General features: G+C 63.5%; 52 protein-coding genes and 1 pseudogene (1 of these 53 only partly in view). 34 read left to right on the top strand and 19 right to left on the bottom strand.

Going from position 1 to position 56,582, the window contains the following annotated elements:
* A protein-coding gene (locus MYCSM_RS28140) for a 3-hydroxybutyrate dehydrogenase (RefSeq protein ID WP_015309578.1) crosses the window boundary here: on the top strand, nucleotides 1–556 show its 3' portion. The gene continues 191 nt to the left of window position 1, outside the view; 556 of the gene's 747 nt are visible here — the last part of the coding sequence; its start codon lies beyond the left edge, outside the window; the stop codon is at nucleotides 554–556.
* Nucleotides 553–2,457, top strand: a complete 1,905-nt coding sequence (locus MYCSM_RS28135) for an acetoacetate--CoA ligase (protein WP_015309577.1) — start codon at nucleotides 553–555, stop codon at nucleotides 2,455–2,457. The genes MYCSM_RS28140 and MYCSM_RS28135 overlap by 4 nt, the downstream gene beginning before the upstream one ends.
* An 8-nt stretch (nucleotides 2,458–2,465) precedes the next feature.
* Here MYCSM_RS28135 and MYCSM_RS28130 read toward each other — a convergent pair whose 3' ends face one another.
* Nucleotides 2,466–2,777 (bottom strand): alpha/beta fold hydrolase, encoded by a 312-nt coding sequence (locus MYCSM_RS28130; protein ID WP_051073829.1) that lies wholly within the window; start codon nucleotides 2,775–2,777, stop codon nucleotides 2,466–2,468.
* Nucleotides 2,778–2,833: 56 nt separating this feature from the next.
* Nucleotides 2,834–3,991: a pyridoxal phosphate-dependent aminotransferase gene (locus MYCSM_RS28125; RefSeq protein WP_015309576.1), complete on the bottom strand. Its 1,158-nt coding sequence runs from the start codon at nucleotides 3,989–3,991 to the stop codon at nucleotides 2,834–2,836.
* Nucleotides 3,992–4,031: 40 nt separating this feature from the next.
* Between MYCSM_RS28125 and MYCSM_RS28120 the strand changes: the two genes are divergently transcribed.
* The gene (locus tag MYCSM_RS28120) at nucleotides 4,032–4,850 is read left to right on the top strand and encodes a class I SAM-dependent methyltransferase (RefSeq protein WP_015309575.1); all 819 of its coding nucleotides are present in this window, start codon (nucleotides 4,032–4,034) and stop codon (nucleotides 4,848–4,850) included.
* Here MYCSM_RS28120 and ipdE2 read toward each other — a convergent pair.
* From ipdE2 to fadD3, 4 genes are read right to left on the bottom strand one after another with little or no spacing between them, the layout of a single operon-like run.
* Nucleotides 4,847–5,788 carry an acyl-CoA dehydrogenase IpdE2 gene (gene ipdE2, locus MYCSM_RS28115; RefSeq protein ID WP_015309574.1) on the bottom strand — a complete coding sequence of 314 codons (942 nt, stop codon included), beginning with the start codon at nucleotides 5,786–5,788 and terminating at the stop codon, nucleotides 4,847–4,849. The two genes, MYCSM_RS28120 and ipdE2, sit on opposite strands and share 4 nt — an antisense overlap.
* Nucleotides 5,788–6,741, bottom strand: coding sequence for an acyl-CoA dehydrogenase family protein (locus tag MYCSM_RS28110; protein WP_015309573.1), 954 nt, complete (start codon nucleotides 6,739–6,741; stop codon nucleotides 5,788–5,790). Before MYCSM_RS28110 ends, ipdE2 begins: the two co-directional genes overlap by 1 nt.
* Nucleotides 6,742–6,744: 3 nt before the next feature.
* Nucleotides 6,745–7,869, bottom strand: coding sequence for an acyl-CoA dehydrogenase family protein (locus tag MYCSM_RS28105; RefSeq protein ID WP_015309572.1), 1,125 nt, complete (start codon nucleotides 7,867–7,869; stop codon nucleotides 6,745–6,747).
* Nucleotides 7,869–9,428, bottom strand: a complete 1,560-nt coding sequence (gene fadD3, locus MYCSM_RS28100) for a 3-((3aS,4S,7aS)-7a-methyl-1,5-dioxo-octahydro-1H-inden-4-yl)propanoate--CoA ligase FadD3 (protein WP_015309571.1) — start codon at nucleotides 9,426–9,428, stop codon at nucleotides 7,869–7,871. The genes MYCSM_RS28105 and fadD3 overlap by 1 nt, the downstream gene beginning before the upstream one ends.
* Before the next feature lie 47 nt (nucleotides 9,429–9,475).
* Here fadD3 and ipdE1 point away from each other — a divergent pair, with 47 nt between their 5' ends.
* Genes ipdE1 through fadA6 form a run of 4 tightly spaced genes read left to right on the top strand, consistent with a single transcriptional unit; the run spans nucleotide 9,476 to nucleotide 13,152 of the window.
* The gene (gene ipdE1, locus MYCSM_RS28095) at nucleotides 9,476–10,624 is read left to right on the top strand and encodes an acyl-CoA dehydrogenase IpdE1 (protein ID WP_015309570.1); all 1,149 of its coding nucleotides are present in this window, start codon (nucleotides 9,476–9,478) and stop codon (nucleotides 10,622–10,624) included.
* Nucleotides 10,624–11,412, top strand: coding sequence for a (5R,7aS)-5-hydroxy-7a-methyl-1-oxo-2,3,5,6,7,7a-hexahydro-1H-indene-carboxyl-CoA reductase (gene ipdF / locus MYCSM_RS28090; protein WP_015309569.1), 789 nt, complete (start codon nucleotides 10,624–10,626; stop codon nucleotides 11,410–11,412). Before ipdE1 ends, ipdF begins: the two co-directional genes overlap by 1 nt.
* Nucleotides 11,409–12,002, top strand: a complete 594-nt coding sequence (gene kstR2, locus MYCSM_RS28085) for a TetR family transcriptional regulator KstR2 (protein WP_015309568.1) — start codon at nucleotides 11,409–11,411, stop codon at nucleotides 12,000–12,002. Before ipdF ends, kstR2 begins: the two co-directional genes overlap by 4 nt.
* Before the next feature lies 1 nt (nucleotide 12,003).
* A complete protein-coding gene (gene fadA6, locus MYCSM_RS28080; RefSeq protein ID WP_015309567.1) occupies nucleotides 12,004–13,152 on the top strand; it encodes a steroid 3-ketoacyl-CoA thiolase FadA6 in 1,149 nt (382 codons plus the stop codon).
* A gap of 86 nt (nucleotides 13,153–13,238) precedes the next feature.
* On the opposite strand, the gene MYCSM_RS28075 is transcribed toward fadA6, so the two are convergent.
* From MYCSM_RS28075 to echA20, 5 genes are all read right to left on the bottom strand, one after another.
* Complete coding sequence (locus tag MYCSM_RS28075; protein ID WP_015309566.1) at nucleotides 13,239–14,354, bottom strand: NDMA-dependent alcohol dehydrogenase; 1,116 nt, start codon at nucleotides 14,352–14,354, stop codon at nucleotides 13,239–13,241.
* 103 nt (nucleotides 14,355–14,457) lie between these two features.
* A complete protein-coding gene (gene ipdC, locus MYCSM_RS28070) occupies nucleotides 14,458–15,519 on the bottom strand; it encodes a (3aS,4S,5R,7aS)-5-hydroxy-7a-methyl-1-oxo-octahydro-1H-indene-4-carboxyl-CoA dehydrogenase (protein ID WP_015309565.1) in 1,062 nt (353 codons plus the stop codon).
* Between the two features lie 61 nt (nucleotides 15,520–15,580).
* Nucleotides 15,581–16,324: a cholesterol ring-cleaving hydrolase subunit IpdB gene (gene ipdB / locus MYCSM_RS28065; RefSeq protein ID WP_015309564.1), complete on the bottom strand. Its 744-nt coding sequence runs from the start codon at nucleotides 16,322–16,324 to the stop codon at nucleotides 15,581–15,583.
* Complete coding sequence (gene ipdA / locus MYCSM_RS28060; protein ID WP_015309563.1) at nucleotides 16,324–17,199, bottom strand: cholesterol ring-cleaving hydrolase subunit IpdA; 876 nt, start codon at nucleotides 17,197–17,199, stop codon at nucleotides 16,324–16,326. Before ipdA ends, ipdB begins: the two co-directional genes overlap by 1 nt.
* 58 nt (nucleotides 17,200–17,257) lie before the next feature.
* Nucleotides 17,258–18,016: a (7aS)-7a-methyl-1,5-dioxo-2,3,5,6,7,7a-hexahydro-1H-indene-carboxyl-CoA hydrolase gene (gene echA20 / locus MYCSM_RS28055; protein WP_015309562.1), complete on the bottom strand. Its 759-nt coding sequence runs from the start codon at nucleotides 18,014–18,016 to the stop codon at nucleotides 17,258–17,260.
* Between the two features lie 72 nt (nucleotides 18,017–18,088).
* Between echA20 and MYCSM_RS28050 the strand changes: the two genes are divergently transcribed.
* Nucleotides 18,089–18,841, top strand: coding sequence for an SDR family oxidoreductase (locus MYCSM_RS28050; protein ID WP_041315164.1), 753 nt, complete (start codon nucleotides 18,089–18,091; stop codon nucleotides 18,839–18,841).
* Nucleotides 18,842–18,854: 13 nt separating this feature from the next.
* The gene (locus MYCSM_RS28045) at nucleotides 18,855–19,760 is read left to right on the top strand and encodes an SDR family oxidoreductase (protein WP_015309560.1); all 906 of its coding nucleotides are present in this window, start codon (nucleotides 18,855–18,857) and stop codon (nucleotides 19,758–19,760) included.
* 58 nt (nucleotides 19,761–19,818) lie between these two features.
* On the opposite strand, the gene MYCSM_RS28040 is transcribed toward MYCSM_RS28045, so the two are convergent.
* The 5 genes from MYCSM_RS28040 to MYCSM_RS28020 are packed head-to-tail and all read right to left on the bottom strand — an operon-like array spanning nucleotide 19,819 to nucleotide 23,011.
* A complete protein-coding gene (locus MYCSM_RS28040; RefSeq protein ID WP_015309559.1) occupies nucleotides 19,819–20,265 on the bottom strand; it encodes a nitroreductase family deazaflavin-dependent oxidoreductase in 447 nt (148 codons plus the stop codon).
* Nucleotides 20,266–20,271: 6 nt separating this feature from the next.
* Nucleotides 20,272–21,039, bottom strand: coding sequence for a mycothiol-dependent nitroreductase Rv2466c family protein (locus MYCSM_RS28035; protein WP_051073828.1), 768 nt, complete (start codon nucleotides 21,037–21,039; stop codon nucleotides 20,272–20,274).
* The gene (locus MYCSM_RS28030) at nucleotides 20,997–21,452 is read right to left on the bottom strand and encodes a nitroreductase family deazaflavin-dependent oxidoreductase (RefSeq protein WP_015309557.1); all 456 of its coding nucleotides are present in this window, start codon (nucleotides 21,450–21,452) and stop codon (nucleotides 20,997–20,999) included. Before MYCSM_RS28030 ends, MYCSM_RS28035 begins: the two co-directional genes overlap by 43 nt.
* A gap of 9 nt (nucleotides 21,453–21,461) precedes the next feature.
* Nucleotides 21,462–21,836: a hypothetical protein gene (locus MYCSM_RS28025; RefSeq protein WP_015309556.1), complete on the bottom strand. Its 375-nt coding sequence runs from the start codon at nucleotides 21,834–21,836 to the stop codon at nucleotides 21,462–21,464.
* Nucleotides 21,836–23,011, bottom strand: a complete 1,176-nt coding sequence (locus MYCSM_RS28020) for a steroid 3-ketoacyl-CoA thiolase (protein WP_015309555.1) — start codon at nucleotides 23,009–23,011, stop codon at nucleotides 21,836–21,838. Before MYCSM_RS28020 ends, MYCSM_RS28025 begins: the two co-directional genes overlap by 1 nt.
* A 120-nt stretch (nucleotides 23,012–23,131) precedes the next feature.
* Between MYCSM_RS28020 and MYCSM_RS28015 the strand changes: the two genes are divergently transcribed.
* From MYCSM_RS28015 to MYCSM_RS27895, 23 genes are all read left to right on the top strand, one after another.
* Nucleotides 23,132–24,379 carry a cytochrome P450 gene (locus MYCSM_RS28015; RefSeq protein ID WP_015309554.1) on the top strand — a complete coding sequence of 416 codons (1,248 nt, stop codon included), beginning with the start codon at nucleotides 23,132–23,134 and terminating at the stop codon, nucleotides 24,377–24,379.
* Between the two features lie 43 nt (nucleotides 24,380–24,422).
* The gene (locus tag MYCSM_RS28010) at nucleotides 24,423–25,436 is read left to right on the top strand and encodes an acyl-CoA dehydrogenase family protein (RefSeq protein ID WP_015309553.1); all 1,014 of its coding nucleotides are present in this window, start codon (nucleotides 24,423–24,425) and stop codon (nucleotides 25,434–25,436) included.
* Complete coding sequence (gene fadE29, locus MYCSM_RS28005; protein ID WP_015309552.1) at nucleotides 25,421–26,584, top strand: acyl-CoA dehydrogenase FadE29; 1,164 nt, start codon at nucleotides 25,421–25,423, stop codon at nucleotides 26,582–26,584. Before MYCSM_RS28010 ends, fadE29 begins: the two co-directional genes overlap by 16 nt.
* 28 nt (nucleotides 26,585–26,612) lie before the next feature.
* A complete protein-coding gene (locus MYCSM_RS28000) occupies nucleotides 26,613–27,578 on the top strand; it encodes a bifunctional MaoC family dehydratase N-terminal/OB-fold nucleic acid binding domain-containing protein (RefSeq protein ID WP_015309551.1) in 966 nt (321 codons plus the stop codon).
* Nucleotides 27,575–27,976, top strand: coding sequence for a MaoC family dehydratase (locus MYCSM_RS27995; protein ID WP_015309550.1), 402 nt, complete (start codon nucleotides 27,575–27,577; stop codon nucleotides 27,974–27,976). The genes MYCSM_RS28000 and MYCSM_RS27995 overlap by 4 nt, the downstream gene beginning before the upstream one ends.
* On the top strand, nucleotides 27,976–29,142 hold the full coding sequence (locus MYCSM_RS27990; protein ID WP_015309549.1) for a lipid-transfer protein: 1,167 nt from the start codon (nucleotides 27,976–27,978) through the stop codon (nucleotides 29,140–29,142). Before MYCSM_RS27995 ends, MYCSM_RS27990 begins: the two co-directional genes overlap by 1 nt.
* 846 nt (nucleotides 29,143–29,988) lie before the next feature.
* Nucleotides 29,989–30,756, top strand: a complete 768-nt coding sequence (locus MYCSM_RS27985) for a LuxR C-terminal-related transcriptional regulator (RefSeq protein ID WP_051073827.1) — start codon at nucleotides 29,989–29,991, stop codon at nucleotides 30,754–30,756.
* A gap of 506 nt (nucleotides 30,757–31,262) precedes the next feature.
* Complete coding sequence (locus MYCSM_RS27980) at nucleotides 31,263–31,907, top strand: LuxR C-terminal-related transcriptional regulator (protein ID WP_232425684.1); 645 nt, start codon at nucleotides 31,263–31,265, stop codon at nucleotides 31,905–31,907.
* Nucleotides 31,908–32,099: 192 nt separating this feature from the next.
* Entirely contained in the window at nucleotides 32,100–33,887 is a 1,788-nt protein-coding gene (gene glmS, locus MYCSM_RS27975; protein WP_015309546.1) for a glutamine--fructose-6-phosphate transaminase (isomerizing), read from the top strand.
* Between the two features lie 480 nt (nucleotides 33,888–34,367).
* Complete coding sequence (locus MYCSM_RS27965) at nucleotides 34,368–35,210, top strand: glycosyltransferase family 2 protein (RefSeq protein WP_015309544.1); 843 nt, start codon at nucleotides 34,368–34,370, stop codon at nucleotides 35,208–35,210.
* 193 nt (nucleotides 35,211–35,403) lie between these two features.
* On the top strand, nucleotides 35,404–36,390 hold the full coding sequence (locus MYCSM_RS27960; protein ID WP_015309543.1) for an NAD-dependent epimerase/dehydratase family protein: 987 nt from the start codon (nucleotides 35,404–35,406) through the stop codon (nucleotides 36,388–36,390).
* Between the two features lie 20 nt (nucleotides 36,391–36,410).
* Entirely contained in the window at nucleotides 36,411–36,857 is a 447-nt protein-coding gene (locus MYCSM_RS35380; RefSeq protein WP_232425683.1) for a hypothetical protein, read from the top strand.
* Nucleotides 36,854–37,822, top strand: a complete 969-nt coding sequence (locus tag MYCSM_RS27950) for a glycosyltransferase family 2 protein (RefSeq protein ID WP_015309541.1) — start codon at nucleotides 36,854–36,856, stop codon at nucleotides 37,820–37,822. Before MYCSM_RS35380 ends, MYCSM_RS27950 begins: the two co-directional genes overlap by 4 nt.
* Nucleotides 37,819–38,616, top strand: coding sequence for a polysaccharide deacetylase family protein (locus tag MYCSM_RS27945; protein ID WP_015309540.1), 798 nt, complete (start codon nucleotides 37,819–37,821; stop codon nucleotides 38,614–38,616). The genes MYCSM_RS27950 and MYCSM_RS27945 overlap by 4 nt, the downstream gene beginning before the upstream one ends.
* A 43-nt stretch (nucleotides 38,617–38,659) precedes the next feature.
* Nucleotides 38,660–40,006 carry a lipopolysaccharide biosynthesis protein gene (locus MYCSM_RS27940; protein ID WP_157681412.1) on the top strand — a complete coding sequence of 449 codons (1,347 nt, stop codon included), beginning with the start codon at nucleotides 38,660–38,662 and terminating at the stop codon, nucleotides 40,004–40,006.
* Complete coding sequence (locus tag MYCSM_RS27935) at nucleotides 39,994–42,132, top strand: hypothetical protein (RefSeq protein ID WP_015309538.1); 2,139 nt, start codon at nucleotides 39,994–39,996, stop codon at nucleotides 42,130–42,132. The genes MYCSM_RS27940 and MYCSM_RS27935 overlap by 13 nt, the downstream gene beginning before the upstream one ends.
* Nucleotides 42,133–42,214: 82 nt before the next feature.
* Nucleotides 42,215–43,723, top strand: a complete 1,509-nt coding sequence (locus MYCSM_RS27930) for an AMP-binding protein (protein ID WP_232425682.1) — start codon at nucleotides 42,215–42,217, stop codon at nucleotides 43,721–43,723.
* Entirely contained in the window at nucleotides 43,720–43,941 is a 222-nt protein-coding gene (locus MYCSM_RS27925) for an acyl carrier protein (RefSeq protein WP_015309536.1), read from the top strand. The genes MYCSM_RS27930 and MYCSM_RS27925 overlap by 4 nt, the downstream gene beginning before the upstream one ends.
* On the top strand, nucleotides 43,938–45,326 hold the full coding sequence (locus MYCSM_RS27920) for a flavin monoamine oxidase family protein (RefSeq protein WP_015309535.1): 1,389 nt from the start codon (nucleotides 43,938–43,940) through the stop codon (nucleotides 45,324–45,326). Before MYCSM_RS27925 ends, MYCSM_RS27920 begins: the two co-directional genes overlap by 4 nt.
* Nucleotides 45,323–46,828 (top strand): KamA family radical SAM protein, encoded by a 1,506-nt coding sequence (locus MYCSM_RS27915; protein ID WP_015309534.1) that lies wholly within the window; start codon nucleotides 45,323–45,325, stop codon nucleotides 46,826–46,828. The genes MYCSM_RS27920 and MYCSM_RS27915 overlap by 4 nt, the downstream gene beginning before the upstream one ends.
* Complete coding sequence (locus MYCSM_RS27910) at nucleotides 46,825–47,673, top strand: hypothetical protein (protein WP_232425681.1); 849 nt, start codon at nucleotides 46,825–46,827, stop codon at nucleotides 47,671–47,673. The genes MYCSM_RS27915 and MYCSM_RS27910 overlap by 4 nt, the downstream gene beginning before the upstream one ends.
* A 700-nt stretch (nucleotides 47,674–48,373) precedes the next feature.
* Entirely contained in the window at nucleotides 48,374–49,744 is a 1,371-nt protein-coding gene (locus tag MYCSM_RS27900) for a GH39 family glycosyl hydrolase (protein WP_015309531.1), read from the top strand.
* Between the two features lie 174 nt (nucleotides 49,745–49,918).
* Nucleotides 49,919–50,677, top strand: coding sequence for a glycoside hydrolase family 16 protein (locus MYCSM_RS27895; RefSeq protein WP_015309530.1), 759 nt, complete (start codon nucleotides 49,919–49,921; stop codon nucleotides 50,675–50,677).
* A 19-nt stretch (nucleotides 50,678–50,696) separates the two neighbouring features.
* Here the strand turns inward: MYCSM_RS27895 and MYCSM_RS27890 are convergent, their stop codons facing one another.
* Together MYCSM_RS27890 and MYCSM_RS27885 are read right to left on the bottom strand one after the other, a co-directional pair.
* Entirely contained in the window at nucleotides 50,697–51,662 is a 966-nt protein-coding gene (locus MYCSM_RS27890) for an endonuclease/exonuclease/phosphatase family protein (protein WP_015309529.1), read from the bottom strand.
* 1,014 nt (nucleotides 51,663–52,676) lie between these two features.
* Nucleotides 52,677–53,759, bottom strand: coding sequence for a hypothetical protein (locus MYCSM_RS27885; protein WP_015309528.1), 1,083 nt, complete (start codon nucleotides 53,757–53,759; stop codon nucleotides 52,677–52,679).
* A gap of 837 nt (nucleotides 53,760–54,596) precedes the next feature.
* Here MYCSM_RS27885 and MYCSM_RS27875 point away from each other — a divergent pair.
* Complete coding sequence (locus MYCSM_RS27875; protein ID WP_051073826.1) at nucleotides 54,597–55,187, top strand: hypothetical protein; 591 nt, start codon at nucleotides 54,597–54,599, stop codon at nucleotides 55,185–55,187.
* 389 nt (nucleotides 55,188–55,576) lie between these two features.
* Here MYCSM_RS27875 and MYCSM_RS38500 read toward each other — a convergent pair whose 3' ends face one another.
* Complete coding sequence (locus MYCSM_RS38500; RefSeq protein ID WP_232425680.1) at nucleotides 55,577–56,059, bottom strand: MPT63 family protein; 483 nt, start codon at nucleotides 56,057–56,059, stop codon at nucleotides 55,577–55,579.
* A 3-nt stretch (nucleotides 56,060–56,062) separates the two neighbouring features.
* Here MYCSM_RS38500 and MYCSM_RS38495 point away from each other — a divergent pair.
* Nucleotides 56,063–56,392, top strand: a pseudogene (locus MYCSM_RS38495) (thiolase C-terminal domain-containing protein); the annotation flags it as partial.
* Nucleotides 56,393–56,582 lie beyond the last annotated feature (190 nt).

Genomic DNA, 56,582 nt, shown 5'->3' with positions numbered 1-56,582 from the left:
GCTGGAGAACGTGCAGCTGGACAGTGACATTCTGGTGAACAACGCCGGAGTGCAAAGCATCAATGCGATCGCCGACTTCCCGCCCGACAAGTTCCGCATGATGCTGGCGTTGATGGTCGAGGCGCCTTTCCTGTTGATCCGGGCGGCGCTTCCGCACATGTACCGGCAGAAGTTCGGCCGCATCATTAACATCTCCTCGGTGCACGGCATTCGCGCCTCCGAGTTCAAGGTCGCCTACGTCACCGCCAAACATGCGCTCGAGGGCCTGTCCAAGGTGACCGCGCTCGAGGGCGGCCCGCATGACGTGACGAGCAACTGTGTGAACCCCGGATATGTCCGTACCCCCCTGGTGACCAAGCAGATCGCCGACCAGGCCCGCACGCACAACATCCCCGAGGACCAGGTGGTGGCCGAAATCCTGCTGAAGGAGAGCGCGATCAAGCGGCTGGTTGAACCGGAAGAGGTTGCCGCCCTTGTCGGTTGGCTGGCCTCACCGGCCGCCGGCATGGTGACCGGAGCGTCGTACACGATGGACGGTGGGTGGAGCGCCCGATGACACCTGCTGTCGATGTTCCTCAGTGGCAGCCTACGGACAGCGATATCGCTGACGCGCGGGTGACCGACTTCGCGGAATTCGTGCACAACCGTACCGGCCCGGCATTGCCGGACTACCAGTCGCTGTGGCAATGGTCGGTCGACGACCCCGCGACATTCTGGGGCGCGCTGTGGGAGTACTTCGAGCTCGGCGACCCGCCCGATCGCATACTCGACAACGACGAGATGCCGGGTGCGCGGTGGTTTCCCGGTGTACAGCTGAACTACGTCGACCAGATCGTGCGCAACGTACGCACCGACCGGGCCGCCATTTTGCACGTCAGCGAGGATGGAGCTGTCAACGAACTGTCGTGGCGTGAATTGCTCTCTCGGGTAGCCGCATTCGCGCAGACGCTGCACTCGCACGGTGTCCAGCCGGGCGATCGCGTCGTCGGATATCTGCCGAACATTCCCGAGGCGGTCATCGCGTTTCTCGCAACCGCGAGCATCGGGGCGATCTGGAGTGCATGCGGCCAGGACTATTCCGCCAAGGCAGCGCTGGATCGACTTGGCCAGTTGGAGCCCATCGTCCTCGTCACGTCCGAAGGATATCGATACGGCGGTAAGGACCACGACAAGCGCGCAGACGTCGCCGCGCTGCAGGGTGGCCTGCCGACACTGCGCGCCACCGTCCTGGCATCGGAGCTGACCGCGCAAAGCGACACTGAACTCGAGACGGTTCCTGTCGATTTCGATCATCCGCTGTGGATCCTGTTCTCCTCGGGGACCACCGGACTGCCGAAAGGCATCATGCACGGGCACGGCGGCGTCGTGCTAGAACACCTGAAAGCGATTGCACTGCAATCGGATATCGGTGCCGACGACACCTTCTTCTGGTACACCAGCCCGAGCTGGATGATGTGGAACTTCCAGGTCGCCGGGCTGTTGGTCGGTGCGACGATCGTCTGCTACGAGGGCAGCCCGAACCATCCAAAGCCGGACGCATTGTGGGACATTGCGGCTCGCGTTCGCGCGACGGTGCTGGGCACCAGCCCGGGATACGTACTGGGTTGTGCGAAGGCCGGCGCCGTGCCGCGCACCGAACACGACCTGTCGGCGTTGCGGACCGTCGGCATCACCGGTTCGTCGCTGCCGCCGTCGTCGTCGCTGTGGCTGCGAGACAATGTTGGTGACCGCGTTCAGGTGGCCTCGATCAGCGGCGGCACCGACGTCGTGTCGGCCTTCATCGGCGGGGTGCGCACCGTGCCCGTGTGGCCGGGGGAACTGTCCGCGCCATACCTGGGCGTCGCGCTGGACGCGTGGGACGAATCGGGCAAGCCCGTACGTGGCGAGGTCGGCGAGCTCGTCATCACCAAGCCGATGCCGTCGATGCCGATTTCGTTCTGGAACGACGAGGACGGATCCCGTTACCGCAGCGCCTATTTCGAGATGTTTCCGGGAGTCTGGCGACACGGCGACTGGATCACGATCACCGATCACGACAGCATCATCGTGCACGGACGCTCCGACTCGACGCTGAATCGCCACGGCATCCGCATGGGCAGCGCCGACATCTACCAGGCTGTTGAGCGGCTGCCGGAGATCGCCGAGGCGTTGGTGATCGGCGCCGAGCAACCCGACGGCGGATATTGGATGCCGCTCTTCGTGGTGCTCACCGAAGACGCCGAGCTGACCGACGAGCTGCGCGACCGCATCAAGCGGACCATTCGCGACGAGGTTTCACCGCGGCACGTGCCCGACGAAATCATCGTCGCCCCAGGCGTTCCGCACACGCGCACGGGCAAGAAGCTCGAGGTGCCGATCAAGAAGCTGTTCCAGGGTGCTGACGCGGCGAAGGTTGTGGAGAAGAGCGCCGTCGATGATCCCGCGCTGCTGGACTGGTACGCCAACATGAAGCGCTAGGCGATCGCTCACACCCGCCGCGGGTGCTGTTGCAGTGATCCCCAGAATCCAGCGATTGCAGCCGCGATTTCGTCGACATTCACTTGCAGCGGTCCGAGATGCCCTGTGCCACTGACGGCTACGACGCGGCAATCCGACATCGTCGTGGCGGCCGCTTCGGCGTCGGTGGGCCGCCAGCGCTGGTCACGAAGGTCGCCGGTGATGAATAGGGTCGGAACGGTGACGGCAGGAAGTTTGTCGTTAAGCGATCGCCAGGTGTGCATGTATCGGATCGTGCGCCGTATCGATTCACGGTCCGCCTGCACGAAGGTGTTGATCATCTCTGCAGACCGCTCTGGTTGTGCTGCAATCGCTCGTGCTGAACCAGATCGAACCGCTAGAGCCAGGACCCGATACGGCGCAGCGCTTCTTCGATATCCGATGTCGGGCCTGCGAACGACAGCCGGACAAACGACCCGCCGCGCACGGTGTCAAAGTCGATGCCGGGCGCGATGGCAACGCCGGTGTCGTTCAACAGCTTCGAACAGAATGACAGCGAGTCTGTCGTGAGATGCGAGACGTCGGCGTAGACGTAGAACGCACCGTCGGTCGGGGCCAGCCGGTCAATGCCGATCGAACGCAATCCGTCGAGCAGCAGCTGGCGGTTGGCCGCGTAGTGATGCAGAAGCGCGTCGGCCTCGGCAATCGACTCCGGCGTGAACGCCGCGACCGCGGCGTACTGCGGCAGCACCGGCGGACAGATGGTGAAGTTTCCGGTCAGACAGTCGATCGCGCGCTGCAATTCCTTCGGCACCAGCAGCCAGCCCAGCCGCCACCCGGTCATCGCGAAGTACTTCGAAAAGCTGTTGACCACTACGGCATTTTGCGATGTCTGCCATGCGCAGCTGGTCGCAGGTGCACCTTCATACACCAGTCCGTGGTAGACCTCGTCGCTGATCAGCCGCGCGCCGGTCGACTCGCACCATGACGCAATCGCCGCCAGCTCCTCGGGCGGGATCACAGTGCCTGTCGGGTTGGCCGGGCTTGCCACGATCACGCCCTGCACCGGAGGATCCAGTTCGGCGAGCATCTGCGCCGTCGGTTGGAAGCGGCTCTCGGGCCCGCAGGGCATCTCGACGACCTCACAACCGAGCGCCGAGAGGATGTTGCGGTAGCAGGGGTAACCGGGGCTGGAGATGGCCACCCGATCGCCGACGTCGAAGCACGCGAGAAACGCCAGCAGGAAACCACCGCTGGAGCCGGTGGTGATCACCACGTCATTGGGGTCAACTACGAGGCCGTGCCGTTCCATATATGAGCTCGCGATTGCGGTGCGCAATTCGGGGATGCCCAAGGCGACCGAGTAACCGAGCGGCCCGCTGTCCAACGCCTCCTTCGCGGTCTCCCGCACCGCCTTGGGTGCGCCCGCGCTTGGCTGGCCGGCAGACAGGTTGACCAGGTCGCCGTGCGTGCGTTTGCGCTCCGCGGCGGCGAGCCAGACGTCCATCACATAGAACGGCGGTATCCCTGCCCGCAGCGCAACGCGATCACTCATCACTGCAGGCTAACAACGGCGATATGGGAGGGTTTTACGCATGGCGCAGGAGCACTTCGCGATCAACAGGGCATGGTGGGATGAACGCGCACCAGCACATGCGAGTTCGCCGGATTACGCGGTGGCCGAAATCATCGCAGACCCGACTCGGCTGTCGGACGTCGTCCGGTTCGACATACCCCGCCTCGGTGACATCAAGGGGCAGCGGGGAATCCATCTGCAATGCCATATCGGTACGGACACGATCTCTTTGCAGCGCCTCGGCGCCGTGATGACGGGCCTCGACTTCTCGGCGGAATCGATAGCGATCGCCCGGCGCATCGCCGCCGACGCCCGCGCCGATGTCACCTTCGTCGAAGCCGACGTCTATGACGCGCCCACCGTCGTGGGCGGCGGGTTCGGCTTTGTGTTCACCGGCATCGGAGCACTCTGCTGGCTACCCGATGTCCGGCGATGGGCAAGGACGGTCGCAGAATTACTGCGCCCCGGTGGCAGGCTGTTCTTGCGCGAGCTCCATCCGATGATGCTGGCCTTCGATGAACAGCGAACGGACGAATGGGTATTGCGCTACTCGTATTTCGAGCAGCCAGAACCGGGCCTCTTCGACGCGCCGGGAACATACGTCCACACCGATGCCGAGTTCGGCCACAACCAGGTCAGCGACTGGAGCCACGGGATCGGAGACGTCATCACCGCGATCCTCGAGGCGGGCTTGGAGCTCACCATGTTCGTCGAGCACGACTCCGCGCCGAACGAGACGCTTCCGGGTCGCATGCATCGAGACGACGGCGAATGGCGCCTCATCGAGCACCCGGAGCGGCTCCCGCTGAGCTACACGCTGCAGGCCGTCAAGCGCTAGAACACTTCTGATTCGAGCCGACGCAGGTGCTCCCGCGGCGGTCCGAGCAGCTGCGCGCTGCCGTGCGCGCGCTTGAAGTACAGCTGGATGTCGTGCTCCCAGGTGATCGCGATCCCGCCGTGCATCTGGACGGCTTCCGCGGCCACTTTCGTAAACGCCTCGCTGGCCGACACCCGCGCCAGCGCAGCCGAGGTCGCCGACGGCTCGGCGACCGCGTCGTTGACGACCGCGCGCGCGGACTGCACCGCCACATACAGGTCGGCCATCCGGTGCTTGAGCGCCTGGAAACTGCCGATCGGGCGGCCGAACTGAACGCGGTCCTTGGTGTATTCGACGGTCAGATCCAGACACTTCGCGGCCGCGCCCATCTGTTCGGCGGCCAGCAGGATCGCGGCGGTGTCGGCGAGCCCGGGGTCGGTACCGATGTCGGTCGTCTCGGTGGGTTCGACGCGCGCGAGTCGACGCGTCTTGTCCATGGCCTCGACGCGATGAGCGGTGAAAGTCGACCATCGGCGCAACGTCGTACCGTCCGCAGCGATCACGATGTCGGCGGTATCGCCGTTGACCACATAGTCGGGGTCGAAGACGACTGTGCCGATCGACGTGCCCTCGGCCAACCGTTCCAGCACGTCGGTGTCCGGCTCGTCAGATGCCAATAGCGCGAGCTCGGCGAGCGTGGTGCCGAACAGCGGAGTGGGCACCAAGGCCTTGCCGAGCTCCTCGAGCACCACGGCGGCATCCGCAAGCTCACCGCCGGCTCCGCCCAACTCCTCCGGCACGACAAGCGCAGCCGCACCGACTTGCTCGCACAACAACTTCCACAGCGACTCGTCGTAGCCGCGTTCAGATGCCATCGCGGCCCGCACGGCCGCCGGCGACGCGTGCTTGTCGACCAAAGCCGCGACGGTCTCCCGCAGCAGTTCCCGTTCTTCTGTCACTAGAGGGCCTCCAAAACTCTGCGCCGGTGCGCGGTCGGGTCGCCCCACGCCGACCGCAGGGCCTGCACCCGCAGCAGCCACAGTGAAAGGTCATGTTCCTGCGTAAACCCGATTGCCCCATGCGTTTGCAGCGCTGACCGTGCCGCAAGCAATGCCGCATCAGACGCGGCCGCCTTGGCAGCGCTGACATCGCGCGCGGTGGCGTCTGAATAGTCGGCCAGCGAGAGCGCCGCTCCGTACACCAACGGCCGCGCCAACTCGAGCGCAATGTGCACGTCGGCCAGCTTGTGCTTGATCGCCTGGTAGGTGCCGATCACCGTGCCGAACTGGCTGCGCTGCTTGGCGTATTCGACCGAAGCGTCGAGCAGCGCCTGGCCCGCACCGACAAGCTCTGCGGCCGTGGCGAGTGCACCGAATTCGTAGGCCCGCGCGACATCGGCAGACTGCGCGTCACCGGAGGTGCTGACGTCGAACAGCTTTCGGCTCGGGTCGACGGACTCGTGCTGCTCACCGCGACTGCCGTCACGTACCTGACCGTCAGCGGCGACCAGAATGAGCCCCGCCGCATCCGCATCCACGGCCCGGGGCGCCTGCGGCGGCAGCGCGACGGTAGCGATCAGTTCACCCGACGCCAGCGCAGCCGACCGCTCGTCGTCGGCCAGTAAAACCGGTGCTACCGCAATGGATTCAGCGACTGGACCAGGCACACACCAGCGGCCCAGCCGCTCAACGGCGACTACAAGGTCAACGGGATGCGCCTCGATGCCGTCGTAGCGCTCTGGCACAGTCAGCGCGGTCACGCCGAGGTCAGCCAGCTGCGCCCACACCTTGCGGCCTGGCGCGGTGTCGCCCGCGGCCCAGGCGCGCACCGCGGCGGGCAGATCGGCAGCGGCCAGCGCAGCGTCGATACTGGCCGCGAAGTCGCGCTGCTGGTCATCCAAATCGAATCTCATAGTTTACTTTCGGGGTAGTCCCAGCAGGCGTTCGGCGATGATGTTGCGCTGAATCTCGTTGGTGCCCGCGTAGATCGGACCGCCGAGTGCGAACAGCAGGCCATCGGTCCACGCGTCCACGAGCTCGCCGTCGGCACCCCGCATGTCCAGCGCGGTCTGGTGTAGCGCGACATCGAGCTCCGACCAGAAGACCTTCGTCACCGACGACTCGGCTCCGAGCTCACCACCCGCGGCCACTCGCGTCACCGTTCCGAAGGTGTGCAGGCGGTACGCCTGCGCTTTGATCCACGCATCGGCCACCCGGTCGGTGAACGCCGGATCGGGGTTCGCCTTCCATTGCTGGACAAGCCGTTCGGCCGGTGCCAGGAAGCGGGCCGGGCTGCGCAGCGACATGCCGCGCTCGTTGCTCGACGTGCTCATTGCTGCGCGCCAGCCCTCGTGCACCTCGCCGATCACGTCATTGTCGGGGACGAACACGTCGTCGAGGAAGATCTCACCGAACCCAGTGTCGCCGCCCAGCTGTGCGATGGGTCGGACCGTGATGCCGTCGGCTTTCAGATCGAACATGAAATAGGTCAGACCGCGGTGACGCTCGGCCGACAGGTCCGAACGGAACAGTCCGAATGCCCGCTCGCCGAACGGCGCCCGCGAACTCCAGATCTTCTGGCCGTTCAACAGCCAGCCACCGTCCGTCTTCGTCGCGGTCGAGCGCAGTGATGCCAGATCGCTGCCCGACTCCGGCTCAGACCACGCCTGCGCCCAGATCTCCTCGCCGCTGGCCATTTTCGGCAGCACACGATCGAGCTGTTCCTCGGTGCCGTGCGCGAACAACGTCGGCGCGAGCATCGATGTGCCGTTGGCGCTGGCCCGACCCGGGGCGCCCGCGCGGAAGTATTCCTCTTCGTATACGACCCACTGCAAGAGAGTGGCGTCGCGGCCGCCGTACTTGTCGGGCCACGTGATCACCGACAGCCCGGCATCGAAAAGCACCTTGTCCCACCGCCGATGCTGTTCGAAGCCCTCCGCGGTGTCATACGACTTGGTCGGGAACGAGTCTCTGTTGGATGCAAGGAATTCGCGCACCTCGGCCTGGAACGCCAGTGTCGCGTCGTCGAAATCCAGATCCATTACGCTCTTTCCCTCTGCGTCTTCTCTCTCAGAACCGGTTTGACCACCTTGCCGCCAGGGTTCCGTGGAAGCACATCGAGGAACTCCACCGATTGCGGCGTTTTGAACTTCGCCAAATGCTCACGCGTGTAGGCGATGACCGTGTCCTCGTCAAGCATCGCACCCGGTTTCACCACGACAAAGGCCTTGCCGACCTCGCCGAGGCGGTCGTTCGGCACTCCGATCACCGCGGACTCCGCGACGCCGTCCAGCCTGGCCAGCACCTGTTCGACCTCGGCGGGGTAGACGTTGAATCCTCCGCTGATGTACATGTCCTTGAGTCGATCCGTGATGCTGAGATTGCCTGCGGCGTCGAGCTTTCCAACGTCACCGGTATGCAACCAACCGTCAGCATCGATCGCGGCCGCCGTCGCCTCCGGGTCGTCGAGGTAGCCCAGCATGACGTTCGGTCCGCGCAGCAGCACCTCATCGTGCTCGCCGATGCGAAGTTCAAAGTCCGCAATCGGGCGGCCGCATGTAGTGGCGACGGTGACAGGGTCGTCATCGGCGCCGCACATGGTGCCGAACCCGTTGGCCTCGGTCAGGCCGTAGGCGGTCAGCACGATGTCGAAGTCCAACTCGCTCTGCATGCGCTCGATCAGAACCACGGGTACTACGGCTGCGCCCGTCACCGCGAACCTCAGCGAGGTCAGGTCGTAGTCGCCGCGCTTGGGGTGGTCGAGCAGCACCTGGTAGATGGTCGGCGGTCCGGGCAGCACAGTGATCCGGTGCTCCTGCACCGCCTGCATCGCGGCTTCGGGGTCGAACGTCAGCTGTGGAAGCAGGGTCGCCCCGGTCTGCAGGCACGCCAGGATGCCGGCCTTGTAGCCGAAGTTATGGAAGAACGGGTTGATGCAGAGGTAGCGGTCATCGCTGGTGATCTGGCCGCACTCCGCCCACGCCGCCGAACCGGCGAGCGACTGCCGATGCGCACACAGCGCGCCCTTGCTGCGGCCGGTGGTGCCGGAGGTGAACAGGATGTCGGAGACGTCGTCGGGCGTCACCGCGGCGGCCCTGGCGTCGGCCGCATCGACGTTCGCGCCGTGCGCCATGAACTCGTCCCAGGTTCCGTCGTCCTTGTCGACCGGCACCCGCACGATGTGGCGCAGCGCGGGCAGAGCGTCGCGGTCTAACGACGCGGATTTGTCGGCGCCGAGGAACTCGCCCGACGCGAACAACAGCGGAGCACCGGTGCGCGTCAGGATGTCGGTGGCTTCGCTGGCGGTGTAGCGGGTGTTCAACGGCACGAGCACGCCGCCGGCATAGGTCGTGGCCAGGCATGCCACCACCCAGTGCCAGGTGTTCGGCGACCAGATCGCGACCCGGTCCCCGGCGCCGACGCCCAGCTCGATCATGGCCGCTGCGGCCCGGCGAACCTCGTCGCGCAACTGCGCGTAGGTCAGCCGCCGATCCGGGGTGACCAGCGCGTCATGCTCGGAGAACTGGTCGGCTTTCCGGTCCAGGACCTGCGGAATGGTCCTACGGTCGTCCCCTGCCCTGCGGTCGTGGGCCCACGCCATTGATGCTCCTCTAACAAAGCAAGTGCTTGGTAGGTTAGCCTACAAGGGTGATAGAGGTCGAGGAGTTCCGGGCCGAGGTCCGCGACTGGCTGGCCGACAACCTCGTCGGCGAATTCGCCGCGCTCAAGGGCCTCGGCGCACCGGGGCGCGAGGACGAAGCCTTTGCGGAACGACGGGCATGGAACCAGCACCTCGCTGCGGCGGGTCTGACCTGCCTTGGCTGGCCGGTCGAACATGGCGGGCGCGGCTTGTCCGTTGCCCACCGCGTCGCGTTCTACGAGGAATACGCCCGCGCCGACGCGCCGCACAAGGTCAACCATTTCGGCGAGGAACTGCTCGGCCCGACGCTGATCGCGTTCGGTACCGAGGAGCAGAAGAAGCGCTTCCTACCGAAGATCCTCGACGTCACCGAGCTGTGGTGTCAGGGCTACTCGGAGCCCGGCGCAGGCAGTGACCTTGCCAACGTGTCGACAACCGCGGAGCTCGACGGCGACCAGTGGGTGATCAACGGCCAGAAGGTGTGGACGTCGATGGCCCACCTGTCGCAGTGGTGCTTCGTGGTGGCCCGCACCGAAAAGGGTTCCAAGCGACACGCAGGCCTGTCGTATCTGCTTGTGCCGCTTGATCAACCGGGTGTCGAAATCCGACCGATCGTTCAGTTGACGGGAACAGCGGACTTCAACGAGGTGTTCTTCGATGACGCCCGCACCGACGCCGATCTGGTGGTCGGCGATCCCGGTGACGGCTGGCGGGTCGCGATGGGAACGCTGACGTTTGAGCGTGGCGTGTCGACGCTGGGCCAGCAGATCCGTTATGCGCGTGAACTTTCCAACCTGGTGGACCTGGCCAAGCGCACCGGTGCCGACGATGATCCGCTGATTCGTGAACGGTTGACGCGGTCGTGGGTGGGCCTGCAGACGATGCGCTCGTATGCGTTGGCGACCATGGACGTTGAGCAGCCGGGACAAGATAACGTGTCGAAGCTGTTGTGGGCCAACTGGCATCGCGATCTTGGTGAGCTGGCGATGGACATCGTCGGCAAGGCAGGTCTGGTGGCCAAGGACGGCGAGTTCGATGTCTGGCAGCACCTGTACCTGTTCACCCGCGCGGACACCATCTACGGCGGTTCGAACGAGATCCAACGCAACATCATCGCCGAGCGGGTGCTCGGCCTACCGCGTGAGGTGAAGGGCTAGTGACACTGGCGGAACCGCCGAAAGAGATTGACGGACACGGCCTTCTGGCCGGCAAGGTGGTCGTGGTGACGGCCGCGGCAGGTACGGGTATCGGGTCCGCCGTTGCGCGTCGCGCGCTGGCCGAAGGCGCCGACGTCGTCGTCTCCGACCACCACGAACGCCGACTTGGCGAGACCCGCGACCAGCTGACCGAACTCGGGCTTGGCCGTGTCGAAAGCGTGGTGTGTGACGTGACATCGACTGCACAGGTCGACGCGCTGATCTCATCGACCACTGCGCGGATGGGCCGGCTCGACGTGCTGGTCAACAACGCGGGCCTGGGCGGCACCACCCCCGTCGTCGATATGACCGACGAGGAATGGGACCGGGTACTCAACGTGACCCTCACGTCGACGATGCGGGCAACCCGCGCGGCGCTGCGGTATTTCCGCGACGCCGATCACGGCGGCGTGATCGTCAACAACGCCAGCGTATTGGGCTGGCGGGCGCAGCACTCGCAGTCGCACTATGCCGCGGCCAAAGCGGGCGTGATGGCGTTGACCCGGTGCAGCGCAATCGAAGCCGTCGACTACGGCGTGCGCATCAACGCGGTGTCGCCGAGCATCGCCCGGCACAAGTTCCTCGAGAAGACCAGCTCCGCAGACCTGCTCGATCGGCTCTCGGAGGGCGAGGCGTTCGGCCGCGCGGCGGAGCCGTGGGAGATCGCAGCCACCATCGCATTCCTGGCCAGCGACTACTCCAGTTACCTGACTGGCGAGGTCATCTCGGTGTCGAGTCAACGGGCATGATTTCCCAGCCGGTCAGTCGTCGTGACGAGCTTCTGCAGCTCGCCGCGACGATGTTCGCCGAGCGTGGCCTGCGTGCGACCACTGTGCGCGACATCGCCGATTCGGCGGGGATCTTGTCCGGCAGCCTGTATCACCACTTCAAGTCCAAGGAGCAGATGGTTGAGGAGGTCCTTCGGGACTTCCTGGACTGGCTGTTCGAGCGGTATGCCGAGATCGTCGCCCGCGAATCCGATCCGCTGGAGCGTGTGAAGGGTCTCTTCATGACCTCGTTCGAGGCCATCGAACACCGGCATGCGCAGGTCGTCATCTATCAGGACGAGGCCAAGCGACTGTCGTCGCTTCCACAGTTCGAGTTCGTGGAGACCCGCAACCGCGAGCAGCGCAGGATGTGGGTGGACGTACTCAAGCAGGGCGTCGCCGAGGGGCGCTTCCGGCCCGACATCGATGTCGATTTGGTCTACCGCTTCATCCGCGATACCACCTGGGTTTCGGTTCGCTGGTATCAACCGGGCGGACCCCTGACGGCCGAACAAGTCGGCCAGCAATATCTGAGCATCGTGCTTGGCGGCATTACGAGAGAGAAGGACTGAAATGGCTGAGGCGTACGTCATCGAAGCTGTGCGCACCGCCGTAGGCAAGCGCAATGGATCGCTTGCCGGCGTGCATCCCGTCGACCTTGGCGCTGCCGGGTGGCGCGGACTGTTCGACCGGGTGGACGTCGATCCCGGCGCGGTTGACGACGTGATCGCCGGCTGCGTCGACGCTATTGGGCCGCAGGCGGGCAACATCGCCCGGCTGTCGTGGCTGGCCGCCGGATACCCGGAGGAGGTGCCGGGCGTCACTGTGGATCGCCAGTGCGGGTCTAGCCAGCAGGCGATTTCCTTTGGCGCGCAGGCCATCATGTCCGGCACCGCCGACTTGATCGTGGCGGGCGGCATGCAGAACATGAGCCAGATCCCGATCAGCTCGGCGATGATCGTCGGCGAGCAGTTCGGATTCACTTCTCCCACAAACGAATCCAAGAGCTGGCTGCACCGCTACGGCGATCAGGAGATCTCGCAGTTCCGTGGTGCGGAGCTGATCGCAGAGAAGTGGGAGATCTCGCGCGAAGAGATGGAGGAGTTCTCCCTGGCCAGCCATCAGCGCGCGCAGGAAGCGATCCGGGCTGGGTACTTCGAGAACGAGATCATCCCGGTGGACGGCTTTGTGACCGACGAGGGCCCGCGCGACACGTCGCTGGAGAAGATGGCGGGGCTCAAGACACTGGTCGACGGCGGCCGGTTGACTGCGGCGATGGCCAGCCAGATTTCCGATGGCGCCAGCGCGACGCTGCTTGCTTCCGAGCAGGCAGTCAAGGACCACGGCCTGAAGCCACGCGCGCGTATCCACCACATCAGCGCCCGCGGTGCCGATCCGGTGTTCATGCTGACCGGGCCGATTCCCGCGACGCGCTACGCGCTGGAGAAGACCGGGCTGACGATGGACGACATCGACACCGTCGAGATCAACGAGGCGTTTGCGCCCGTCGTGATGGCGTGGATGAAGGAACTCAAGGTCGACCACGCGAAGGTCAACCCCAGCGGTGGCGCAATTGCGCTCGGCCACCCACTCGGTGCAACGGGTGCCAAGCTGTTCGCGACCATGCTGAGTACGTTGGAGCGCACCGGCGGTCGCTACGGTCTGCAGACGATGTGCGAGGGCGGCGGCACCGCCAACGTCACCATCATCGAGCGGCTGTAGTTCCTCTGCCGAGCGCCCGTGTCTGTACGCGACACGCCGCAGTTTTGTGTACAAACGCGGTCGCTCGCGCGAGATCGAGCATGCTGTCAGTGGTCGTGGATGACCACGCCTCGGATGTTGCGGCCGGCCAGCATGTCGTCGTAGGCCTCGTTGATGTCGTTGAGTTTGTATTCGGCCGTGACCGTTTCGTCGAGCAGTAGCTTGCCCTCCCGGTACAGGCTGAGCAGCCGCGCGATGTCCGCGCGCGGGTTCGCCTCGCCATACAGGCTTCCCAGTAGTCGCTTCTGAAAGAGCGTGAACAGCCCCATCGGGAGAGTCGGCGTGACGTCGGTCAGCGGTGCCAACGCCGTCAGCACGACGGCGCCACCCTTGCGGACGATGTCCAGCGCTGAATTGATCATCGGTCCTTCGACCACCCCGACCGTGATCAGCGCCGAATCCGCCATCACGCCTCGGGTGAGCTCGGCGACCAACGCCGTGGCTTCCGGCATCGACGTCGCGAAGTGTGTTGCGCCGAACTGGAAAGCCTTGTCGCGCTTGGACTCCACGATGTCGACGACGATGATCTTCTCAGCCCCGGCAAGTCGCGCGCCTTGGATCGCGCCGCTGCCGATTCCCCCGCACCCCATGACGACAACCGTGTCGCCGGGGCTGACCGCAGCCGTGTTGACCGCCGAGCCCCACCCGGTGGTGACGCCGCAGCCGAGCAGGCATGCCCGCGACAGCGGCAGGTCGTCGTCGATTTTGACCACCGAAGCCTCGGGCACCGTGCCGTACTGCGCGAACGTGCCGAGCAATGACGCCGCGCCGACGTCCTGGCCTCGCACATGCCTTCGATAGGTGCCGTCGATCTGGGTGCCGGCCAAGATGAGTGCGCCGAGGTCGCACAGGTTCTGATGCCCGGTCGCGCACCATCGGCAGCGTCCGCATGCCGGCAGGAACGATGCCACGACATGGTCGCCGGCTTTCAGGTCGCGTACACCCGGCCCGACCTCCTGGACTATCCCGGCGCCCTCATGGCCGCCGATGATCGGCATCGGCACTCCGGCGAGGTCCCCGGTGCGGACATGGTGATCGGAATGGCACAAGCCGGTGGCTTCGAACGAAACCAGGACCTCACCATCCTGGGGACCATCGAGTTCGACCTCCTCGATGCTCCAGTCCTGATTGACGTCCCAAAGGACGGCGGCGCTCATCTTCATGGTTATCCCCCAACGCCGAAGCGAATGTTGGGGCGAGTCTAGGAGCGCTGAGGTGGGCCGCGGGCGGTATTGGCCTGTTTCCGTGACGCTTACGGCACGGCGGCTACTCGACGAACGCGGCGGCCGCCTGCAGGTGCTTGACGGCGTCGCTGACGATCGTGTCGATCAACTCCGCGCACGACGGTAGATCGTCGAGAATGCCCGCAACCTGACCCGAGGCCAGCACGCCCGCGGTCGTGTTGCCTTCGACAAGGCCGGCTTTCAACAGCATCGGGGTGTTCGCAGCCATGACGACCTGCGACCACGTCAGCTCCTTGCCGTGGCGCATCTCGAGCCCGTCGCTGATCATCGACCGCCACGTCATGCCTGACATCTTCTTGAACTTCTGCGCATTGCGTACTGCAGCGCTGAAACCCCTTAGCCGCGAACCACTCTCGAGCTTCTCGACCAGGCCGGTACGCAGCACCCGGTGCGGCATACCGTCGACACGCGTGGACACCACGGTGCCGTCGAGCGCCGCTTCGAGGTATCGCTGCTTGACCGCGTCGGGCACCGTGGAATCGGAGGTCAGCAGGAAACGTGTGCCCATCGCCACGCCGGCGGCGCCATACGACAACGCCGCCGCCAAGCCCCGGCCATCGAAGAAACCGCCCGCCGCCACGACTGGAATGTCCACCGCGTCGAGCACCGACGGGAGCAAGAGTGTGGTCGCGATCGGGCCGGTGTGCCCGCCACCTTCGCCGCCCTGAACGATCACCGCGTCGGCGCCCCAGCCGGCGACCTTCTTTGCATGCTTGGCCAGGCCGACCGACGGAATCACCACCACGCCAGCGTCTTTGAGCTTGGCGATCAGGTCCGGCTTGGGCGCCAGGGCGAATGACGCGACTTTCACACCCTCGCGGATCAGCAGGTCGATGCGGTCTCCTGCATCGCCTGCGTCCGCGCGGATGTTGATGCCGAACGGCTTGTCCGTTGCTTCCTTGACCTTGGTCACTGCGGTTTGAAGCTCGTCCAGCGTCATCGTCGCCGACGCCAGGATACCGAGCCCACCGGCGTTGGCGGTCGCCGAGACCAACCGCGCACCCGCCACCCAGCCCATCCCGGTCTGCACCACCGGATGCTCGATGCCGATCAACTCGGTTAGCGGCGTACGCAGCTTGCTCATGCGCCGACCTCGTAAGCTGGGTTGGCGCATGCTGTTCTGAAAATTCGCTCGCAAGCTTTGCTCATCGTACTTCCTTGTCCCGCACCGACTTCGGATCGATCACTTCGCGGATCAGCTTCAGCTCGTCGGCGGTGGGAAGGCGCGTCGACTCGGCCTCGTCCAGCCCGTGCACCTCGAATGAGGTGTTCTCGGCCACCTGCTCGGCTTCCACACCGGGATGCAGTGACACCGCGCGCATCTGGTGATTCGGCCCGTTGAAATCGAACACGCCGAGGTTGCTCACCACCCGGAAGACGTTGACGAATCGATATGCCGGATTGTCGGCATCGACCTTGTCCCAGCCGATGCCGGACACCACGTCGACGGAATCGCCGAATACCCGCTTCGAGTGGTTGCCGACCCAGTAGCTCGTCGCGTGATTGATCGTGTTTCCCGGTGCGCCGCGGACCCCGAACATCTGTCGGGTCGGGTGCTGCAGCGGCCCAAATGCAGACAGGTTCTGGTTGCCGTAACGGTCAATCTGGTTGGCGCCCATCACGACATGGCGACGACCCCAGGCCAGTGTCTCGAAGACGCGGCCAAACGGCATCCAGCCTTCGATCGCCCCGACGACACCCAGGGCGGGCGTATCGGCGAGCAGTCGGGCCTCACCGTCGGTGAGCAGGATGTCGGGGGAAAACGTCAACCGGGCCAGCCGGGCGCCGATCGACACCATGTTCGCCATCGGGCTGACCATGATCTCGCCTGCATCGCGAAAAAGTTCCGCGCATGCGACAGCACAGATTTCGGCGCGGGTCGTCGACATCACTGAGCCTCTCCAAACTTGCGCACCGCGGCCTGGTAGTCAGCTTCGCTGCCAGACAGATACGTCCCGGCGAACTGTTGCCATGTTTCGTCGGAGGCCGCCGCCTCGGCATAGTGACGCTGAAACTTCTCGTCGCGGCGGTAATCCGGTTCGGCTGTGGTGAAGTGGGCGCCGTTGGGCGCCTCGACCACGGAGTCCACCATCATCCGGTTGATCAGCAGTGCCTGCGGCGGCACGGCCTTGACCAGTTCCTCGGTGGGCACCACCCTTTCCACCGACAAGTAGCGTCGGTCGGCGGCCATCAGGTACAGGTCGTCGAAGTACGGGTCGATACCGGTGTAGGCGGCATTGCCTTGCGCGTCACCGAGATTCATGTGCACGAACGCCGCGTCGAGCCGCAGCGCCGGCATCGCAACCAACTCCTCGAAGCCGCCATCGGTGGGGTAGGGCGACGTGACTGTCTTGAGTTCGTCACCCCAAAAGGCGCGCACGTCGCTGCCGAGGCCGGCGCGGATCGGCAGGAACGGCAGCCGCTGCGCCGCGGCCTGCAGCCCGCACCGCAACATGCCCTCGTCCATTTCCCGCGACTCGATCGATCCGCTGGTGCGGGCCTTGGAGAACCACGGGTCATAGAACGGCGGTGAATCCAGCGACACGAAGCCGTAGTAGATGCGTTTCACCTTGCCCGCCGAGCACAGCAGCCCGATGTCCGGTCCGCCGTACGTCACTACGGTCAGATCCTTCACCGAGGTGCGCAGCAGTGCCCGCATGAACGCCATCGGCTTGCGCCGTGACCCCCAGCCACCAATACCGATCGTCATACCGCTCTCAATCGATGAGACGGCCTCGTCAAGTGTCGTTCGTTTGTCGCTCATTGTCCCACCAGCCGTCCCCTGCGCTGCGCGCGTGGGCCCGTTGCTCGTACCCGCCGAATCATGCCTTCTTGCCCTTCGTGGTTCCCGCGAACGCGTCGCGGTGCTCGTCCGCCACACCGGCCAGGTTCAATTCGAACGTAAACCCTTGCTCCATACGGTAACTGGAGTTGACCTTCTGCACGTCGATCAGATTCAGCGCCTCCTTGGCTGCGCGGATCACCCTGGTGTCCTTGGCGGCGATGTCGCGTGCAACCCGCAGTGCGGCCTCGTCCAACTCCGCGCGGGGCACCACCTCGTGCACCGACCCGAAGTGGTGCAGCGTCGCTGCGTCGACGGTGGCCGCTGTGAAGAACAGCCTGCGCATCATGTGCTGAGGCACCAGCCTCGACAGGTGCGTGGCCGCGCCGAGTGCGCCCCGTTCCACCTCGGGCAGCCCGAATGTTGCATCGTCGGAGGCGACGATCACGTCGGCGTTGCCGACCAGACCGATGCCGCCGCCCACGCAGAAGCCGTTGACGGCCGCGACCACGGGCACCTCGCACTCGTACACCGCGCGGAACGCGTGGAAGCAGCCACGGTTGGCATCGATGAGCGCGGTGAAGCCCTCGGTGTTCTGCATCTCCTTGATGTCGACGCCCGCGTTGAAGCCGCGGCCTTCGGCGCGGAGGATCACCACGTGGGTGTCGCGGTCGCGGCCGGCGGCGGTGATGACATCGCCGAGTTCGAACCAGCCCTGTGAGGGGATCGCGTTGACCGGCGGGTAGTCGACTGTCACCGAGACGATGCCCGGTTCAGTGGTCGTCGAGGTGATTGGCATTGCACTTCCTGGGGGTCGGTACCTAAGCAAGCACTTGCTTGGTACGCTAGCACAGTGACCGGCGCCGCTGACATCAACCTCGGACTCAAGGACAGAGTGGTCCTCGTGACCGGCGGGGTCCGCGGCGTCGGCGCCGGAATCAGCGCCGTCTTCGCAGATCAAGGCGCCACCGTGGTGACGTGCGCGCGGCGTGAGGTCCAGGGCCTGCCCTACGCCTTCCACTCCTGCGACGTGCGAGACGACGACGCCGTCGCGGCGATGATCGCAACCATCGTCGAGCGGCACGGGCGCCTGGACGTGGTGGTCAACAACGCCGGTGGCTCGCCCTACGTGCTCACCGCGGATGCGAGTGCGAAGTTCAACCGAAAGATCATCGAGCTCAACCTGCTCGGGCCGTTGTCGGTGTCACAGCACGCCAATGCCGTCATGCAGACGCAGGAACGAGGCGGGTCGATCGTGAACGTCGCCAGTGTCAGCGGCCGTCGGCCTACACCGGGCACGGCGCCGTACGGCGCGGCCAAGGCGGGCGTCGAAAGCCTCACCAGCACACTGGCGGTCGAGTGGGCGCCGAAAGTGCGGGTCAACTCCGTCGTGGTGGGCATGGTCGAAACCGAACAGTCCGAGCTCTTTTACGGCGACGAGGAATCGATCGCGGCTATCTCGAAGAACGTTCCGCTCGGCAGGCTCGCCAAGCCCGCCGACGTCGGTTGGGCCGCAGCGTTTCTCGCGTCGGATGCCGCGTCGTATATCAGCGGTGCAAGCCTTGAGGTTCACGGCGGGGGCGAGCCGCCGCACTACCTGGCCACAACCAACGCAATCAGCTAAGGAGACATCGGATATGGGTTTGCTCGACGGCCGGGTGGTCATCGTGACAGGTGCAGGCGGCGGCATCGGCCGCGCCCATGCGCTGGCGTTTGCCGCCGAGGGTGCGCGCGTAGTGGTCAACGACATCGGTGTGGGCCTGGACGGTTCACCCGCGGGCGGCGGTAGCGCTGCGCAGGGTGTCGTCGACGAGATCACCGCTGCCGGAGGAGAAGCCGTCACCAGTGGGGCGAATGTCGCCGATTGGGAGCAGGCGCAAGGCCTGATTCAGACCGCGGTCGACACCTTCGGCGGCCTCGACGTTCTGGTGAACAACGCCGGCATTGTTCGCGACCGTATGTTCGCGAACACCAGTGAAGAAGAGTTCGACGCCGTCATCGCGGTGCATCTCAAGGGTCACTTCGCGACCATGCGTCACGCTGCTGCCTACTGGCGTGCGCAGTCCAAGGCGGGCAAGCCCGTTGATGCCCGCATCATCAACACCAGCTCCGGCGCCGGCCTGCAAGGCAGTGTGGGACAGGCGAATTACAGCGCAGCCAAGGCGGGCATCGCGGCTATGACGCTAGTCGCCGCTGCAGAGATGGGGCGCTACGGCGTCACCGTCAATGCGATCGCGCCGTCTGCTCGCACTCGGATGACCGAGACTGTGTTCGCCGAGATGATGGCGACCCAGGACAACGAGTTCGACGCGATGGCACCGGAAAACATTTCACCCCTCGTGGTTTGGCTCGGCAGCGTCGAGTCGGAGGATGTCACTGGCAGGATGTTCGAGGTCGAGGGCGGCATTGTCCGGGTGGCCGAAGGCTGGGCCCACGGACCACAGATCGACAAGGGCGCGCGGTGGGATCCCGCCGAACTCGGCCCTGTGGTCAGCGATTTGCTCGCCAAGGCGCGGCCGCCCGTTCCGGTCTACGGCGCGTAGCATTTTCGAATAGCCGCGAAAGTGCCCTTCTAGGCACTTTTACGTCTGCTCGCGCTGGTTACGGCTCGCAGATCACCAGCGGAATGACTCGATCGGTCGCCTCCCGGTACCCCCGATACGGCGGATAGATCCGGGTAAGTCTGGACCAGTACAGGTTTCGCTCTGCATCGGTGGCGTCACGAGCGATCAGGTCGAAATGCTCATGGCGAATCTGGACGTGCACCTCCGGATTCGCCTTGAGGTTGCGATACCACCCCGGGTTGCTGTCGCGGCCACCGAAGGATGCAGGCAGTACGACGCGACCGCCGTCGCGCAGATAGAGCGTTGGCGTGGTCCGTGGCTCGCCGGTCTTGCGACCTTTCGTGGTAATCAGGGCCGCCGGGAACCACAGCAGCCTGGCGCCGAGCCGGCCGTCGGTGCGGCGATACACCCAGATGTGTGCGCGGGCGAAGTATTTCAGCAGCAGCGCCAGGAACTTGGAATTACGAATCCTGCCCTCTGCCATGGCGACCTACTTCTTCAGACGACGGCTGCCGCCGTGCCAATCCTCTTGTTTACCAATCGATTCGGTGTCGACGCCAAAGCTCGCCAGCTGGGGCCGCTCGCGAAGGCTGCGCTTCATCTCGGCAAAGCCGGGGAAGCTCGCCAGCGCAATGACGTGGTCCCACAGCTCACCGGCCTCGTCGGCCGACGGCAGCCTGCTGATCACCGGGCCGAAGAACGCCGTCCCTCCCGGCGGTTGGAAGTGCAGGATCGGCGTGCCGACGTCGCGCCCCGTCAGTGCGAGCGCCTCCTCCGTCTCCGCGCGGATCTCCTCGTCCAGCGACGTATCCTCAAGCGCATCAACGAATTCAGCGGCCAGCCCGACCTCGCGGAGCAACGGCTCCAACATCCGGCGCGACCCTTGATCCGATGCCGACAACGGATCGACGTCACGTGACGTGTCGAAGATCCGGGCGCCCATCGCCTCGTAGAGTGGACCGACCGCGTCGCGTCCTTGCTCCCGACGCACCTGGGCAACGACTCGCAAAAGCCGCAGCCCAGCGGTATGCCCCTCCTCGTAACTTTCAGGGAAGTGTGTCGCATAGTCGATGTGTGCGTTGAGAATCCGCAACGAGATGAACCGCCAGTCCACGCGGTAGTCGCGCTGGGCCGCCACGGTGCGCACCCACTTGCTCGTCATCCAGGCGAACGGGCAGACCGGATCGAAGTAGAAGTGAAGATCGTAATCCGTTGTCACGGTTCGCAAACGACGAGCGGAATCACGCGATCGGTCCATGACTGGTAGTCGTTGTAGGTCGGGTACATCTCGACCGGCGTCGGCCAATACTTGGCGCGCTCTTCGTCCGTGGCGTCACGGGCGGTCAGGTCGAGGATCTCTTTCTTGATCTGGACCTGAACCTTGGGATTGGCCTTCAAGTTCAGATACCACATCGGGTGCTTGTCACTGCCGCCCTTGGACGCCGCGACGACGACGGTGTCGCCATCGCGATGGAAATACAGCGGGCTGATCCGCGGTTCGCCGCTCTTCCGCCCGATTGTCGTCAGCAGCGCGACGGGAATGCCCTGGAAGTTACCGCCAAAGCCCTCGCCGTCGCTGCGCTTGTACATATAAGTGTTGATCTTCGACATCCACTTGATGAACACGTCTGCTGCCGGGCGATCCATGAAGCGGGGGCGAGACTTTGGCATGGCCTGATCCTAAGACGTCAGGAACGGACGAACGACCGCCTTGATGTGATGGATTGTGCCGTCCTCCGCAGGGATGAGAAACGTCTCGTCGATGTGCGCGCCAACCCGTCGCCCGGCGATCGACGGCTTGGTCACCAAATCGAACTTGGCCCGTACCACGTCGCCGTCGACGGTGAACTCCGGAACGCTGGTACCCCGGATGATGCGATACTGCGGTCCACCATTCAGGCTGCGGCGCAAGTGATCACCGGAGAAGCCGGTCTTAACGCCGAACTCGATGCGGGTGCAGCCGGGCGCGAACGGAACCTTGTCGGCGTCATGACTGACCAGCGCCTCGATGTACGCGCGCGCCGCAGCGATCCGTTCGTCGTCCGACGCGGGCACTAGATTCGCTCGATGATCGTGCCGGTGGACAGCGCACCGCCCGCGCACATCGTGATCAGCGCGGTCGTCTGGTCGGTGCGCTCCAGTTCGTGCAGCGCGGTGGTGATCAGCCTGCTGCCGGTGCTGCCGACGGGGTGACCTAGGGCGATCGCGCCGCCGTTGACGTTGACCTTCTCCATGTCGGGGTCGTGCACCCGCGCCCACGACAGCACGACGGACGCAAACGCCTCGTTGATCTCGGTGATGTCGATGTCGCCCATCTTCATCCCGGCCTTCTCCAGCACCTTCGCCGTCGACTGCACCGGACCGTCGAGGTGGTAATACGGCTCCGCCCCGACCAGGGCTTGGCTGATGATCCGCGCCCGCGGCCGCAGACCGAGCGCCTTGGCCTTGTCCTCGTCCATCCACAGCACCGCTGCCGCGCCATCGGAGATCTGCGACGAGGTCCCGGCCGTGTGGATGCCGTCCTCGAGGACGGGCTTCAGCGACGACAGGCCCTCCAGCGTGGTCTCCCGCAGGCCCTGATCGCGTGTGACGACGTGCCGCTCCGAGGTGGGTTGCTTGTTCTCGTCGAGCACCGGCGCCTCGATGCCGCTGATCTCGCGGTCGAACCGGCCCTCGGCCCATGCCTGTTTGGCCTTGCGCTGCGAGTCGAAGCCGAACTGGTCGATCTCCTCGCGGGTGATACCCCGGCGCTTGGCGATCCGCTCGGCCGCGGTGAACTGGTCGGGCAGGTCGATGTCCCACGACGCGGGCCGCAGGATGCCGCGGTCGGGTCCGGCGTTGGCACCAAGGCCGACGCGGCTCATCGCCTCGATGCCGCACGCGATGCCGATGTCGATGGCACCCGCGGCTATTAGGCCGGCAACCAGGCCGTTGGCCTGCTGACCGCTGCCGCACTGGCAATCGACCGTCATCGCACCGACGTGCTCAGGTAGGCCGGCGACCAGCCAGCCCACCCGGGTGATGTTGTTGGACTGCTCGCCGAACTGCGTGACGCAGCCGCCGATGACCTGCTCGACCATATCTATTTCAAAACCAGAGTCGAGCCGTGCCTTCTCAACGAGTGCCTTCTGTGTGGCGCCCAGCAACTCGGTTGCGTGCAGGCCTGACAGCCATCCGTTCCGCTTGCCGATGGGGCTGCGGGTGGCTTCAACGATGACAGGGTTACCCATTCCGTCAGGCTAGAACACGTTTCATTACTCTGACAAGCGAGGATGGTGACCTGCCTTTTATCTGCGCAGAAGCCATGTTTTACTGGCACTAGAACACGTTGCAATTGAGGAGAGCTTTATATGCCCTGCCCCATCTCAGCCGACTTCGATTTTCTCGACGCCGAGCTCAATCGAGCGGGTCTGCCCGTCGCCGAACTCGCCGAGCTGCGCAAGTCCGAGCCGGTCCACTGGGTCGATGTTCCCGGTGGCACTGGTGGGTTCGGAGACAAAGGGTACTGGCTGGTTACCAAGCACGCCGACGTCAAGGAGGTCTCGAAACGCAACGAGGTCTTCGGTAGCTCGCCGGATGGCGCCATCCCCGTCTGGCCCCAGGAGATGACGCGTGACGCCATCGACTTGCAGCGCAGCGTGCTGCTCAACATGGACGCACCGCAGCACACCCGGCTGCGCAAGATCATTTCCCGTGGCTTCACTCCCCGCGCCGTGGGGCGGCTGGAGGATGAGCTGCGGATCCGCGCTCAAAAGATCGCCGAGACGGCCGCCGCACAAGAGTCCGGCGACTTCGTCGAGCAGGTGTCGTGCGAGCTGCCGCTGCAGGCCATCGCAGGGCTGCTCGGCGTGCCGCAGGACGACCGCGACAAGTTGTTCCGCTGGTCAAATGAGATGACTGCCGGTGAGGACCCGGAGTACGCGCACATCGACCCGGCGATGTCGTCGATCGAGCTCATTCAGTACGCGATGCAGATGGCCGCGGAGCGCGCGAAGAATCCGACCGAGGACATCGTCACGCAGCTGATCGAGGCCGACATCGAGGGCGAAAAGCTCTCCGACGACGAGTTCGGTTTCTTCGTGGTCATGCTGGCGGTGGCAGGCAACGAGACCACCCGCAACTCCATCACCCACGGCATGATCGGGTTCTCGCAGAACCCCGATCAGTGGGAGCTTTACAAGCGCGAGCGCCCGGAGACCGCGGCCGACGAGATCGTCCGTTGGGCAACGCCCGTCTCGGCATTCCAGCGCACCGCCCTCGAGGACGTCGAGTTGGGTGGCGTGCAGATCAAGAAGGGCCAGCGGGTGGTGATGTCCTACCGCTCGGCCAACTTCGACGAGGACGTGTTCGAGGACCCGCACACGTTCAACATCCTGCGCAGCCCGAACCCACACGTTGGCTTCGGCGGCACGGGTGCGCATTACTGCATCGGCGCTAATCTCGCCAAGATGACCATTAATCTGATCTTCAGTGCGATTGCAGATCACATGCCCGATCTGAAACCGATCGGTGAGCCCGAGCGGCTGAAATCAGGTTGGCTGAATGGGATCAAGCACTGGCAGGTGGACTACACCGGTAAGTGTCCAGTCGCACATTAAGCGCCGCAGCGCATTAGTCCTTTGAGACTCAAGGAGGAGTCGGGTGGATTTCACACCGAACCCGGAGCAGCAGGCTGTCGCGGACGTGGTCACGTCAGTGCTCGAGCGGGACAACAGTTGGGATGCTTTGGTCGCAGGTGGCGTGACGGCGCTGGCGGTGCCGGAGCGGCTCGGTGGCGACGGTCTCGGCCTGTCGGAGGTCGCGACGGCACTGACCGAGATCGGCAGGCACGCCACGATCAGCCCGGCGCTGGCCACCCTCGGCCTCGGGTTAGTGCCGTTGATCGACCTGGCTTCTGACCAGCAGCAGGATCGGTACCTCGCGGGCGCGGCCAAGGGTGCGGTCGTCACGGCCGCGCTGAACGAGCCGGGCGCCCCGCTGCCGGATCGGCCCGCGACCACGTTTTCAAACGGCAAACTCAACGGCACCAAAGTCGCGGTTGGCTATGCGGAGCAAGCGGATTGGATTTTGGTGACCGCCGACAGCGCGGTCGTAGTGGTTTCGCCGAAGGCCGACGGCGTTCAGCTGGCGAAGTCCCCAACCTCCAACCATGGCGACGAGTACACCGTGACATTCACCGATGCCGAGGTCGACGGTGTGCTCGACGGGGCGACCGCGCATCGCGTGAACCAGTTGGCGCTCGCCACGATTGGTGCGTTCGCATCCGGTTTGGTGGCAGGTGCACTGCGGCTGACGGCCGACTATGTCGCCAACCGCCATCAGTTCGGCAAGCCGCTTTCGACGTTCCAGACCGTCGCCGCACAGCTCGCCGAGGTGTACATCGCCTCGCGCACACTGACATTGGCGGCGACGTCAGTCGTCTGGCGACTGACTGAGGGCCGTGACGCCGACGACGACTTGGACGTCCTTGGCTACTGGCTGGCCTCCCAAGCGCCGCCGGTGATGCAGATCTGTCACCACCTGCACGGCGGCATGGGCATGGACATCGACTACCCGATGGACCGCTACTACTCCACCATCAAGGATTTGACCCGGTTGGTGGGCGGGCCGTCACATCGTCTCGATCTGGTTGGAGCGCAATGTTCATCGAACTGACCCCCGAGCAGCGGCAACTGCAAGCCGGACTGCGGCAATATTTTTCGGGCCTGATCTCCTCCGACGAGTACAAGGAGATGGAGGCCGACCGGCACGGCAAGGCCTACCGCGCGGTGATCAAGCGAATGGGCTCGGACGGCAAGCTCGGCGTCGGCTGGCCCAAGGAGTTCGGCGGCCTCGGCTACGGTCCGATCGAACAGCAGATCTTCGTCAACGAAGCCCACCGCGCCGACGTCCCGCTCCCAGCGGTGACTCTGCAGACCGTCGGGCCCACCCTGCAGATGTTCGGCAACGAGGCGCAGAAGAAGAAATTCCTGCCCGCGATCCTGGCCGGCGATGTGCACTTCGCGATCGGCTACACCGAGCCGGAGGCGGGCACCGACCTCGCCTCGTTGCGTACCACCGCGGTTCGGCAGGGTGACGAGTACATCGTCAACGGGCAGAAGGTCTTCACCACCGGCGGACACGACGCCGACTACATCTGGCTAGCGTGCCGCACCGATCCGGAAGCGGTTAAGCACAAGGGGATTTCGATCCTCATCGTCGACACGAAGGATCCCGGTTACTCCTGGACACCGATGATCCTGTCGGACGGTGCACACCATACCAATGCCACCTACTACAGCGACGTCCGGGTGCCCGCCGACATGCTCGTCGGCGAGGAGAACGGTGGCTGGCGACTCATCACCACCCAGCTGAACAACGAGCGCGTGATGCTCGGCCCTGCGGGCCGGTTCGCCAGCGTCTACGACCGCATCCATGCGTGGGCGTCCAAGCCGGGCGGTAACGGCGTGATACCGATCGACCAACCCGACGTCCGTCGCAGTCTTGGCGAGATTCACGCGATCTGGCGGATCAACGAGTTGCTCAACTGGCAGGTGGCCGCCGCGGGCGAGGACATCAACGTCGCCGACGCCGCAGCGACCAAAGTCTTTGGCACCGAGCGCATTCAGTACGTCGGGCGGTTGGCCGAGGAGATTGTCGGCAAGTACGGCAATCCTGCCGAACCGGATACCGCCGAACTACTGAAGTGGCTGGATAGCCAGACCAAGCGGAATCTGGTGATCACGTTCGGTGGCGGAGTGAATGAGGTGATGCGCGAAATGATTGCCGCGTCGGGTCTCAAGGTGCCGAGGGTTCCGCGGTGATGAGTGCTTGCGCGAAGAACGGACAACCATGAGCGCAGTCGAGGATATCCAGGCCGCAGCCGAGAAGGTCAAGGCCGAGGGCAAGAGCAAGCCGCGTGTCGGCCGTCATCCGGTCAACCAGCCGATGGTCGACCACTGGCTCGACGCGATGGGCGACAAGAACCCCATCTATGTCGACGACGCGGCCGCAAAGGCCGCGGGTCACCCCGGCATCGTCGCCCCGCCTGCCATGATTCAGGTTTGGACGATGGGCGGACTCGGCAGCGGACGCGCCGCCGACGACCCACTGACCAAGATCATGGAATTGTTCGACGACGCAGGCTATGTCGGCGTCGTCGCAACGAACTGCGAGCAGACCTACCACCGGTACCTACGGCCAGGCGAGGAGGTCAGCGTCTTGGCCGAGCTGACCGACGTAGTGGGGCCGAAGCGGACCGCCTTGGGCGAAGGTTTCTTCATCACGCAGAAGATCACCTGGCAGGTCGGCGACGAGGACGTCGCCGAAATGATGTGGCGCATCATGAAATTCCGGCCTGCCGATTCGGACGAGGCGGCTGCTTCACCCGTTCCCGACGATCTCGACGCGGCTTCGATGATGCGGCCGGCGTCGTCGCGGGACACCAAGTTCTTCTGGGACGGCGTCAATGCGCACGAGTTGCGCATTCAGAAGCGAGCCGACGGCAGCCTGCAGCATCCGCCGGTGCCTGCCCTCTGGCAGGACAAAGAAGCCCCTATCGAATACCAGGTGGCCAGCGGCAGGGGCACGGTGTTCAGTTACGTTGTGCACCATGCCCCGAAGGTGCCAGGACGCACACTGCCCTTCGTCATCGCGCTTGTCGAACTCGAAGAGGGGGTGCGGATGCTCGGCGAGCTCCGCAACGTAGACCCCGCCAAGGTGGAGATCGGAATGCCCGTTCGCGCAACGTATATCGACTTTCCTGAAGGTGATTCCGGGTCGGCCTGGACGCTGTATGCGTGGGAGCCGAACACATGAGCGCGCCGGCAATCGAGGTCGGTACGAAGCTGCCCGAGCTTGCGCTGTACGGCGACCCGACGTTCATCGTGTCAACGGCGATTGCCACGCGCGATTATCAGGACGTCCACCACGACCGCGATAAGGCACAAGCCAAGGGATCGAAGGACATCTTTGTCAACATCCTGACCGACACCGGGCTAGTGCAGCGCTATGTCACCGACTGGGCTGGGCCGAACGCGATCATCAAGTCGATTTCGCTGCGACTCGGTGTGCCGTGGTACGCCTACGACACGGTGACGTTCAGGGGGGAAGTCACCGCCATTGACGGTGACCTGATCACGCTGAAAGTCGTTGGCAGCAACAGTCTTGGCGATCACGTGATCGCCACCTCGACACTGACGATTGGAGCCGCCTGATGCCCGGTGAGCTGTCCGGGAAGGCGGCGATCGTCGGCATCGGCGCCACCGACTTTTCGAAGAACTCCGGCCGCAGTGAGCTACGACTGGCGGCCGAGGCAGTGCTGGACGCGCTCGACGACGCGGGCCTGACGCCCGCCGATGTCGACGGCATGGTGACGTTCACGATGGACTCCAACACCGAGGTCGCCGTCTCGCGCGCGACGGGCATCGGCGAACTGAAGTTCTTCTCCAAGATCCACCACGGCGGTGGCGCCGCCTGCGCCACGATTCAGCAGGCCGCCATTGCGGTCGCGACCGGTGTCGCGGATTGCGTTGTGGCGTACCGCGCATTCAACGAACGCTCGGGGACGCGGTTCGGTCAGGTGCAGATGAGGTTGGTGGAGAACGCCGACTCGACGGGCGTGGACAACTCGTTCTCCTATCCGCACGGCCTCTCCACCCCGGCCGCACAGGTGGCGATGATCGCCCAGCGGTACATGCATTTGTCAGGGGCGACGAGCAAGGACTTCGGCGCGGTTTCGGTTGCCGACCGAAAACATGCTGCGAACAACCCGAAAGCCTATTTCTACGAGAAGCCGATCACCATTGAGGAGCATCAGAATTCGCGGTGGATCGCCGAGCCGCTGCGGCTGCTGGACTGCTGTCAGGAGACCGACGGGGCCGTCGCCATCGTCGTGACATCACCCGAGCGGGCGAAGGATCTCAACCATCGGCCCGTCATTATCGAGGCTGCGTCGCAGGGGGCGAGCCCCGACCAGTACTCGATGGTCAGTTACTACCGGCCGGAGCTGGGGCTGCCGGAAATGGGTCTGGTGGGCAGGCAGCTGTGGCGGCAGTCGGGTTTGAAGCCCACCGATATCCAGACCGCGATTCTGTATGACCACTTCACTCCGTTCACCCTGATGCAGTTGGAGGAGTTGGGATTCTGCGGTCAGGGTGAGGCCAAGGACTACATCGCCGACGGCGCGATCGAGATCGGGGGGCGGCTGCCGATCAACACCCACGGCGGCCAGTTGGGCGAGGCATACATCCACGGGATGAACGGGATCGCCGAGGGGGTTCGCCAGCTTCGGGGTACGTCGGTCAATCAGGTGGACGACGTCGAGCATGTGTTGGTCACCGCGGGCACCGGTGTACCAACCTCGGGTTTAATTCTCGGTTAGGCACTCGGCGGCCCGAGCGAACTCGGCCGTGCGCCCTTCGGCGCCAGAGGGGCAAAGACTTCGATCTCTCTGCCTAGTTGCCCGTGGTGTTGCTTACCCATGACCGTGGGATAGACCCCCGACGCTGCCCGCGGCTACCCATACGCCAGCCCCCCACCCACGCTCTACCTGGTTACATGCCTGAACTGCTTTCACTCGGCAATTAACTAGGCACGTCAATTGTCGCTCACGAAAACCGCATCAAAATCACACCCAGTAGTACGAATAGTGCACTTCAGCAGCGAAGTCGTATGTACGGATTACGAAGTAGGTCGGGCCGGTTCCTTGGCACCCATTTGCCAACGCAAGCATTTGCTCTGCGACTGCCGTTGGCGCGTTGACGGTGTTCTCGGCAAATGCCTAGCATCGGAATGGTTGGAGGGGAATCGAACAAGGGGGAGTCACCGCAACAATAGGGGAATCACCGCAACGTAGCGCCGACGGTCATGATCGTCATATATGCCTACGTGCGGAGTCGACGGGGGTCACCGGGGTGGTCGGTGCGCATCAGCGTGCTCTAGCGGCTTGTCGCTCACATAAACCGCATGAGAGTCGGAGTGCTCATGTCCGAACGCGGCCCACGACTGATCGTTATCAATCGAGTTACCGACTGGAGTCGAAAAAATGGCTCATCCAAGGCAAACCACGGAGAAGGTGCGACACACCCTTCCCGGTCTTCGACAGCTGCAAGAACTTCGACCGGGGGGATGCGACCGGTTGTATGAGGTGTCGGCGACTGGTATATCCAGCCAGTCCGGCCTGCTTCGAAACTCGGCAACTGAGGGCTACGCTTTGGGTTATCCGATTATGCGGAACAATGATCCGGATGCACGTATCAACGGATATGCCGGCCGCGGGAAGCTCGCAACGGCAAAATCTTCGGGTACGGTCGTACAGGTCGACGGCGGGACTGTTGTTCCGGACGTCAGGTTCCTGATTGTTGATGACTGCAAGCTGAATCGTGAGAACCTCGGTGCCATGTTCGCTGCCCATGGCTGTTCCGAGCCGGCGATGGCGTGGGACGTGCCCTCATTGTGTGCCGCGCTCGGTGAAGCCGCGCCAGAGATTGTTCTTTTCAACATGGCTACCCGCGACAACATGACGTTGCTTCGACGGGTGAGGGATACGTGCCCCGAAGCGAAGATGATCGTCGTCGGCATCTCGGATGACGACGAATCGGAGATCGTCGCATGTGCTGAAGCGGGCGTGTCCGGCTACCATCTGCGGGCGGAGTCGCTCGGCGACTTGCTCAACCTCCTGGCCAGGGTCGCTGGCGGGGAGTCGCTTTGCTCCCCAAAGGTTTCCGCAATTCTGCTCAGGCGACTGTCGACTCTTGCTTCTCAGCGGCAGCCTGAGGTGAAAGAACTAGTGCTTACTACACGCGAGATCCAGATCCTTCGATTGCTCGAATCAGGTCTCTCGAACCGGGACATCGCAGACCACCTGTGCATTGCGCTGCACACGGTGAAGAACCATGTCCACAGCGTGTTATGCAAGCTCGGGGTCAGCACCCGAGCAGAGGCAGCAGCCTATTTCAGGTCCAGCCAGAATCATGAACTGGCGGGCGAGATCTAGCCCCAGAACCGCCTCAAAATGGGTCCGACGGCCCATATACGGCCACGTACCCGTGGGTTGATAGTGGTTTGGTGCCATACGCATTAGGTGGCGCCCGAGAAGCGATGTGGTCTGAACCCGCATCGTTGAAGGCTGACTTCTCATCGGGTGCGTTCACGACCAGGCGCGACCTCGGGCCGTGGGGATAGACGATGTCGGAGAGCGCAGCGTCCGAACTGTGGATGGCAGCAAGCCGATCCCGCACGGTCAGTATGGTTGCTGACCGCTTGAGCCGAGCGCTTTGGCCGTCACCGGGAGATCAGCGCCAGCGCGATTTGCTGGTTGCCCCGCCGACGGCCGTCGGGCAGCCAATAGATGACAATGGAAATCCAAGCAGGTCAGATTATGCGTCGAAAGACATCAGAAGGCAGGGGCACGACACTTCGCGAGGGTCAGCGAAGCTAGCGAGCACACCGGAGCCGACGCCCGATGTCGCAACGTGGCACGGTCCGCTCGACGTCGAAGCAGTGTTGATCATCGATGATTGCACCCTCTTTCGGGAGAACCTCGCAGCCATCTTGGCCGCGCGGGGAATAGCCGTCGTGGGCATGGCGTGGGACTTACACTCGCTGGTGGCATCTTTCGACACAACAAGTGCAGATCTGGTGTTGCTCAATATGGCGACTCGAGATAGTCACCTGTTGATGCAGGCAGTGACGGACATCAGTCCGGGGGCACGGATCATCGTTGTGGGCACTCCAGAAGACGATGATGAGAAGATCATCGCATGTGCCGAAGCAGGAGTGGTCGGCTACCACATGCGCAGCGAATCGCTCGACGACCTGATCTCGTTGATACACAATGTCGCTGGTGGAAAATCGATCTTCCCGCCGCCGGTATCGGCAGTTTTGCTCCGGCGCCTGTCGAACCTGGCGTCTCAGCCTCAACGACCGGGGCGGGGCCTAGTCCTTACGGCTCGCGAGGGCCAGATCCTTAAGATGCTGGAACTAGGACGGTCAAACAGGGATATCGCTGCAGAGCTCGACATCGCCGTGCACACGGTGAAAAACCATGTGCACAACCTCCTTTCAAAGCTCGGTGTCAATACGCGTGCTGAGGCGGCGGCGCGTTCCCGCGCCATGTCGTATGAACGATCCGCACGCAAGAACTAGGCCATGGTCTAACCAAAATTGGGTCTGATGGTCCATATACGTCGAACGCTAGACCATTGATAGTGAAGTGGTGCTTGGTGAATTAGCTCGAGCCCGTAATCGGCGGCCACTGGCGAACGGATTGGCTCCCCACCGCCGGACGCCAGTGGCACCACGACAGGTGTCGGCCTACTCGCACCAAGAGTGCCTCTGATGTGTGGCATCGTTGCGTGCCGCACGCATGAGCCCGCCGTCGACTACTTGCGCGTCGCGCTACGCCGACTCGAATACCGCGGTTACGACTCAGTCGGTATTGCTCTGCAAACCACCACCGGCGATCTCGCGCGGTTCCGAACCGTCGGCCGGGTAGCAGCACTTGACAGCCTGGTGCGCGACTGGGCCGGCCCGCAGTTCGATGGGGTCGGGATTGGTCACACCCGCTGGGCGACCCATGGTGGGGTGACGGTGACCAACGCACACCCGCACGCCGATTGCACCGGACAAATCAGCCTCGTGCACAACGGCGTGATCGACAACGCAGACGCTCTGAGGAATGCCCTAGCGGCGTCGGGTCACAGATTCACGTCCTCCGTCGACAGTGAGGTGCTGTGTCACCTGATCGAAGATGCGCGGACGCGTTGCGGGGATCTCTTTGAGGCCCTGCAGTTAGCACTTACCCGCGTCGAGGGCTCGTGGGCATTGGCCGCGCTCGAAGCGGGCACGGGCCAGATCACCGTCGCGGCTCACGGTTCCCCGCTGCTGGTCGCCCGTACTCCTGATGGTGATTTCGCAGCAAGTGATTTCGCGGCGATTGCCGACTGGGCCGACCAGTATCGAGTACTTGATGACGGTGACGTCGTCGATCTGACAAGCAGCGATCGATGGAGCCATCGCGGAATCGCCGCTCTGCCACCGGCAGTGACGCGATCTACGTGGCAAGGTCGCGACGCTGACTTGAACGGATACACCGACTACATGGCCAAGGAGATCGACGAACAACCGGAAGTCGCAGGCAGATTGCTCGATGAACTCGAGCGCGGAATCGCGACCGGGGCGCTCTGGAATGAACTCGAACTGGCCCCATTTGAACGCCTGCGCGTGATCGGGTGTGGCACGTCGCTCAATGCCGGACATGTGATCGGCAACTTGGTACGTCGCCTCGGCCGTGTACCGGCTACGACCATTGTCGGCAGCGAGGCGGCCGAGGAGATCGCGGACGCACATCAGCTCTGCTTGGTGATCAGTCAGTCTGGCGAGACGGCCGACGTTCTGCATGCTGTCAAGTCGGAAGCGGTAGCTGGATCGCCTCTCTTGGCCCTTACAAACAGCTCGCACTCGACGTTGGCACGCCAAGCAGACGCAATGATCACATGTGGCGCCGGCCCTGAAATCGGCGTGGCTGCAACTAAGACCTTCATATGTCAGATCATTACCGGTGCAGCGCTGATGATTTCCGCGCTCGTCGCTATGGATCGGCTCAGCGCTCGGTTGGCTGCTCGACTGGTCGACGATCTTCGACGCTTGCCAGATCAGCTTGCGGCTGCAGGCGCGGTCGCCAAGTGCTTGGTGCCACCGCTCACCGAGGAAGTTGAGGGGGCCGGCGGCTTCATCTTCATCGGCAGGGGATCGGGGCTGCCATACGCGGCCGAAGGCGCGCTCAAGCTCAAGGAACTCACGTACCGATGGGCCGAGCACTGCCCCGCAGGAGAACTCAAACACGGACCACTCGCGCTGATAGGCAACGGAACTCCGGTCGTCGTCGTAGATAACGCCGATCCAAAACTGGCCACCAACGTTGCGGAGGTCGAGGCCCGGGGTGGTCGAGTGATCACTATTGGTCCGGCAGGCAGCACCGTGCCCGTAGTCGACGATCCACATGCGCCGTGGGGTCCAATCGCCGCCGCTGTACCGCTGCAGGTACTGGCCCGCACGCTCGCACTGGCGTTGGGCCGAGACGTCGACAAACCCAGAAACCTCGCCAAATCAGTGACGGTCGAGTAATCCGATGTACCGCCAGCCGCAGACGAGTCCGCTCATGCCCACGATGACTGGGAACGAACCCACCGCATCCGAGGCGCTCGAGCGCGCTTGGAACGAACTAGAAAGGGCGCGCGAAGCGTTCGCCCGAATTGATGGTCATCGTCAGGCCGAGTGCGCCCGGTTGGCCATCGACGCCGCAGCCACTGTATTGGCCGACCCCGCTTCGGCTCGTCGCGAAGTCGTTGCAGCGCACTGCATTCTGCGAGAAGCACTCGCGCTTGACGGTCGGCCGAACACGTGCGGGGTTGAGTGCATAGACACCAGCGCCGAAGTTTCCAGCCTTTCGCCAGAGGACCAGAAGTGGCTCCCAAACCATATGTTGCTACCAGTTCCTGGCGAAGTCCGCGCCGGATTCAAACATGGCATCCGCCGAGCGATTGCTCTTAGGAAGAGAAAGAGGGATGCAGCATTGCATGCCCGACAGATTGGGGGAGAAATCCGATGACCCAGACATTGTCCCAGAACGGATTCAAGAGTTCCCGAAAGGAACGATGGCACAACGACGATCAGGTCAAAGGTAAACGGTCACGTGCGGTTGCGAAGATCGAACCGACTGTCAGCTTGATCATTCCGGTTCGGAACGAGGCGCGGAACATCGGCTTTGTGCTGGAGCAGATCCCCGACGAGGTCAACGAGATCATCCTGGTCGACGGAAACTCTACGGACGCGACGTTGATCACCGCCCGGAGTTACCGCCCCGACGTTCGGGTGGTGGCCGAGGTAGGCGTCGGCAAGGGCAGCGCACTGCGGACAGGTTTCTGGGCTGCGACGGGCGACATCATCGTCATGATGGACGCGGACGGCAGCATGGCGCCGCAAGAGATTCGGCACTTCTTGCATTTCCTCAGGAACGGGTACGACTTCGTGAAGGGATCACGATTCATCGTGGGTGGCGGGTCGTTGGATATCACTCCGTTTCGACGGCTTGGTAACCGATTCTTGCTCGGCGTGTTCAACGCCCTTTATGGCACCACGCTCACCGACCTGTGCTACGGCTTCTGCGCCTTCCATCGTCGTTATCTCGATCACCTTGCCCTCTCGGCGAGCGGGTTTGAAATCGAGGCAGAGATGACTGTGCGCGCGATGCAGGCCGGTTTGCGTATCGCGGAGGTGCCGAGCCTAGAGATGCCGAGGCGGGCAGGGAAATCCAATTTGCATGCAATTCGAGACGGCATGCGTGTCCTGAAAACTGTTGTGCGGCATAGGCAGGCGGGTAAATCGAGACGCCTCATTCAAAACCCGTCGACTCATCTTGATTCGACACCGGTGTCAGAGGCGCAATGAGCACGCGATTGATCACCGGCGACGATCTTGTCGGCCGAACCGACATTGAGGTGAGTACCCCGCCGAAAAGCCTTGTGATGGCCGCAGTGACCACCGACGTTATCCACCGTCGGCGGGGCCGCTGGCCCGCCCGGCTCCGCCGACACCACAAAGCTGATCGCGCAATGCGCCCAAGGTTAGGAGATTGCTGATAATGCGAGCCCTTGTCACCGGCGCCGCCGGGTTCATCGGGTCCAACCTGGTCGACCGTCTCTTGGCGGACGGTGACCAGGTGGTTGGAATCGACAACCTGAGTACCGGCGATGCGGACAACCTCACACAGGCGATTCGCTTCAACCGAATGAGTCCTGGCCGCTTTACGTTTCTGCGGCTCGATGTTTCAGCGCCAGAGCTCCGAGATGTCGTCGCTGGCACCAACCCCGACGTGATCTTCCATCTTGCTGCTCATGTAGACCTTCGTGCTTCGGTGTCCGATCCCCAATTCGACGCTCGCAATAACGTTTTGGGCACGATCAATCTGTGTGAAGCCAGCCGGCATGCCGGCGTGCAACGCATCGTCTATGCGGCGTCTGGCGGATCACGATATGGGGCACCAGCGACGCTGCCGGTGGGGGAGAGCTGCCAGGTCGATCCGCTATCGCCGTACGCGGTCGCCAAGCTCGCCGGTGAGCTGTATCTGCGTGCCTACGCGGGGATGTACGGCATCGCCCCAATCTGCCTGGCGTTGGCCAATGTATATGGGCCGCGGCAAGATCCGCGGGGGGAGGCTGGCGTGATCGCGGCTTTCGCCAGTGCCATTGTCATGGGCCGCTCCGGCACCATATACGGAGACGGCAGCGCCACCCGCGATTACGTATACGTCGATGACGTCGTAGACGCCTTTGTGCGGGCCGCCCGGGCGCCTGTCGGTACAACCGGCGTGTATAACATCGGCACTGGTAAGCAGACCAGCGTCGCAGAAGCCCACCGGCTCATTGCTGCGGTGCTCGATGGGGCGTTGCCGCCGTGCTACGGCGCGGCGCGAACCGGCGAATTGCACACCATCGCATTAGATGCGAGTAAAGCCGAGCGGGAACTCGGGTGGAAACCTGCCGTCGACCTCGCGGAGGGAATCGAACGCACGGTCCGCTGGCTTCGCAACATCATTGATCCCGATCCCGCCGCATTCGCCGGAGTTTGAGGCGGGTTGTCATGGCGAACGTGAGTGACATCGCGGGCAGAAAACGGTACCGGGCGCGCCTTGGCCCCTTGGCCGCCGCGGCATTGACGGCGGTCGGCGGACTTGGGATCGGGCTGGGCGTCGCGCAATCGTCGGAACGCTCCGGTCACACGTTGATCGTGGCCTACTTCCTGGTGGTAGCGCCTACGCTCGCGATCGCTCGAATGCTGCCGACCGCCAAAACTGCTGTCGCCCTGATCGTGGGGGCTGCGGGCTCCGTCGCTATCAACGCCCTTGTCGTGCAATCAATGTTGTCGGCCAACGCGTGGTCGCCTCGTGCAGGTGTCGTCGCCGTGGGTCTAATCGCAGCCCTGCTGTGGCTGGTGCCGACTAGTAGGCCGGGTGCCGAAATCCATCATTTCCCGCCGTCGGATAACGGTGATCCTCTGCCACATCGTCAGATACGCACGAAGAGAGATGCTGAATGACCGCGGCAACGCCCCAGCGCTCCCTCACCCTATCCGTGGTGATCTGCGCCTACACATTCGATCGGTGGGACGACGTTCTCGCCGCCGTAGCGTCGGTCCGGGGCCAAACAACGGCACCACAGGAGATCGTCGTCGTCGTCGACCACAATCCCGACCTCTGTCGCCGCCTGCGCACAGCCCTGCCCGACGTGACGGTCGTCGCGAACCGGAAGCAGCGCGGGCTGTCTGGCGGCAAGGACACGGGCGTCGAAGTGACTTCCAGCGACGTGGTGGCCTTCTTGGACGACGATGCTGTGGCCCACCCCGACTGGCTCAGACACTTTCGCGACGCCTACACCGACGAGCGCATCGTTGGTGTAGGCGGTACGACGCTGCCGCTGTGGGAATCCGCCCGCCCTCGGTGGTTCCCGGAAGAGTTCGACTGGGTTCTGGGCTGTACGTTCACCGGCAGGGAACCCGGCCCTGTCCGTAACCTCCTTGGTGGCAACGCCTCCTTCCGTCGCGAGGTGTTCTCGGTGGCGGGCGGGTTCCCGAGTCACATCGGCCGGACCTCCGCGCAGCGTCGTCCTCTGGGTTGCGAGGAGACGGAGTTCTGTATCCGGGTGAGCCAGCATCGCCCCGACTGGACATTCGTCTTCGAACCGCAGGCGGTGATCTGGCACCGCGTGCCGGCCGAGCGGGAGCGGTTCTCTTATTTCCGCTCCCGATGCTTTGCCGAGGGATTGTCGAAGGCGGCCGTGACACGCAGCGTGGGCGTCGCGGATGGGCTCTCGGTCGAGCGGACGTACACCGCTCGTACCCTCACGCGAGGTATGGCGAGAGGGCTCGGTGAGGCGCTGCGCGGGGATCGCGCCGGGATAGAGCGCTCGTGTGCCATCTCCGTCGGACTGCTCGCTGCTGCAGCGGGATATGCCCGTGGCGGCGTGCCCCTCCGCCGGCGACCCGTGTTGACGGAGGCGAAATGACTGAGTCGGTTCCGATCCTCATGTATCACGCAGTTTCCGAAAACCCCTCAGCCGCAACGCGACGTCTCTCCGTTACTCCACGCTCACTGGACGAGCAAATTGCTTTCCTGATGAATCGCGGCTTCACCGGCATGACCTTCTCGGACCTGGCCGACGCCTTTGAAACCGGTAAACCTTTGCCTGAGCGGCCGGTGGTCCTTACCTTCGACGACGGATACGCGGACTTCGCATGCACGGCCTGGCCCACTCTTCGGCGCTACGATTTTCCGGCGACGGTTTTCGTCACGAGCGGCTGGATCGCCGACGCAGGCCGGAATGCAGCTGGTAAGCCGCTGGGCCAGATGCTGAACTGGGCGCAAGTCCGCGAGCTCGCGGCGGCGGGTATCGAAATCGGGGCCCACAGCCACAGCCATCCCCAGCTCGACCAGCTCGCTGACGGCACGCTGTGCCAAGAACTCCGGCTCGGCCGGGCTCTGCTCGAGGACTGCATCGGTGCACCGGTCCGAGCCCTTGCCTATCCCTTCGGCTACTCGACTCCGCGGGTACGGCTCGCCGCTCGAGCGGCTGGCTATCGCTGTGCAGCGGCCGTGAGGAATGTCCGAGCGACCTCATCCGACGACATCTTCATGCTTCCGCGGCTCACCATCCGCCGCAGCACCAACCAGACCGTCTTCGCCTCGATCATGAGCGGCGGCGACAAGCGAATCTTCCGACGGGACCGCCTGCTGACGGCAGGTTGGGCGTCTGTACGCAGCGCTCGACGGGCCGGAAGGCGGGTGCTGGCCCATGCATGAGCCATTGAGCACGACGCTAGCCGGTAGCGACGAGGTTGCTGTCTTGGCAAAGCCCGAGGCCGGTCGGCGACGTCTGGGAGACCAGCCCTTCTTGCGGAACGCCTATGCCCTCGTTCTCAACACCGCCATCTCGGGCGTTCTCGGTCTGGTGTACTGGGTCCTCGCGGCGCGCTACTACGACGATTCCGATGTCGGTCGCGGATCGGCCGCCATTTCGGCGTTGATGCTGTTGACGGGCTTGGTGTCGGTCAACTTCGCGGGCACGCTGAATCGCTTCATCCCCAACACCGGAAGGCGTACGGTCGCCGTGGTCGCGTTCGCCTACCTCGCCACGTCCGCCGCAATCGCCGTGCTTGCCGTCGTCTTGCTTTTCACCCTCAATCGCGTGGGAGGGCCGGCATACGACCTGCTCCGCGAGCCCCAGACGCGAATGTGGTTCGTCGCCGCAGCGGTTGTCGCGAGCGTCGTCACGTTGCAGGACAGCGTATTGACAGGACTGAGGGTGGCGGTCTGGGTGCCTGTCTGGAACGCCGCGTTCGCCGTTGCCAAGATCGTGCTTCTGGTGGTGCTGGCCCATTCCATGCCCCGATCCGGGGTGTTCTTCTCCTGGATCATTCCCATGATCGTCGTCATGTTCCCGGTGAACCTGTTGATCTTCGGCAGGCTCCTGCCCAGACACGTGCGTACGGCGACGCACGAGGTCGAGTTCTCGGCTGCACAGATCGGCCGGTTCTTCGTCGCTGATTATCTGGGCGCGCTGGTTCTTTACGGGACCATGTTCGTTGTCCCGGTGCTGGTGGCATCCCGTGTCGCGCCGCACACCTACGCGTATTTCTTCTTGGCCTGGTCCATCGCCATCATGATGAATCTGGTGGCCGTCAACATGGCCGTATCCATGGCGGTGGAAGGTGTGTACGACCCTTCGAGCTTGGCCGGCTATTGCCGATCTGCGCTCACTCGAGCCCTGGGTTTGCTTTTGGTCGGATTTGTCGCGATCAGCCTTGCAGCTCCGTACACGATGGGGCTGCTCGGTGCCGGATACCTCGACGCTGTGCCGTTGCTCCAGCTGTTGGCCTTGGCCAGCTTGCCCAGTGCGGTGGTGGACATCTACGTCGGCACGCTACGTGCGCGAACCAGGCGAGTGCGGATCATCGCGGTGCAAACCCTTCGGGCAGTGACGGTGTTGGGGCTGGTTGTGGTCGCGCAGCACTACCACGAGGTGTTCGTGCACTTCGGTGATCCGAGGTTGACCGCAGTAGGGGTGGCAGTTTTGCTAGGCCAGCTCATCGTGACGCTGGTTGTGCTTCCAGATCTTGGCAGGCTTCTCGGGTGGCGTCGGCGACTTGCGTCGCCGGTCAATGCACGCGAGGAGGCGATATGTCTCAACTGATCTACGCGGAAAACAGCCAACTCGTCGGAGCAGTGGTCGCTCCTCGGCCCACCACCGATGAAGCGCAGCCTGGGCGGCCTAGACGGCGCGGCGGCCAGGGCGTTCGCGTGGCGATTCTGTGTGTCCTGACCGTAGTGGCAGTCGCGTTCTATTTCGCAAAGTTGCGCAGCGTTGACATTGACTCCATGACCGGTCTTGGGCTGATCTCAGTCCTGCCAGTGTCGATGTTGATCGGGCTAGGACTTCATATCGTCGGCTTCATTGGGGCGCTCTCACTGCCGCAGCGTTGCGTCTGGTTGCTCTGTGCCCAATTGGTGCTACTTGTCCTGATGTTGCACGGCAGCACGATGCTGCTCGAGTCCGCGCCGCGCTTTCAGATCGCATGGGCCCATGCCGGCTTCGTCGAGTTCGTCAATCGCACCGGGACCACGGCGCCGGCCCTCGACTATCGATGGTCCTGGCCCGGATTCTTCGGGCTCGCCGCGTTCTGGATCGGTTCGGGCAAGCTGGAGACGCTGCGCACCGTCCTTACCGTGATGCCGGTGCTGAACAACCTGCTGTACCTGGTTGCGCTCGGGCTGCTGATGACCACCTTCCGGATGTCCTGGCAGGCAAAGTGGCTGGCGGCCTTGTTCTTTTGCCTCCTCAATTGGGTCGGGCAGGACTATTTCTCCCCTCAGGGCTGGACATTCCTGCTCTACCTGCTCTTCGTGGGCTTTCTCATCATGTGGTTCCGCACGCCGCACGCAACGTCGTGGGATGTTCCGAGGCCCTTTCGTTGGGGAAGCAGGCTGTGGCAACGGCTTTGGGGCGATGCATCGCCAGGCGAGCTGCCGCGCCGGACGGCTGGATCGGCGGAATGCATTGTGGTGCTTGCCGTCCTGGTGGGCCTGTTCGCCACGGCCACCGTCAGCCACCAGCTGACTCCTTTCGCCATGCTGATCACCTCCGCCGGGCTGGTCGTCGCGCGTCGGTGTGCGCTCACGGGGTTGCCCGTGCTGCTCGGCGTGATGCTTATGGCGTGGATCAGCTATATGACACAGGCGTACTGGGCGGGCCACTTCTACGAGGTGATGAGTGGCGTCGGGGATGTCGGTGGATCGGTGTCCTCGAACGGAGTGAGCCGAGCTAGCCTCGGCAACGCCGACCACCAACTGGTCGTCCGCGCCCGAATGGTCTCGGCGGTGCTGGTCTTCCTTATGGCCGGCTGTGGACTCATTCGCCGGAGGCGGCGAGGGATCGAGGACCGCGTGCTCCTCGTGCTGACCGCCGCGCCCGTCGGCCTGGCGCTCATGCAGAGCTACGGCGGCGAGATGGCCTTGCGCGTCTACTTGTTCGCGCTTGCTCCGGCGTGCGTGCTCGGCGCATTGGCCTTTTTTCCCTGCCCAACATCGCGTCCCTCGACGCTTGCGCGATGCGGCGCCGGCGTATGCGCGCTGGTTTTGATGTTGTGCTTCTTCGTCACCCGCTATGGCAACGAGGCGTTCGAACGGATTTCCGACGGGGCGGTCAGCGCGGTCCAGAAGATCTACGAGGAAAATTCTGGCATCGTCAAGTTCCTTTACACCTCCAATGTGTCAGAGGTCGACTATCCCCCCTTCATGCCGCTCGGCTACCGCGACTTGGAAAGGGTCCGGCTGGTGAACATGAAGGCGCCGATCGATCCGTCCGACGTGACAGAGGTGCTGCGGAACCTGAGGGATCAAGGGCCGGGGACATTCCTGATCACCACGCGGAGCCAGGAGGCGTTTCTTGAAATCGGCCAGGAATACCCGAAGGATTGGGGCGAGCGACTTCGCCACGCGCTAGCCGCCGCCCCCGGGGTTCGGGTGGTTGTCGAGAACGCGGACGCGGCTGTTTATACCCTCGATTGGCCCCCAGGGTCGGTAGCCAAGCCTGTCCTGCCACCGCCAACTGGATTGCAGCTGTGGCGTACGCCTTGGACCCCGCTGGGTGTGGCGTTTCTGGTCATGCTGTTGGGCGTTCTGGGCACGCGTGAGGCGTTGGGAGTTCGCCTGGCACCTGACGAGCTCAGGCGGCTGCGCCCACTTACCTTCGCCGCGGTGCCGCTTTTGGTTGGGTTTGTGCTCGTCGTCTTCGAGCGATTCGTATTGCTGATTTCATGAGGTCGAGGAAGAAACCATGTCGCACACCGCTTTTCCTTACACTGCTATAGATTCTCCCGACACCCATGTCGTCGGTGATGTGATGGCGGACTTCGCCGCCGCGGCCCGAGATTGGCCTCACCGACCTGCCATGGTGCACAACGGCAGCGCCATCACCTATCGGGACCTCGCAGAGCGGGTCCGTCTTACCGCATCCCGCTACCGGCTACGCCGATTCACCGCCGACGGGCCATCCGGTCTGATCGGTACGTTGGTGTCGCACACACCCGCTGTGGGCGAGCACCTTCTTGGGATACTGCAAGCCGGCGCGACCTACTGCCCTATCGACGCCGCACTTCCGGTTGCCCGCAAAGAGGCGCTCGCAGCGGTACTCGGCCTCAATCGTCTGTTTGCGATAACTTGCGATCCGCACGAACCAACGAACTTGCGGATCGAGCATCTCGACGAGGATCCAGTGGCCACGGATACCGCACCGCTGCAGCCTCTTTGGCGCCCGAGCGATCCAGCGTACGTGCTGTGCACCTCGGGTTCTACCGGGATGCCGAAGCCGGTGGTGGTCTCGCGGCATGCCCTGACCGTCACGGTACGCGCGCTGCGTCACCTCTTCGCGCTCACGCCCGAGGACCGCGTGCTCCAATTCGCCTCGCTCGGCTGGGACACCTGCTTGGAGGAGATCTTGCCCGCATTAACAACCGGTGCGACAGTGCTTTTCGACGACGCGGCCCATTGCGGCTCATTCCGTCCCTTTGTGCACTTTCTAGCGGAACGCGAAGTCACGGTGCTCGACTTGCCGACTGCGTTCTGGCACGAACTTGTGCTCTTCCTGCACGAGGAGCGAGCGGCACTGCCAGACAGCGTCCGACTGGTGGTGATCGGCGGCGAGCGGGTTGATCCGACCAGATTGCGACAGTGGCGTGATCTCGACGTCGGACACGTCAGGTTGCTCAACACCTACGGGTGCACCGAGACGACGATGATCACCCACGCGGTGCTGCTCAGCGGCCCTGGCGCCGAACCAGAAGTTGTGGCTTACGACGCCGAGGCGCCACTGGGTCGTCCGCTGCCCCATGTGGGCGATCACGTCACCGATGAAGGTGAACTGCTGGTGTCAGGCCCCTCTTTGGCCACCGGATATCTAGGTTTGCCGGAACTCACGGCGACCGGATTCCCGGTCGCCGACCACGGATCTGGACTGACCCGGTGGTTCCAGACCGGAGATTTGGTGACCCGCGGTCAACGCGGGCTGCTATATCCATGCGGCCGCGCTGACGAACAGGTGAAAGTCCTTGGTGTGCGGGTACATCCGGCTGAGGTAGAGGCACAGCTGAACACCCACCCCGCAGTCGCGGGTGCCGTCGTGGTCGGCGAACGGCTACTCGGGCGCACGTCGTTGACGGCGTTCGTCGTTCCGGCCGGAGCGATTGCTCCGGCTGAACTGAAACGCTACCTACGAGAGCGCCTACCCGGCCAATTCGTGCCCAACAGGGTGAAATTCGTCGACGCACTCGCTTACACGTCAAGCGGCAAAGTTGATCGGGCGGCAACGCAACGTGCCGCAGCGGACTACGACAGCAAAGGAGTACATGTATGAGCGCTGGCCACATCGTCGAGATTTTCGGACGGATCCTCGGCACCCCTGAGGTGAATGCGAATTCTGACTTCTTCGAACTCGGCGGTGATTCACTGCTGGCGACCCGGGTGCTCAGTGCGATTGCCCGGGATTTCGGGACGGAGTTGTATTACGAGGACTTCCTCGAGAACCCCTCGCCGGAGGGGCTATTCGCCAAAGTTACTGCCGTAGCGCCATGAACCGGGGAGACATGCGCGTTGTCGTCGTCGGTGCGGGCCTGGCCGGACTGACCGCTGCTGTCGATTTGGCGGAGGCGGGCACGGACGTCACCGTGCTTGAGGCACGTGATCGGGTAGGCGGTCGGATGCACGGCATTCCGGTGTCCGCCGGTGTCGTCGCCGATGGAGGTGCTGCTTATCTGGGTATGCTGCACACCGAACTGCTCGCACTGTTGGGTGAGCACGGACTCGATCTGGCCTCCACAGCGATGATCGGGGACAGCACATTTCTGGTTTCGGATGAGCGAACGACGTCTGCGAGCAGGGTGCCCCCGCTCAACGCCGTCGCGCTCGGCGATCTGTTCGATCGGCTCGAGGAACTCGTTGGGCAGGTGCGGCCCGATGCGCCGTGGGAGAGTCCACGCGCGGAGCAACTCGACCAGCTAACAGCAGCGCAGTGGCTTGCCGACGAGGTCAAGTATCCGGATGCGCGGACGTTCTTCCCGCTGTTCATCGGCGAAATGATGGCGGCCGATCCAGCGGCGATCTCGGTTCTGCACATGGCCTTCTATCTGCGCTCTGGCGGAGGGATCCGCTACCTCAACGCCTTCGAGGGCGGGGCCCAGCAGTGGCGAATTGATGGCGGCTCACATCTGCTTTGCGAGGCGCTCGCTGACCGGCTCGGCGAGCGGGTGCGGTTACGGCATCCCGTTGCTGCGATCGACCAGGACGCCGATGAGGTTGCGGTGCACTGCGTTTCGGCTGTTGATGGCGCACGCTCCGAGTATCGGGCCGACCAAGTCGTCGTCGCCATACCGCCGCTGTTGGCGCAGCGGATCGAGTTCCGGCCAGCCCTGCTCGCGCCGCGGGCGACGGCGGCCACCGGCCGCGGCTGCGGGGTCAAGGTACATCTGAGCTATCCCGCTCCGCTGTGGCGTTCGCACGGGTTGTCCGGATGGTCCGTGAGTACAAACGGGCCGCTACTGTCCACGGTCGATGATTCTCCACCGGATGAATCTGCAGGCGTGCTCACAGGATTCGTCACCGGCGCTCCGGCATCGACCTTCAGCGCGCTGTCGTCGGCCCAGCAGCATGACGCCGCGCTGGCCCACACCGGCCGTCTCTTCCCCGAGTTGCCGCCACCGTCCCAATGCACGGTGACCGACTGGCTGGCTGAGAAATACAGCAGGGGATGCTATGCCGCCCTGTTTGGCCCCGGCGATTGGTTGCGGCTGGGCCCGACACTGACCACACCGCATGGCCGCGTCCACTGGGCGGGCACCGAAACCAGCCTGGAGTTCTTTGGGCTGATGGAGGGTGCGATTAGGTCGGGCCGACGAGTCGCAGCCGAATTGATCCACGGCGCTGAACCGGCGACCGTTTCACGAAAGGTGCTGTCGCTATGACAATCCTCACCGACCCCCCGCGTGCTGGCTTTACCGCCACCACCGACCAGCCGTATGCCTATGTGCGCAAGGAGTTGTCAGAACCCGACTGGCGTCGTTACCCAGGCTGGGCGACGGTCACCGAATCCGAATGGCGAGATCCGCAATGGCAGCGGGCACACTCGGTCAAGAACATCGGGCAGCTTCGCGTGGTGGCTGGCGATCTGCTCGATGAGCGGTTCTATGCCGACCTGGCGGCCGATCAGCAACAACGGGCGACCATGTCGATGTTGCTGCCGCCGCAGATGCTCAACACCATGGCCCCCAATTGTGCGATGGGACGCCGCGGGCTCACCGAGGCGTTCTATGCCGATCCGATCCGGCGTTACATGCTGCCAGTGCTCAGTGATCGAGATCCGGAGTGGGGCTCACACCCATTCGCCGAGCGAGATTCGTTGCACGAGAGCGACATGTGGGTGGTGGAGGGCCTGACCCATCGATACCCGACCAAGGTACTCGCCGAAATGTTATCGACCTGTCCGCAATATTGCGGGCACTGTACGCGGATGGATCTGGTCGGCAATTCCACACCAACAATCAGCAAGGCCAGGCTGACTTTGCATCCGGCCGACCGGCAGGACCGCATGCTGGACTATCTGCGCGCCACACCGACGGTGCGCGATGTCGTGGTGTCCGGCGGGGATGTGGCGAACGTCCCGTGGCCGCGACTGGAATCGTTTGTCATGCAGTTGCTCGACATTGACACCATCCGCGACATCCGCTTGGCGACAAAGGCATTGGCCGCCCTGCCGCAGCACTGGTTGCAAGCGAAGGTGCTCGACGGAGTTAATCGCACGGCGCACGTTGCCGCTGCCCGCGGGGTCAACCTGGCACTGCACACGCACATCAACCATGTGCAGTCGGTGACTCCGCTGGTTGCGGCGGCGGCCCGGGCGCTGCTCGACGCGGGGCTGCGAGACGTGCGTAACCAGGGGGTGTTGTTGCGAGGGGTGAACGCCACCGTGGACGACCTGCTCGACCTGTGCTTCGCGCTGCAGGGTGAAGCCAACATCCTGCCGTACTACTTCTACATGTGCGACATGATCCCCAACGCCGAACACTGGCGGATCGCACTGTGGGAAGCTCAAGAGTTGCAGTTGGCGATCATGGGCTATCTGCCCGGCTATGCGACGCCGCGACTCGTATGCGATGTTCCCTATGTAGGTAAACGGTGGGTCCATCAGGTGGTGCGTTACGACCGGACCCGTGGCATCTCATATTGGAACAAAAATTATCGAACCGGTTTGGATGCAACGGATGTCGATGCCTTGGATCAGGTCTACCCGTTCTACGATCCGATCGACACTCTGCCGACGTCAGGGCAGGCATGGTGGCGGAAGAATTGCCACCGTCCATGTGGCACAGCAATTTTGGTCGAATATGAGTCAGTCACCCCCGCCACGGTCAGCGGCGCGGTACCTGACGGACGTCAGTCATGCGGGTCAGAAAGGGGAGCGAGATGACCGTCGAGTTGGCTCCGATCACGGACGCAGACGTGGCAGCGGTGGCGGACTTCTTGCACACCAACCACAATGACCGAGTTCCTTGGGCTCTGGCATGCTCGACGGTGCCATGGAAAGGGGAGGCACCCAATCACGGATTCATGCTCCGGGACGGGCAGCGTGTTGTAGGCACATTATTGGCTCTCTACTCCGAGCGGCTGGTGGCAGGACGGTTGGAGCGGTTCTGCAACTTGGGATCCTGGTGCGTGCTGCCCGACTACCGGTCCCAGAGCATCTCGCTCGTCAATGCGGTGCTGGCGCAGGAGGGTTACAACTTCACAATCCTGTCGCCCGCCAAGAGACCGCAGGAGATGCTCCCCTGGTTCAGGTTCCGTTTTTTTGACACGTCTGCGGCGCTCATTCCCAACTTGCCGTGGCCTACCCTGCCGGGCCGGACGAGGATCAGTGCCGACCCAGACGTTATCGAAAGAACGCTAGCCGGGACGGAGCTAAAGCTCTATCGCGACCACGCACTTGCTCTCGCGGTGCATCACCTCGTGCTAACGCGTGGCCAGGACACCTGCTACGTCATGTACCGGAAAGTTCGGTACAGGGGTGCACCCGTGTTCGCTATCCTCCTGCACGTCAGCAATCCTGAACTCTTCCATCGTGCCTTGATCCCACTGACCCGTCATCTGTTGCTTCGGCATGGGCTGGTGGCGACCTTGGCTGAGCTACGGATCATCGAGCACGAGCCATATTTGTCGTTCAAGCTGAACAACTGGCCCAAGGCGTACCGCAGCGAGAGCCTGGAACCCGGGCAGATCGACTACCTCTATAGCGAGCTTGTGTGTGTGCCCTGGTAGCCGGGGCCACTCGACTTATGGCGCCTACCACCCAATTGACGAATTCAACGATGAGAAAGGAATTGGATCGACATGGTGGAATTGTTGATACGCACAACAATCATGCTTGTCGTTGCAGCCATAGCCATATATCTCATTCTCATGGCCTTAGACATTGCGCTATTCCTGAAACTCCGATCGAGTATCCCGCAAGAGCCCTTTTCAGATCCCGAGTACGGAACAAGGCATGCATTAACCCGAGACGGCGGGTGAAGAACAGGCCAGGCACCAATGGAGGACCTCGACGGATACGGCGCCTCCCCAGGCGGGTCCCCCCCGCCTGCAGCAACGCAACCGCGACCATTAGCGCCCTCTTCGCGACGCCGGATCCCTGCGCCGCGGCCATCAGGGACCCGATGACCCCGCGGCGCGCACACTCGACCGGTTGCCCTTCCCTGTTGTCGAGCGGACCGACTCAGCGGCGGAATTGTCTTGGCCTGAAACGGTCCCGCCACCGCATGGCGGCCGCGACGACAGACGCGGATGATCAAAGTCCGTTCTTCCCTATGCTCGCCGGGATCACTCCGCCAGATTTCGCTCGTCTACTGCAAGGCTGTGGCGCCCGTCGACTGAGCGACGTCAGAGACAAGCGAAACAATTCACGATGTGATCCTGTGGTCGTTGCCGCTCGGCTAGCGGCAGACCAGATAGGGCAGTCGCGATGTCGGCCGACGACAGGACCTGGGGGTGTGTGGTCATAGCGCGCCACATCCGGAAAGGGCAGGGTGTCCGAAATGGAATCCGCCGGCGGATCACCGCGGGCGTGCTCGTCGCATTGGCAGTGGCGTTAGCCCTTGCTACGTGCGTTCGGTCCCATGAGCCTCCCGCTTCCAACGGCCACGGCGACATCGAGTGGCCTGGCTGGGGGTTTACTCACACTCAGTTCAGCGCCGACGAGGGGGAGCCGCGGGCGGTTGCCAGTGCTGAGGAGGCGATCAAGTCGCTGCCGATGGTGCAGGCCCAGGCCATCATGGGCTGGGGCGTGGAAAACCCTGAACCCTCGCCTGGCCAGTACGATTTCCGCAGTCTGGACCGTCGGATGGACTTCATAAGCCGCAGTGGCGGGGTTCCGGTGATCGTCTTGTGCTGTGCACCGGACTGGATGAAAGGCGGCGAGGCCGGGGCGACCAACTGGGGCCGCTTGGAAGACGCGCCACGCCGCGAACACTTCGCTGACTTCGCCGCCCTGAGCGCCGCAGTGGCCACGCGCTATCCGTCCGTTCGCCATTTTCTCGTCTGGAACGAGTTCAAAGGATTCTTTGACGACGAGCTCAACCGGTGGGACGCGAAGGGATACACCGACCTCTACAACATCGTCTACGACGCGGTGAAGGCGGTGGATCCGGCAAACCAGGTCGGCGGCCCCTACCTCTCGTTCGAGAGCAAACCGGTGGGTTCCCCTGACAGCTCTCCGCAGCTGCAGGGCACCTGGGGGGCAGTGGACCAACGGTCCGTCGACGCCTTCGTCTACTGGAGGCTACTGCGGAAGGGCGCCGACTTCGTCGTGGTCGACGGCCACGCGACCACGGGACCGGGCGCCCCCGACGAGTTCACCGTCGTGCAGAAGTTCGCCGCAGTCAATGCTTGGCTCCGAACGCAGGTCGATGTGCCTATATGGTGGTCGGAGTGGTATGTCGAACCGGCCAAGCCAGGCTGGTCACCGGAGCATCAGATTGCGCTGCGCGTCGCCGCGATGATCGAGCTGGCGAGTAGTGGAGCGAACACGGTCTTGTATTGGAACCCGCGCCCGGACGGAGCGAAATGTGCCGGGTGCCTGTGGACGGACACCCGGGAGACCGACGGTGGTCAGCCTCTGCCCTTCCTCACCGACGTCCTCCAGCGCTTCGTCCGCTGGTTTCCACCGAATGTCGTGCGTCGAAAGGTGCACGTGGCGGACGGGCTCCTCGCGCTCGGGTCTGACCGCGCACTCGTGATCGTCAACACCACCGATAAGACGATCGGCGCCTCGGTTGACGGTCGGCAAATCGAGTGGTCGGCCTACCAGACGCGGTGGGTCATGGCGCAACCCTAGGTGCGCGGAAGTCCGGATCATCTTTCGCTCCCCGTGACCGACCCATCCGTCGGCCCAGTACCACCATCCGCGCTAGCAAATAAGATATGACTATTTGAAGGGCAGTTGCCTGGTTATTTCCGTATACCAGATCGAAGCTGGCTAACTGTGTGCCAGCTCAGTACACTCGGCCCTATGTGCATGCGTGGCGAATTTCTCCGGTGGCCCCGCACGGTCCTCGCGTCATTGGGCACAATGCTGTGCGTCGCGATGGGAGTGGTCTGCCACGCGGCGCTTGCGCAGGCCGCTCCCGGCAACTGCCCGGCGACAGCGGCCGCCGCCTACGGCTGGGGCTCGCCGAACCAATCGGACGATTTCGACGGCCCATCGTCGCTCGCCGGTTGGAACCTTTACAACGGTCCGGGACACGACGGAAACGGCCGCCGTACCCCCAACGCGGTTTCTGTTGCCGACGGAGTGTTGACGATCACCGGTGACCCCCAGGGTGATTCCGAGGGAATGTCGTGGAGTCCCGGGCAGACGTACGGCCGCTGGGAAGTCTGCGTGAAATCGCCGGCGGCGTCACCGAACTACCATTCCGTGCTGTTGCTGTGGCCAGCCCGGTCAGGTGGTGGTGAAATCGACTTTATGGAAATTGCTGATCCCACGCGGCAGAACGTCGACGCCTTTGTTCACTACGGATACGGCGCGCAAGAAGCCGGCCATATCCGGATCGACGCCACGCAGTGGCACAGCTGGGCTGTTGAATGGAGCCCCCAGCGGATCGCCACCTTCGTCGACGGTGCGCAATGGTGGGAGACCACGAACACAGCGCACATCCCAACCGGTCTGATGAGGATGTGTATGCAGCTCGACAATTTCGGCGGCGACATCAGCCAGGGTGGTCAGCAGATCGTCGATTGGGCACGCCAGTATCCACTCGTCACAACATGAGAATGGGCCACCGCCGGCTTCAGGGTGACGCCGGAATCATCAGCGTCGCAACGAGGCCTCGGTGATCCGAACCGGGGACTTTAATCGTGCGCACTGAATTGGCGGTGCAGCCGCGAGTCAGGATGTGATCGATGGCAACGAATGGCGGTAGCCGCCAGTCGGCCGGGAAAGTGGGCTTGATCCCTGCCCCGGATTGTTCGGCCGCATCCCGATAGCCATTGCGCAGCAGACCGCGAAATGGCCGCATGTCGATGGTGCTGTTCAGGTCTCCCGCAACGATCACAGCACCGCCCCCCGCCCTCTGCGCGAACTCCTCCAAGGTAGCCGGCAAACGATCCAGGTCGCGACGCCAATCATCGATCGGCTGCGGCCAGGGACCGGGCAGGTGGACGACAAGGACGTTGGGATCGGTTGAAGTGCCTGCGACCCGTATTCGCGCGCTTACGAACGCCATGCTGTAACCGTCTATCCGCCTGGTGTCGTGCACCGGGAACCGACTCCACAAGCCGACTCCAGAAGCCCCCCTCCGTGGCTCGAGCCACCGGTATCGAAATACCGCGTCCAACCCAGCTTCGGATAGGCGGTCAACTGCTTTGGGGGTGAGCTCTTGGAATGCGAGAACATCCGCCTGTGTCTCAGCCAATCTCACGAGATTGTCTGGATCGGCCAGCCCGTAGCGGAGGTTTGCCGTGATCACCCGAACTACGACGCTTTCGCTGCGAGTGATATCGGAAGCCAAGTACAGAGAAATTTCGATCGTTAGCATGGCAACAGTCAATGCGAGTGCGACCACGACGAAAATCCAGCGCTCGGCCAGGATCAGTAAAACCACAGCTACGGGTCCGCACAGCATCAGGTATGGGAAAAGCGCCGCCGTAATCATCACGGCGTGGTTGGTAACGGGCAGGTACCGTGACGCCAAGGCCCAACAAGCTATCGCGAGCGCGACGAGGCCGATGGCCGTCCTGAGCACACCCGGAGTCATGGATGGCATATTGCGCTTATTCGCACCTTCTGTGTTGCATTCCGGTCGAACACACCGGATGCGACGCTATCGTCGTCGCGTGGTCGGTATTCGGGTCGATGAAATCGGCCCTTCCGAGAAATGCCGATGGTTGTGGTGGCGTCTGAAAACTGAGCCTGCGTCGACCGAATTCTGCCCTCCTTCCACTGACTGATTCTCAGCCTACGAGTCGAGAGCAGAAGCCGGTTGTTGTCACCCGAGGACAGCCGTGGCCTCGACAGCTTTTAGCCTTGACCACCTTGTTAGCAATCCTGTCTGTCGACCAACTATGGATTTCGAATATTTGCCTAGCGTAGTAGGAGGCGACGAGACGCAAGGGCTACTTGCAGCTGGAAATTCATCGCCCTGTCAACTCTTGTCGATGACGGCCAAACGGATGCTGGGCAAGGGCGTAGTTCTGTGAAAATGCAAGGTCTGCATACATATTAAGAAATGGGTGAGCGCACCAGAAATTATCCTGTCGGTGTGGCCCCTGACCAACTTTCTAACGGGTTTCCGTAGGTCCGGTTGGATACCCGCCGCAACCCGGATCTTCTTCGCTAAAATCACCTCGGCTGTTATTGACACCACAATCAGCAAAGACTTAAGCTATAACACAGCAGCATATCAGCGCGATGCCGTGTGGGGGAGGGGGACATAGGTGCAATCCCACCAACAAGTGCGTCCAAACAATCTGCTGCTTAAACATTCATATGACACTCAAGCTATTGGCCTACGTTTTCGCGAGCTGAGGTAATCGACCCCTCGGCATACCGACCTAAAATCAAGGGGGCGGTCGATGTCTGACCGTGTTTACATCGCCGGTCGTCGGGAATTTATAGTTCTTCTTGCTTCGGGCGTCGCCATCTCTGCGTGGGCGCTTTTTCCGTCAACCGTTGAGTCGGGAATCAACGTTGCACTCCCTGAGAGGTCGACATCCTTTGCCCCAGATGTTAAATCGGCCTGGCAGGGTCTCGTCGGCACGCCAGTTATTGCCTACAAGTTCGCAAACGCAAAATTGATGTTGTCGCAGCCGACGGTGTATGGGTTCGCGACGGCACGATACTCGAGTCCGGCGGTTAACGTGAGTCTGGTGCCGATAAGGGCGAAGCTCCAGGCATTGTTGATGTTGTTGTATTCCCAAGTCGACGGCATAACACCGGCGGCTCTGGAGGCGAAGCTGCGGGCGTTGCTGAACTTGCCGGATTCCGTACTTGCACAGTTGATGGAACACCCTGATTTGGCGGACTTGAACAAGCAGCTGAACGCCGTGTTCCTAGGAACATCTGATCTGTCGGACGTCAAGACCGAACTCGACAAAATCGATGTCACCTCGGTGCCCGGACCATCCGAGCAGATCGATGTGATCAAAGTAAACGGGAAGCCGACATACATCGTGCATTCGCCTGCGGTCAGGGCAACTGAGAACGCGGTCGGGTCGCCGGTGTCCCCGCTTCCCCCCCCACCGGATGAATCGGTGACCGTGACGGTGTTATCTCGGGTTGAAGCGCCGGCTGGTCTGTCCGCGTCTGCTTTCGAGCTGGCGCCGAGTAGTGAACCGATGACTTCAGCTCCAGCGCCGACTGGTCTGACCGCGTCTGCTTTCGAGCTGGCGCCGAGTAGTGAACCGATGACTTCAGCTCCGACGCCAATCACTCCGATCGCGTCTGATTTCACGCCCGCGCCGAGCAATGAACCGCCGAGTCCAACTTCGGCGTCTCCGCCTCCGAGTTCATCGGCGGAACCGACCGGTACCACGCAGACGTCGCAAGACGTCATGACGTCAGGGAACAAGTTCGAGCCAGGTGAGACAGCGACACAACCCAGCGGCGGCAGTTCCTCTGCGACACAGACGGCAACGCCGTCGACATCCCCGACGGGCCAAGAAAGCCCCGCTGGCGGCGTGACAAATGGCGAAGGTGCGACCCCCACCAACAATGAAGCTGGCAGCACGTCTTCGTCTTCCGCAGGCGCAGCGACTCCGTAGGAGGTACCGGTGATCGTCATGCGGGAATGCCGCCACATACTGCGGTTATCGACCACGTGCATGGCAAAGGCCGCTGGCTTGGCGAGTTGCATCGCGCCGGAGAACCGTGGTCCTGGCAAAGATTCGATGAGTTGCCATCATATGCGGGGCGGATCCAGGCCCGCCGGGGGTGGCGCCAAGACGGGATGGTGACAATCAAATGGGGTATACGGGGGGCGGCCGAGGAACCGTCGTAGCGATATGGCCTCGCCGCCGGGCACGGGGGATGTGTTCGTGCGGGTGGGCCGGCCAACCGCACATGCTGCTGTCGGCGGCGAAGATCGACGCGCTCGTACACGCAGCCAACCATGGCTGCCAGGCCGGTATCCCGTTGGTTCAGCCCGAGACGATCGACGCCTTGAATCCGCCTGGCGTCCTCACCGTTCGTTGCCCGGCTGGCTGCGGAGCGAGTTTGTCTGTCCCGATGATGATCACCGACACGTTTTCGACCAGGTCGCACGACGGCGAACTGTCTGTCGGCTTTAGCGCCGAGGCGCCTGAATTGCACGACTATGTCGACCGGCATTTGCACATCTGCCGTCGGCGATGTCACGCGCCAATTTGACCCTGGAGCGTGCGCGCTACTAGCACTCCGCCTACTACTCTCATTGCGGCAGTCAGCCCATCGACGAGCTGTCCTAATAGATTGTCGCCACGGTGATCATGGGGTTGAGTAGTGATCGCGAGCCACACCGAGGTACGGGCATGAGTTCGCCCCCACCGCCGGACCAGTGGCCCTCTCAAACGTCTACGCCAGAAGGTCTGGAGGAGCCCGATCCAGACGAGGCTGATACGGGCCTCTGTCTGTCCCCGCAGCGCCGGTGCCGGCTGAAGAGAGATGGCATGCCGGGCAAGGAGCTTGGGCGGACAGATTCGACGCTACATTGATCGTGAATCCGCGACCGGTGCGTCGCCATGGGCGCCAGCCGATTGTCTTTCTCAGTGCCGTCTCCGTACTGATTGTGATCGTCGTCAGCGGCCTGATCTACTGGCTGGTGCGTCCGTCGCCCGGTACCGAAAGCATTGCGCCATCGGCAGCACCGACCATCACGTCGAGTCCCGACAATGACCGCCTTATGCGCCTGGTTCCGGCTGGCTATTCCACCGACGTGTGCAAGCCGGTTGCGGCGCCGAAAGATGCACTGGCACAAGTTGATTACGGGAAGGACGCCGATGTCGGCGGCCCGTTGACCGCGACCTACACGCTCGTTGAGAACAAGGCTGCTCTTGACGCGGCGTTGAGCGGCATCGTAAAGGCGTCGACAATGGTCAACTGTCCCCGCAACATTCAGTCACCGGGGCCGTGGCGCCGCAACGCCACTCCCGACAAGACCAGTGGTGTGCTGTTCTGCGGCGTCAAGAACAGCCGCCTCACGTTGGCATGGACCGATGACGCCCGACTCGTGGTCAGCCAGGTCCAATCAGGCCCGGACGGGCCAACTTTCGACGAACTGTACGCGTGGTGGTCGGGCCACTCGTAGCCGTCGAATCACGGCACCGGCGCCGGCGGAACCGTCGTCACCGGCGTCGCGGGCGTCCCTTGGCTACCCGCAGGCAACGGTGTGGTCGCGGTGCTCGCCGGGATCGGGGCGCCTTCAGCGGGTGCCAACACGGGCGCGCCTTGGCTGCCTGCCGGTAGCGGTGTGCCCTGGCTGCCCGCCGGAATCGGCGCTCCCGGAACGGCTTCAGCGGATGCGGGCAGCGGCGCTCCTGGCGCAGCGGGCGCGACCGCGGGTCCAGCGGTCGGCGTAAACGTGGTTCCTGGAGCAGCTGGCGCGGGAGTTGCGCCGGGAGCCGCAGCGGCCGCTGGTGTCGGCGTAGCAGGCGTGGCCGCAGGCGTCGGCGATGTCTGGCTACGCGCGGGCGGCGATCACTGCGTGGTCCCCTGCCGCGGTGACGGTGATGGGGCCGCCTGTACCCAGGCGAGGAGATCCTCGCTGCCTGTGCTGTAGACGACGGCGTCGGGCGCCTCGCCGGCGACGTCGAAATACACTTTGCCCGTGGTCTTTTCGCCCTGACTGAGCGTCGCTGGATTGACGCCCTGCGGTGTCGCGACTCCGAACAGTACGCGATACGTCTGGCCGCTGCGGGCGCGGGCGTTCAGGTTGGACACGATCGGCGTGGCGACGCCCTGGAGCGCCTCATCGGTGGCCGTGGCTTCCCACAGGGTGCCGGCGACCGGATAGGGGATGGTATCGGGACTCGGCCGAAGGGCGGTAATGGTCCAGCGCTGAACGACGTTGCCGTCGACGAGCTTGGCTTGGCTTCCGATGGTCGTCGTCGTGACGTCCTCGGCAAATGCGGCGGGCGCTGCGATGGCGGCTGCGGTGGCGATGATCGCCCAGCGGTACATGCACATGCTGCGAACAACCCGAAAGCCTATTTCTACGAGAAGCCGATCACCATTGAGGAGCATCAGAATTCGCGGTGGATCGCCGAGCCGCTGCGGCTCCTGGACTGCTGTCAGGAGACCGACGGTGCCCGACGGCGCGATCGAGCTCGGGGGGCGGCTGCCGATCAACACCCACGGGGCCAGTTGGGCGAGGCGTACATCCACGGGATGAACGGGATCGCCGAAGGGGTTGGCCAGCTTCGGGGTACGTCGGTCAATCAGGTGGACGACGTCGAGCATGTGTTGGTCACCGCGGGCACCGGTGTACCAACCTCCGGTCTGGTCCTGGGCTGAGCCGGCGACGCGGACACCGGCCCACGATAGGTATCGAAGTCGACGCAGGCCGACGACGGCTGGGAGCCCGCACCTGACAGCTGGGCTGCTCGCTTCGACGCACTGCTGACAGTGAACCGCGACCAGTGCAAGGCGATCGCAGGCCGATCGTCTTCTTGAGCATCGCCGCGGTGGAAAATTGTGCTTGGAC

Origin of the sequence: Mycobacterium sp. JS623 (genome assembly GCF_000328565.1) — a bacterium.
In the GTDB taxonomy this organism is placed as follows: domain Bacteria; phylum Actinomycetota; class Actinomycetes; order Mycobacteriales; family Mycobacteriaceae; genus Mycobacterium.
The sequence above is the reverse complement of the archived record's forward strand: the minus strand, read 5'-3'. Positions and strand labels throughout refer to the sequence as shown.

Excerpts from the sequence above, each read along its gene's own strand:
- MYCSM_RS28075 (WP_015309566.1), bottom strand. The coding sequence starts at position 14,354 with ATGAAGATGAGCGCCGCCGTCCTTTGGGACGTCAATCAGGACTGGAGC.
- MYCSM_RS27990 (WP_015309549.1), top strand. The coding sequence starts at position 27,976 with ATGCCCGGTGAGCTGTCCGGGAAGGCGGCGATCGTCGGCATCGGCGCC.
- MYCSM_RS28135 (WP_015309577.1), top strand. The coding sequence starts at position 553 with ATGACACCTGCTGTCGATGTTCCTCAGTGGCAGCCTACGGACAGCGAT.
- MYCSM_RS27925 (WP_015309536.1), top strand. The coding sequence starts at position 43,720 with ATGAGCGCTGGCCACATCGTCGAGATTTTCGGACGGATCCTCGGCACC.
- MYCSM_RS27985 (WP_051073827.1), top strand. The coding sequence starts at position 29,989 with ATGCGGAACAATGATCCGGATGCACGTATCAACGGATATGCCGGCCGC.
- MYCSM_RS27915 (WP_015309534.1), top strand. The coding sequence starts at position 45,323 with ATGACAATCCTCACCGACCCCCCGCGTGCTGGCTTTACCGCCACCACC.
- MYCSM_RS27935 (WP_015309538.1), top strand. The coding sequence starts at position 39,994 with ATGTCTCAACTGATCTACGCGGAAAACAGCCAACTCGTCGGAGCAGTG.
- ipdB (WP_015309564.1), bottom strand. The coding sequence starts at position 16,324 with ATGTCGACGACCCGCGCCGAAATCTGTGCTGTCGCATGCGCGGAACTT.
- MYCSM_RS28045 (WP_015309560.1), top strand. The coding sequence starts at position 18,855 with ATGGGTTTGCTCGACGGCCGGGTGGTCATCGTGACAGGTGCAGGCGGC.
- ipdC (WP_015309565.1), bottom strand. The coding sequence starts at position 15,519 with ATGAGCAAGCTGCGTACGCCGCTAACCGAGTTGATCGGCATCGAGCAT.
- MYCSM_RS27895 (WP_015309530.1), top strand. The coding sequence starts at position 49,919 with ATGTGCATGCGTGGCGAATTTCTCCGGTGGCCCCGCACGGTCCTCGCG.
- MYCSM_RS27960 (WP_015309543.1), top strand. The coding sequence starts at position 35,404 with ATGCGAGCCCTTGTCACCGGCGCCGCCGGGTTCATCGGGTCCAACCTG.
- kstR2 (WP_015309568.1), top strand. The coding sequence starts at position 11,409 with ATGATTTCCCAGCCGGTCAGTCGTCGTGACGAGCTTCTGCAGCTCGCC.
- echA20 (WP_015309562.1), bottom strand. The coding sequence starts at position 18,016 with ATGCCAATCACCTCGACGACCACTGAACCGGGCATCGTCTCGGTGACA.
- MYCSM_RS27995 (WP_015309550.1), top strand. The coding sequence starts at position 27,575 with ATGAGCGCGCCGGCAATCGAGGTCGGTACGAAGCTGCCCGAGCTTGCG.
- fadA6 (WP_015309567.1), top strand. The coding sequence starts at position 12,004 with ATGGCTGAGGCGTACGTCATCGAAGCTGTGCGCACCGCCGTAGGCAAG.
- MYCSM_RS28125 (WP_015309576.1), bottom strand. The coding sequence starts at position 3,991 with ATGAGTGATCGCGTTGCGCTGCGGGCAGGGATACCGCCGTTCTATGTG.
- MYCSM_RS27930 (WP_232425682.1), top strand. The coding sequence starts at position 42,215 with ATGGCGGACTTCGCCGCCGCGGCCCGAGATTGGCCTCACCGACCTGCC.
- MYCSM_RS28105 (WP_015309572.1), bottom strand. The coding sequence starts at position 7,869 with ATGGATCTGGATTTCGACGACGCGACACTGGCGTTCCAGGCCGAGGTG.
- MYCSM_RS28035 (WP_051073828.1), bottom strand. The coding sequence starts at position 21,039 with ATGGACCGATCGCGTGATTCCGCTCGTCGTTTGCGAACCGTGACAACG.
- MYCSM_RS27950 (WP_015309541.1), top strand. The coding sequence starts at position 36,854 with ATGACCGCGGCAACGCCCCAGCGCTCCCTCACCCTATCCGTGGTGATC.
- MYCSM_RS28120 (WP_015309575.1), top strand. The coding sequence starts at position 4,032 with ATGGCGCAGGAGCACTTCGCGATCAACAGGGCATGGTGGGATGAACGC.
- MYCSM_RS28110 (WP_015309573.1), bottom strand. The coding sequence starts at position 6,741 with ATGAGATTCGATTTGGATGACCAGCAGCGCGACTTCGCGGCCAGTATC.
- MYCSM_RS28020 (WP_015309555.1), bottom strand. The coding sequence starts at position 23,011 with ATGGGTAACCCTGTCATCGTTGAAGCCACCCGCAGCCCCATCGGCAAG.
- MYCSM_RS27910 (WP_232425681.1), top strand. The coding sequence starts at position 46,825 with ATGACCGTCGAGTTGGCTCCGATCACGGACGCAGACGTGGCAGCGGTG.
- MYCSM_RS27920 (WP_015309535.1), top strand. The coding sequence starts at position 43,938 with ATGAACCGGGGAGACATGCGCGTTGTCGTCGTCGGTGCGGGCCTGGCC.
- MYCSM_RS27965 (WP_015309544.1), top strand. The coding sequence starts at position 34,368 with ATGACCCAGACATTGTCCCAGAACGGATTCAAGAGTTCCCGAAAGGAA.
- MYCSM_RS27945 (WP_015309540.1), top strand. The coding sequence starts at position 37,819 with ATGACTGAGTCGGTTCCGATCCTCATGTATCACGCAGTTTCCGAAAAC.
- MYCSM_RS38500 (WP_232425680.1), bottom strand. The coding sequence starts at position 56,059 with ATGTACCGCTGGGCGATCATCGCCACCGCAGCCGCCATCGCAGCGCCC.
- fadD3 (WP_015309571.1), bottom strand. The coding sequence starts at position 9,428 with ATGGCGTGGGCCCACGACCGCAGGGCAGGGGACGACCGTAGGACCATT.
- fadE29 (WP_015309552.1), top strand. The coding sequence starts at position 25,421 with ATGTTCATCGAACTGACCCCCGAGCAGCGGCAACTGCAAGCCGGACTG.
- MYCSM_RS28130 (WP_051073829.1), bottom strand. The coding sequence starts at position 2,777 with ATGATCAACACCTTCGTGCAGGCGGACCGTGAATCGATACGGCGCACG.
- MYCSM_RS28040 (WP_015309559.1), bottom strand. The coding sequence starts at position 20,265 with ATGGCAGAGGGCAGGATTCGTAATTCCAAGTTCCTGGCGCTGCTGCTG.
- MYCSM_RS28030 (WP_015309557.1), bottom strand. The coding sequence starts at position 21,452 with ATGCCAAAGTCTCGCCCCCGCTTCATGGATCGCCCGGCAGCAGACGTG.
- ipdA (WP_015309563.1), bottom strand. The coding sequence starts at position 17,199 with ATGAGCGACAAACGAACGACACTTGACGAGGCCGTCTCATCGATTGAG.
- glmS (WP_015309546.1), top strand. The coding sequence starts at position 32,100 with ATGTGTGGCATCGTTGCGTGCCGCACGCATGAGCCCGCCGTCGACTAC.
- MYCSM_RS28000 (WP_015309551.1), top strand. The coding sequence starts at position 26,613 with ATGAGCGCAGTCGAGGATATCCAGGCCGCAGCCGAGAAGGTCAAGGCC.
- MYCSM_RS27890 (WP_015309529.1), bottom strand. The coding sequence starts at position 51,662 with ATGACTCCGGGTGTGCTCAGGACGGCCATCGGCCTCGTCGCGCTCGCG.
- MYCSM_RS28015 (WP_015309554.1), top strand. The coding sequence starts at position 23,132 with ATGCCCTGCCCCATCTCAGCCGACTTCGATTTTCTCGACGCCGAGCTC.
- MYCSM_RS27885 (WP_015309528.1), bottom strand. The coding sequence starts at position 53,759 with ATGCAACTCGCCAAGCCAGCGGCCTTTGCCATGCACGTGGTCGATAAC.
- MYCSM_RS27900 (WP_015309531.1), top strand. The coding sequence starts at position 48,374 with ATGTCGGCCGACGACAGGACCTGGGGGTGTGTGGTCATAGCGCGCCAC.